45 protein-coding genes (2 of these 45 only partly in view) are annotated in these 57671 nt (G+C 71.7%); 22 read left to right on the top strand and 23 right to left on the bottom strand.

Annotated features, from left to right (window positions below):
- From ADK67_RS32260 to ADK67_RS32250, 3 genes are all read left to right on the top strand, one after another.
- Window positions 1–7: the 3' portion of an SGNH/GDSL hydrolase family protein gene (locus tag ADK67_RS32260; RefSeq protein WP_231648440.1), read on the top strand. The gene continues 1247 nt to the left of window position 1, outside the view; the window shows 7 of its 1254 coding nt (coding positions 1248–1254); its start codon lies off the left edge, out of view; the stop codon is at window positions 5–7.
- 196 nt (window positions 8–203) lie between these two features.
- Window positions 204–1436 carry a sialidase family protein gene (locus tag ADK67_RS32255; RefSeq protein ID WP_053720326.1) on the top strand — a complete coding sequence of 411 codons (1233 nt, stop codon included), beginning with the start codon at window positions 204–206 and terminating at the stop codon, window positions 1434–1436.
- Between the two features lie 161 nt (window positions 1437–1597).
- The gene (locus ADK67_RS32250; protein WP_053720325.1) at window positions 1598–1840 is read left to right on the top strand and encodes a heavy-metal-associated domain-containing protein; all 243 of its coding nucleotides are present in this window, start codon (window positions 1598–1600) and stop codon (window positions 1838–1840) included.
- A gap of 51 nt (window positions 1841–1891) precedes the next feature.
- On the opposite strand, the gene yczR is transcribed toward ADK67_RS32250, so the two are convergent.
- The gene (yczR, locus tag ADK67_RS32245; RefSeq protein WP_053720324.1) at window positions 1892–3289 is read right to left on the bottom strand and encodes an aminotransferase-like domain-containing protein; all 1398 of its coding nucleotides are present in this window, start codon (window positions 3287–3289) and stop codon (window positions 1892–1894) included.
- Window positions 3290–3352: 63 nt separating this feature from the next.
- Between yczR and ADK67_RS32240 the strand changes: the two genes are divergently transcribed.
- Window positions 3353–4510: a trans-sulfuration enzyme family protein gene (locus tag ADK67_RS32240; protein ID WP_053720323.1), complete on the top strand. Its 1158-nt coding sequence runs from the start codon at window positions 3353–3355 to the stop codon at window positions 4508–4510.
- Between the two features lie 47 nt (window positions 4511–4557).
- On the opposite strand, the gene ADK67_RS32235 is transcribed toward ADK67_RS32240, so the two are convergent.
- Window positions 4558–5442, bottom strand: a complete 885-nt coding sequence (locus tag ADK67_RS32235) for a LysR family transcriptional regulator (RefSeq protein WP_053720322.1) — start codon at window positions 5440–5442, stop codon at window positions 4558–4560.
- 69 nt (window positions 5443–5511) lie between these two features.
- Here ADK67_RS32235 and ADK67_RS32230 point away from each other — a divergent pair, with 69 nt between their 5' ends.
- Window positions 5512–6390: an EamA family transporter gene (locus ADK67_RS32230; protein WP_063797797.1), complete on the top strand. Its 879-nt coding sequence runs from the start codon at window positions 5512–5514 to the stop codon at window positions 6388–6390.
- A gap of 24 nt (window positions 6391–6414) precedes the next feature.
- On the opposite strand, the gene ADK67_RS32225 is transcribed toward ADK67_RS32230, so the two are convergent.
- The 4 genes from ADK67_RS32225 to ADK67_RS32210 all read right to left on the bottom strand — a co-directional run bounded on the left by ADK67_RS32225 (window position 6415) and on the right by ADK67_RS32210 (window position 12411).
- Entirely contained in the window at window positions 6415–7878 is a 1464-nt protein-coding gene (locus tag ADK67_RS32225; protein ID WP_082404141.1) for a non-reducing end alpha-L-arabinofuranosidase family hydrolase, read from the bottom strand.
- A 273-nt stretch (window positions 7879–8151) separates the two neighbouring features.
- Window positions 8152–9189: a LacI family DNA-binding transcriptional regulator gene (locus tag ADK67_RS32220; protein ID WP_157620976.1), complete on the bottom strand. Its 1038-nt coding sequence runs from the start codon at window positions 9187–9189 to the stop codon at window positions 8152–8154.
- Window positions 9190–9464: 275 nt separating this feature from the next.
- Window positions 9465–11354, bottom strand: coding sequence for a multicopper oxidase family protein (locus ADK67_RS32215; RefSeq protein ID WP_053720321.1), 1890 nt, complete (start codon window positions 11352–11354; stop codon window positions 9465–9467).
- A 187-nt stretch (window positions 11355–11541) separates the two neighbouring features.
- Window positions 11542–12411, bottom strand: a complete 870-nt coding sequence (locus tag ADK67_RS32210) for an AraC family transcriptional regulator (RefSeq protein ID WP_053720320.1) — start codon at window positions 12409–12411, stop codon at window positions 11542–11544.
- 226 nt (window positions 12412–12637) lie between these two features.
- Between ADK67_RS32210 and ADK67_RS32205 the strand changes: the two genes are divergently transcribed.
- The 4 genes from ADK67_RS32205 to ADK67_RS32190 all read left to right on the top strand — a co-directional run bounded on the left by ADK67_RS32205 (window position 12638) and on the right by ADK67_RS32190 (window position 15711).
- The gene (locus tag ADK67_RS32205) at window positions 12638–14317 is read left to right on the top strand and encodes a sigma-70 family RNA polymerase sigma factor (RefSeq protein ID WP_053720319.1); all 1680 of its coding nucleotides are present in this window, start codon (window positions 12638–12640) and stop codon (window positions 14315–14317) included.
- An 82-nt stretch (window positions 14318–14399) separates the two neighbouring features.
- The gene (locus ADK67_RS51420; protein WP_053720318.1) at window positions 14400–14795 is read left to right on the top strand and encodes an ATP-binding protein; all 396 of its coding nucleotides are present in this window, start codon (window positions 14400–14402) and stop codon (window positions 14793–14795) included.
- Window positions 14796–14823: 28 nt separating this feature from the next.
- The gene (locus ADK67_RS32195) at window positions 14824–15222 is read left to right on the top strand and encodes an anti-sigma factor antagonist (RefSeq protein WP_331459353.1); all 399 of its coding nucleotides are present in this window, start codon (window positions 14824–14826) and stop codon (window positions 15220–15222) included.
- Window positions 15223–15315: 93 nt separating this feature from the next.
- Window positions 15316–15711 carry an ATP-binding protein gene (locus tag ADK67_RS32190; RefSeq protein ID WP_053720316.1) on the top strand — a complete coding sequence of 132 codons (396 nt, stop codon included), beginning with the start codon at window positions 15316–15318 and terminating at the stop codon, window positions 15709–15711.
- A gap of 33 nt (window positions 15712–15744) precedes the next feature.
- Here ADK67_RS32190 and ADK67_RS32185 read toward each other — a convergent pair whose 3' ends face one another.
- From ADK67_RS32185 to ADK67_RS32160, 6 genes are all read right to left on the bottom strand, one after another.
- Window positions 15745–17316, bottom strand: coding sequence for a serine/threonine-protein kinase (locus tag ADK67_RS32185; RefSeq protein WP_063797801.1), 1572 nt, complete (start codon window positions 17314–17316; stop codon window positions 15745–15747).
- A gap of 209 nt (window positions 17317–17525) precedes the next feature.
- A complete protein-coding gene (locus ADK67_RS32180; RefSeq protein ID WP_053720347.1) occupies window positions 17526–18086 on the bottom strand; it encodes a hypothetical protein in 561 nt (186 codons plus the stop codon).
- 46 nt (window positions 18087–18132) lie between these two features.
- Window positions 18133–18849 carry a spermidine synthase gene (locus tag ADK67_RS32175; RefSeq protein WP_053720314.1) on the bottom strand — a complete coding sequence of 239 codons (717 nt, stop codon included), beginning with the start codon at window positions 18847–18849 and terminating at the stop codon, window positions 18133–18135.
- Between the two features lie 406 nt (window positions 18850–19255).
- The gene (locus ADK67_RS32170) at window positions 19256–19918 is read right to left on the bottom strand and encodes a hypothetical protein (protein ID WP_053720313.1); all 663 of its coding nucleotides are present in this window, start codon (window positions 19916–19918) and stop codon (window positions 19256–19258) included.
- A 36-nt stretch (window positions 19919–19954) separates the two neighbouring features.
- Window positions 19955–21004, bottom strand: a complete 1050-nt coding sequence (locus ADK67_RS32165) for an NADP-dependent oxidoreductase (protein WP_331459352.1) — start codon at window positions 21002–21004, stop codon at window positions 19955–19957.
- Window positions 21005–21129: 125 nt separating this feature from the next.
- Window positions 21130–22299, bottom strand: a complete 1170-nt coding sequence (locus ADK67_RS32160) for a hypothetical protein (protein WP_053720311.1) — start codon at window positions 22297–22299, stop codon at window positions 21130–21132.
- A gap of 290 nt (window positions 22300–22589) precedes the next feature.
- Between ADK67_RS32160 and ADK67_RS48350 the strand changes: the two genes are divergently transcribed.
- Both ADK67_RS48350 and ADK67_RS32150 read left to right on the top strand, forming a co-directional pair.
- On the top strand, window positions 22590–23867 hold the full coding sequence (locus tag ADK67_RS48350) for an RICIN domain-containing protein (RefSeq protein ID WP_082404133.1): 1278 nt from the start codon (window positions 22590–22592) through the stop codon (window positions 23865–23867).
- Window positions 23868–24028: 161 nt separating this feature from the next.
- Entirely contained in the window at window positions 24029–24643 is a 615-nt protein-coding gene (locus tag ADK67_RS32150) for a sugar O-acetyltransferase (protein ID WP_053720310.1), read from the top strand.
- Here ADK67_RS32150 and ADK67_RS32145 read toward each other — a convergent pair.
- From ADK67_RS32145 to ADK67_RS32135, 3 genes are all read right to left on the bottom strand, one after another.
- A complete protein-coding gene (locus ADK67_RS32145; RefSeq protein WP_053720309.1) occupies window positions 24591–25031 on the bottom strand; it encodes a hypothetical protein in 441 nt (146 codons plus the stop codon). The genes ADK67_RS32150 and ADK67_RS32145 overlap by 53 nt on opposite strands.
- A complete protein-coding gene (locus ADK67_RS32140) occupies window positions 25024–29169 on the bottom strand; it encodes a hypothetical protein (protein ID WP_053720308.1) in 4146 nt (1381 codons plus the stop codon). The genes ADK67_RS32145 and ADK67_RS32140 overlap by 8 nt, the downstream gene beginning before the upstream one ends.
- A gap of 235 nt (window positions 29170–29404) precedes the next feature.
- Complete coding sequence (locus tag ADK67_RS32135; RefSeq protein ID WP_197289719.1) at window positions 29405–32143, bottom strand: beta-L-arabinofuranosidase domain-containing protein; 2739 nt, start codon at window positions 32141–32143, stop codon at window positions 29405–29407.
- A gap of 624 nt (window positions 32144–32767) precedes the next feature.
- Here ADK67_RS32135 and ADK67_RS32130 point away from each other — a divergent pair.
- Both ADK67_RS32130 and ADK67_RS32125 read left to right on the top strand, forming a co-directional pair.
- Entirely contained in the window at window positions 32768–37117 is a 4350-nt protein-coding gene (locus tag ADK67_RS32130) for an alpha-L-arabinofuranosidase C-terminal domain-containing protein (RefSeq protein ID WP_053720307.1), read from the top strand.
- Between the two features lie 5 nt (window positions 37118–37122).
- Window positions 37123–39540 carry an OmpL47-type beta-barrel domain-containing protein gene (locus ADK67_RS32125; protein WP_157620975.1) on the top strand — a complete coding sequence of 806 codons (2418 nt, stop codon included), beginning with the start codon at window positions 37123–37125 and terminating at the stop codon, window positions 39538–39540.
- On the opposite strand, the gene ADK67_RS32120 is transcribed toward ADK67_RS32125, so the two are convergent.
- Complete coding sequence (locus ADK67_RS32120; RefSeq protein WP_082404127.1) at window positions 39537–40430, bottom strand: helix-turn-helix transcriptional regulator; 894 nt, start codon at window positions 40428–40430, stop codon at window positions 39537–39539. The two genes, ADK67_RS32125 and ADK67_RS32120, sit on opposite strands and share 4 nt — an antisense overlap.
- 134 nt (window positions 40431–40564) lie before the next feature.
- Here ADK67_RS32120 and ADK67_RS32115 point away from each other — a divergent pair, with 134 nt between their 5' ends.
- Genes ADK67_RS32115 through ADK67_RS32105 form a run of 3 tightly spaced genes read left to right on the top strand, consistent with a single transcriptional unit; the run spans window position 40565 to window position 44092 of the window.
- Entirely contained in the window at window positions 40565–41482 is a 918-nt protein-coding gene (locus ADK67_RS32115) for an MBL fold metallo-hydrolase (RefSeq protein ID WP_053720305.1), read from the top strand.
- A gap of 25 nt (window positions 41483–41507) precedes the next feature.
- Window positions 41508–42962 carry a carboxylesterase/lipase family protein gene (locus ADK67_RS32110; RefSeq protein WP_053720304.1) on the top strand — a complete coding sequence of 485 codons (1455 nt, stop codon included), beginning with the start codon at window positions 41508–41510 and terminating at the stop codon, window positions 42960–42962.
- Window positions 42963–43021: 59 nt separating this feature from the next.
- Complete coding sequence (locus ADK67_RS32105) at window positions 43022–44092, top strand: helix-turn-helix domain-containing protein (protein ID WP_053720303.1); 1071 nt, start codon at window positions 43022–43024, stop codon at window positions 44090–44092.
- A 7-nt stretch (window positions 44093–44099) separates the two neighbouring features.
- Here the strand turns inward: ADK67_RS32105 and ADK67_RS32100 are convergent, their stop codons facing one another.
- On the bottom strand, window positions 44100–44564 hold the full coding sequence (locus tag ADK67_RS32100; RefSeq protein ID WP_053720302.1) for a hypothetical protein: 465 nt from the start codon (window positions 44562–44564) through the stop codon (window positions 44100–44102).
- Window positions 44565–44743: 179 nt separating this feature from the next.
- Between ADK67_RS32100 and ADK67_RS32095 the strand changes: the two genes are divergently transcribed.
- Window positions 44744–45382 carry a TetR/AcrR family transcriptional regulator C-terminal domain-containing protein gene (locus tag ADK67_RS32095; protein ID WP_053720344.1) on the top strand — a complete coding sequence of 213 codons (639 nt, stop codon included), beginning with the start codon at window positions 44744–44746 and terminating at the stop codon, window positions 45380–45382.
- 36 nt (window positions 45383–45418) lie between these two features.
- On the opposite strand, the gene ADK67_RS32090 is transcribed toward ADK67_RS32095, so the two are convergent.
- On the bottom strand, window positions 45419–46270 hold the full coding sequence (locus ADK67_RS32090) for a trypsin-like serine protease (protein ID WP_053720301.1): 852 nt from the start codon (window positions 46268–46270) through the stop codon (window positions 45419–45421).
- 164 nt (window positions 46271–46434) lie between these two features.
- Between ADK67_RS32090 and ADK67_RS32085 the strand changes: the two genes are divergently transcribed.
- Window positions 46435–47685 (top strand): MDR family MFS transporter, encoded by a 1251-nt coding sequence (locus ADK67_RS32085; RefSeq protein WP_053720300.1) that lies wholly within the window; start codon window positions 46435–46437, stop codon window positions 47683–47685.
- Window positions 47686–47703: 18 nt separating this feature from the next.
- Here ADK67_RS32085 and ADK67_RS32080 read toward each other — a convergent pair whose 3' ends face one another.
- Complete coding sequence (locus tag ADK67_RS32080) at window positions 47704–49275, bottom strand: MFS transporter (protein WP_053720299.1); 1572 nt, start codon at window positions 49273–49275, stop codon at window positions 47704–47706.
- A gap of 104 nt (window positions 49276–49379) precedes the next feature.
- On the opposite strand from ADK67_RS32080, the gene ADK67_RS32075 reads away from it, so the two are divergent.
- From ADK67_RS32075 to ADK67_RS32060, 4 genes are all read left to right on the top strand, one after another.
- Entirely contained in the window at window positions 49380–49985 is a 606-nt protein-coding gene (locus ADK67_RS32075; RefSeq protein ID WP_053720298.1) for a helix-turn-helix domain-containing protein, read from the top strand.
- A gap of 107 nt (window positions 49986–50092) precedes the next feature.
- Complete coding sequence (locus ADK67_RS32070) at window positions 50093–50959, top strand: class I SAM-dependent methyltransferase (protein WP_053720297.1); 867 nt, start codon at window positions 50093–50095, stop codon at window positions 50957–50959.
- Between the two features lie 179 nt (window positions 50960–51138).
- On the top strand, window positions 51139–51966 hold the full coding sequence (locus ADK67_RS32065; RefSeq protein ID WP_053720296.1) for a DUF5995 family protein: 828 nt from the start codon (window positions 51139–51141) through the stop codon (window positions 51964–51966).
- A 5-nt stretch (window positions 51967–51971) separates the two neighbouring features.
- Window positions 51972–52886 carry a GNAT family N-acetyltransferase gene (locus tag ADK67_RS32060; protein WP_157620974.1) on the top strand — a complete coding sequence of 305 codons (915 nt, stop codon included), beginning with the start codon at window positions 51972–51974 and terminating at the stop codon, window positions 52884–52886.
- Window positions 52887–52893: 7 nt separating this feature from the next.
- Here the strand turns inward: ADK67_RS32060 and narI are convergent, their stop codons facing one another.
- The 4 genes in view from narI to ADK67_RS32040 are tightly spaced (each overlapping or abutting the next) and all read right to left on the bottom strand, a layout consistent with a single transcriptional unit that may run on beyond the window.
- A complete protein-coding gene (gene narI / locus ADK67_RS32055) occupies window positions 52894–53619 on the bottom strand; it encodes a respiratory nitrate reductase subunit gamma (protein ID WP_053720294.1) in 726 nt (241 codons plus the stop codon).
- On the bottom strand, window positions 53616–54290 hold the full coding sequence (gene narJ / locus ADK67_RS32050; RefSeq protein WP_053720293.1) for a nitrate reductase molybdenum cofactor assembly chaperone: 675 nt from the start codon (window positions 54288–54290) through the stop codon (window positions 53616–53618). Before narJ ends, narI begins: the two co-directional genes overlap by 4 nt.
- Window positions 54287–55951, bottom strand: coding sequence for a nitrate reductase subunit beta (gene narH / locus ADK67_RS32045; protein ID WP_053720292.1), 1665 nt, complete (start codon window positions 55949–55951; stop codon window positions 54287–54289). Before narH ends, narJ begins: the two co-directional genes overlap by 4 nt.
- A protein-coding gene (locus tag ADK67_RS32040) for a nitrate reductase subunit alpha (protein ID WP_053720343.1) crosses the window boundary here: on the bottom strand, window positions 55951–57671 show its 3' end. The gene runs 1921 nt beyond the window's last position; only the last 1721 of its 3642 coding nucleotides appear in the window; its start codon lies beyond the right edge, outside the window; its stop codon occupies window positions 55951–55953. The genes narH and ADK67_RS32040 overlap by 1 nt, the downstream gene beginning before the upstream one ends.

Genomic DNA, 57671 nt, shown 5'->3' with positions numbered 1-57671 from the left:
CCGGTGACGACCGCGGGGCCGCCTCCGACACCGGGCGGCCCCGCACCCCGCGTTCGACGACGACCGCTCGCCCACCGTGGGTGAAGCGGTCGTCGTCACGCGTCGTTCACGCCGCGGCCAACCCTGGGTGGTTACGAATTTTCGTGATCCTGGCTATGTTGGGCCAGAAGTTTCGTCTGAGCCCGGACCGGGGGAGTGCCCAGATGTCGCTGTTGCGGACGTGCGGTGTGGTCGTCGCCTTGTTGGTCGCCACCGCGGCGCCCGCGTCGGGGCAGCAGGCCTCTGCGGCGCAGTCGCACTCCGAGAAGGTCATCTTCGACGGCGGCGGCTCCGACGTGCTCAACGGGCTCCGGTACCACTCGTTCCGCATCCCGTCGTTGATCCGCACGAACACCGACCGGCTGATCGCGTTCGTCGAGGGCCGTGCCGCGGACAACGCCGACTTCGGCAACATCAACCTGGTCTACAAGGTGTCCGACGACAACGGCGCGACCTGGTCGACCCTGCGCGAGGTGGTGGGCGCAGGCCAGGGCACGTGGGGCAACCCCACCGCGGTGGTCGACCGCTCCAACAACAAGATCTGGCTGTTCCTCAACCACCAGCCCGAGGGGCACTCGCCGGTGGACTCGTGGGACGACCGGCAGGTGTGGCTGACCTCCAGCGCCGACAACGGCAACACCTGGGCGGCGCCGGCGAACATGTCCGCCACCCTCAAGCCCCGGACGCTGGCCGACGGCCGGAGCTGGAACTGGGACGCGGTCGGTCCCGGCGTCGGCGTCCAGACCACCTACCGCAACGCCGGCCGCCTGGTGATCCCCGCGCAGCACCGCAACATCTACAGCGACGACCACGGCGTGACGTGGAAGTCGGCGCCGCTGCGCACCACCACGGGCGCGGCGATGGAGCAGACCGGCGAGTCCACCGTGCTGGAGCTGTCCAACGGCGAGCTGTACCGCAACGACCGGCCCACGTCGGCGACCGCGGCGATCCAGGAGCGGCGCTGGGTCACCCGCGGCACGATCGAGTCCGGCTTCCGGCCGTTCGCCCCGGCGAGCTGCCTGCTCGACCCGGTGAACGAGGGCTCGACCATGCGCTACAACGCCGACGCGCCCGCCCGGCTGGCGTTCGTGAACTCCGCCAGCACCGAGACCCGCACCAAGATGCGGATCCGGATGAGCGAGGACGAGGGCCGCACCTGGGCCTACAGCCGACCGTTCTCGGACGCGCCGCTGCCGGGCGAGGGTGGCAGCTACCGCGAGGGCGGCTACTCCAGCATCGTCAAGACCGCCGACTACCACGTCGGCGCGTTGATCGAGGTCAACGAGAACACCTCGTCGAGCTCCACCTCGCACCGCTCGATCGCGTTCCGCAAGGTGAACCTCCCGTGGATCCAGGGCGGCGTCCGGGACGCGGGCTGCGACGGCGGCATCTCCTGACGCGGGGCCGCCGCGCGGTGGCCTCCCCGAGTGATCCGCGACGCCGGGTGGATGTGACCGCCCGCCGCGAACAGCGCAATCTGCGAGAGGTTCGGCCGCGGCACGGGCGGTAGGCTCGGTGTCATACCCCTGGTGGGTATGGAAGCGGAGGATGGACCGCAATGTCCGAGCAGAATGGCGCGCTCTCCGACGAGGCGCAGCAGGCCGGGATCGACTTCGTGGTCAAGGGCATGACCTGCGAGGGGTGCGCGGCCAACGTGACCAACGCGGCCCGGCGGGTGGCCGGTGTCACCAGGGTCAAGCTCGACCTCGACGCCGCCACGCTGCGCGTCGTGGGCTCGACCGACGTCGAGGCGATCACCGCCGCGGTCAAGGGCGCGGGCTACGTGCTCGAACGCGCGTGAAGCCAGGTCGGCGCCGCCGCGGCCACGGTGGCGCCGACCATTCCCGGCTCGCTAGACCGACATCGACGGCACGAGCGGCCGGCGGGTCGACTCGGCGCCGAAGGCGCGCCAGGCGGCGGCCAGCGCGGCCACGGCGGCGCTGATCACCGGCGGTTCGGCGGTGAACGGCAGCCGCAGCCGGTCGGCGCTGCCGCCGGTCGGGTCGAGCGAGCCGCCGGGCAGCACGGCCACCCCGTGCCGCAACGCCACCTGGGCGTACGACGCGGCGTCCGAGCCGGGCAGCCGCACCCACAGCGTCTGGCCGCCCTCGGCGTGCGCGAACTCCCACTCCGGCAACTCCTCGCGCAACCGCGCGCACAGGTGGTCGTGCTGCCGCCGCAACGCCGTGACGCGCTCCGACCGCACGGCGGCGAAGTCCGCCAGCAACTCGACCGCCGCCCACTGGTCCAGCACCGCGCTGCCCAGGTCGTGCACCGCCTTGAACCGCGCCAGCCGGGCGACGAGCGCCGCGTCGGCCCGCACCCAGCCGACCCGCAGCCCGCCCCACACCACCTTGCTCAGCGACCCCACCGTGATGACGCCGGGAACGGGCGGCGGCGCCGGGGCGCCGCTCAGGTCCAGGTCGGCCAGCACCTCGTCGAACACCAGCGGCACGTCGCCGGCCGACCGGATCAGGCGCGCCCGCTCCAACGGGCTCATCGACGAGCCGGTGGGGTTGCGGAACGCGGGCATCGCGTACACCAACGCCGGCGTGCCGCGGCCCAGCGCGCCCGCGAGGTCGTCGTCCGCGCGGACCACCGCGCCGACCTCCCGGAACAGGTCCAGCGCCCCGGGGTACGTCGGCGCCTCCACCAGCACCTCGTCACCCGGCCGCACGAGCGCGCGCGTCAGCAGCGCCAACGCCTGCTGCGCCCCCGTCGTCACCAGGACCTGGCCCGCGGTCGTCGGCACGCCGAGGTCGCGGTACCGGGCGGCGAGCGCCGCGCGCAACGCCGGGTGCCCGGACGGGTGGTAGCCCAGGTCCTCGCCCGCCAGCCGGTCCACCGCCCGGCGCTGCGCCTCGACCAGCCGCGCGGGCGGGGTCATCGGCCCGGCGCAGGCGAACTGGAGCACGCCGTCGGGCGGTTCCAGCAGGTTCACGAACATCGGGTTCGCGGTCTCCTCGCGCGCCGCCGCACGGCCACCCGACGACACCCACGTGCCGCTGCCGCGCCGCCGGTCCAGCCGACCCTCCTGCCGGAGCAGGTCGTACGCCGCGATCACGGTCGTCCGCCCGACGGCGAGACCCGAGGCCAGCGACCGATCGGGCGGCAGCAGGGTCCCCGGCGGCAGCAGCCCTTCGTCGATCAGCTCGCGCAGCCGTGCCGCCAGGAGCAGGTACAGCGAGCCGCGGCCGGCGGACCAGCGCCCGAGCCTGCCCGCCAGGTCGTCCACGGAGATTGGCTTCATGATGAGACCAATCTAGGCGAATTGGCTCTCAAGCCACACCGCTTCATGACCGATGCTCGCTTCATGCACGCTGACACCCGCCTCGCCCGCACCTCGGTTCCCGCGCTGACCAGCACGCCCTTGTCCGTGCCGCTCTACCAGACCTCCAGCTTCGCGTTCGACGACCTCGACAGCCTCGCCGACGGGATGAACAGGCCGGACGGCGCGTTCGTCTACACGCGGTTCGGCAACCCGACCGTGCGGGCGCTGGAGAACGCCGTGGCGTCGCTCGAAGGCGGCACGGCGGCGTTGGCCACCTCGTCGGGCATGGGCGCGATCAACGCCGTGCTGCTCGCCAACCTCGGGTCCGGCGACCACATGATCGCCCAACGCGCGCTCTACGGCGGCACGCTCGCCCTGCTGCGCGACCTGGAGGAGCGGTGGGGCGTCGCGGTCACGTACGTCGGCGGCCACGACCCGGACGAGGTGCGCGCGGCGCTGCGGCCGGAGACCAAGGTGCTCTACCTGGAGACCATCGCCAACCCCACCAGCCACGTCAGCGACCTGCCCGCCCTCGGCGCCGCCGTGCCGGACGCCGTGCTGGTGGTCGTGGACAACACGTTCGCGTCGCCCCTGCTGTGCCGCCCGATCGAGCACGGCGCGGACGTCGTCGTCCACTCGACCACCAAGTACCTCGGCGGGCACAGCGATGTGACCGGCGGCGTCGCGGTGTTCGCCGACGACGCCCGGTACCGCTCCACCTGGAAGCACTCGGTCGAACTGGGCGTCACACCCGACCCGTTCGCGGCCTGGCTCACGATCCGCGGCCTGCGCACCCTGGCGCTGCGCGTCCGCAAGCACGAGGAGAACGCCGAAGTCCTGGCCCGCCGCCTGGCCGCGCACCCGGCGGTGCGGGTGGTGCACTGGCCCGGCCTCGACACGCACCCCAGCCACGCCGTGGCGACCCGGTTCATCGACGGGTTCGGCAGCACGTTCTCGTTCGACGTGGCGGACGTGGAGGCGGGCCGGAAGTTCGTCACCGGCGTCGAGCTGGTCCGGCTCGCGCCGTCGTTGGGCGGCACGGAGACGTTGGCGCTGCACCCGGCCAGCACGTCGCACCGGCAGCTGGACGAGGAGCAGCTGACCGCGAGCGGCATCACCGGCGGCACGATCCGGCTGTCGGTGGGCATCGAGGACGCCGACGACCTGTGGCAGGACATCGCCCAAGCCCTGGAGCGTTGACCGCGCGCCGCGCCAATCCTCTTGCGCTACAACGCCTTCCGCTATCCCTACCGCACCGTCCCGCCGGCCGCGCGGTAGAGCTCGGCGACCAGGCCGACGACGTCCTGGTTGGCCGGGTGCGGGTCGTCACGCCACCAGACCAGCCACACCGGGATCGGCGGCGCGTCGCGCAGGCGGCGGAAGACGATGCCGGGACGCCGGTACTGGGCGAGCGTGCTCTCGGCCGTGACGCCGACGCACCGACCGGTGGCGATCACGGCCAGCCAATCGTCCACGTCGTGCGTCTCCTCCACCTGGGGACGGTGGTCGGGTGGCCACAACTCGGGCGTGGTCGTGCCGGTGCGCGGGTCGACGGCCAGGATGCGGTCGCTGAGGTCGTTGAGGCGCAGCAGACGGCGGCGGGCCAGCGGGTCGTCCGCGGCCAAAGCGCAACAACGCGATTCGAGACCGACGACGGCCCGGTCGAATCGCTTGGTGTCGAACGCGGCGGTGTCGGACGGCGTCCGCACGACGGCCAGGTCGCACGCCCCTTCGGCGAGACCGCCCGTCGGCGAGTTCGTGCGCACCAGGTGCAGCGGGACGTCGGGGTGCCGTTCGGTCCAGCGGCGCTGGAACTCCAGGGTGTGCTCGCCCAAAGCGGCCCACGCGTGGCCGACGCGGAGCCTGCCGTGGCCCGTCCTCGCCTCACGTGCCAGGTCTTCGACCTCCGCGACCACCCGCCGCGCACGGGTCAGCACGCGCGCACCCGCGGCGGTGAGCACGACTTCCCGGCTGGTGCGGCGCAGCAGCCGGACGCCGAGCGCGTGCTCCAGCGCGGCCAGGGTCCGGGAGACGGCCGGCTGGGAGGTCCCGAGTTCCCGGGCGGCGTCGGTGAAGCCGCCCGAGTCGACGATCGCGATCAGGCAGCGGAGGTGCCGCAGCTCCACGTCCATGCGTCCAGCGTATAGATGCCGTGCAAGATGCATTTTGAGAATGCCGGCACACGGCGGACTCTTCGGGACGTGAAGACCAAAACACGCGCCAGACCCGTGCCGGCCCGTCGCGCCGCCGGTCTCGCGCTGATGCTCGGCAGCGGGCTGGCGAACCAGACCGGCGCGGCCGTCGGCGCCCTCGCGTTCCCGGTGCTCGGACCGGTCGGCGTGGTGGCGGTCCGCCAGTGGGTGGCCGGGGTGTTGCTGGTGCTCGTCGGCCGGCCGCGGCTGCGGTCGTTCACCCGGCGGCAGTGGTGGCCCGTGGTCGCGCTGGCCGCCGTGTTCGCCACGATGAACCTGTCGCTCTACAGCGCGATAGAGCGCCTGGGGCTCGGTCTGGCCGTGACGCTGGAGTTCCTGGGCCCGCTGGCGGTGGCGGTGGCCGGCAGCCGCCGCCCGAGCACGGTGGCGTGCGCGCTGCTCGCCGCCGCGGGGGTCGCGGTCCTGACCCGTCCCCAACCGTCCACGGACTACGTCGGCGTCGGCCTGGGACTGCTCGCCGCCGCGTGCTGGGCCGGGTACATCCTGCTCAACCGGGTCGTCGGCGCCCGGACGTCGGGCGTCGAGGGCTCGGCGGCGGCCGAGGCGCTGTCCGCCCTGGTGTACGTGCCGATCGGGATCGCGGCACTGGTCACGCACCCGCCGACGGTGTCCGCCGTCGCGTGCGCGGCCGCCGCGGGTCTGCTGTCGTCGGCCGTCCCGTTCCTGGCCGACCTGCTCGCGCTGCGTCGGGTTCCCGCTCACTTCTTCGGCGTCTTCATGAGCGTGAACCCGGTGATCGCCGCGATCATCGGCACGGTGGCGCTCGGCGAAGCGCTCGCTCCGGTCGACTGGCCGGCCATCGGGCTCATCGTCACGGCCAACACCGTCATCGCCGCCCGAACCGGCGCGCGCGGAACGCCGTCGTGACGTCCCGCGCCCGCCGTCGGGGGATCAGCAGGTGGAGTTGGTCTGGGTCAGCAGGCCCAGCCGCCAGGGCAGCCGGTTGTAGTCACCGCCCGAGTTGGGATCCATGCCCTGGTACAGGTACCGGAGGTTGCACGGGCTGATCTCCATGACCTGGTCGTGGCCGGAGCGGAGCATCTCGCCGTGGCTGATGTCGCGGGTCCAGGCGCCGTTCGGGAACGTGACGTTGTTGGCGCGGGCGAACGGGTTCGACTCGGAGTCGGCCAACGAAGTCCACGGCCCGGTGATCGCCGGCGCCGTCCAGGAGCGGAACCAGCGCCTGCCGTCCGAGCCGATGGCCTCGTGCACCAACAAATACTGGTTCCTGCCCGCGACCTTGTAGACGTTGGCCGCCTCGAACAGCCGGTTCTGGTTCGCGTCCTGCATGGCGATCACGGTGTTGGTGAACCCGTTGGGGTAGTTCGCGACCGTCGTCTCCGACCGGTACAGGTGGCCGTTGTCGTCGGACGAGAACAGGTAGCACTTCGCGGTGTCGCAGATGACCCAGAAGTCGACCCAGTAGCCGTCACCGATGTTGTCCCGGATGATCTGCGGCATCCCGTTGGCGTAGAACTTCTTCGGCGCGCTCCACGACCGCGGGTTGGCGATGTCGGTCGTGGTCGAGTACGCCGCGTTGTCACCGGTCTGGTAGACGAGGTACCAGAGGTTCTGCGGCGCGAAGAAGAACACGTGCGGCGCGGCCTTGTAGCCGGAGCCGACCGCGGTCGTGTCCAGGTAGGTGTGCGGCGCCGACGACGCCTGCGACCAGTCGCTGAAGCTCGTGTACATCAGGTTGTAGCCCGTGGTGTACGTCGAGGCGAACACGTGCCACTTGCCGTTGTGGTAGACCACGCTCGGGTCTTTCACCGCCACGTTGGCGTGCGTGGCGTCCGGCTTCGGGCTGATCAGGATCCCACTGGAGGACCAGCGGAAGCTCGACGGCAGGCTGCCGGTGGGCGCCGTGGTCGTCGTCGTGGGGCCGGTGGTCGTGCTGGTCGTGGTGCTGGTGGTCGTGGTCGTCGTGGGGCCGACGTCCCCGGTGCAGGCCGTGCCGTTCAAGGAGAACGCGGTCGGCGCGGGGTTGCTGCCGGTCCACGAGCCGTTGAAGCCGAACGCGACGCTCGCGCCGGTGGCGATGCTGCCGTTGTAGCTGACGTTCCTGGCGCTGACCTGGGCGCCGCTCTGCGTGACCGTGGCGTTCCACGCCTGCGTGACGCTCTGCCCCGCCGGGTACGACCAGGTGAGCGTCCACCCGGTGACGGGATCGCCGAGGTTGGTCACGGAGACGTTCGCGCCGAACCCGCCGGACCACTGCGAGGTCACCGAGTACTGGACCGAGCAGCCCGCCGCCTCGGCGGCTTGCGCGGACAGCGCGACGGTCGTGCCGGCCAGGGTCAACCCGGCGATGGCGAGGGCGGACAGGTGGGTGCGAAGTCGTGCGGGATGCCGCATCCCGGGACTCCTCTCCATGGGTGAGGGGCTGCGCTAATGGCTGTTAGCGTTAACAATTCAGGCGGCGGAACGCGGACCGCGACCTCTCGGTCACGGGGCCACGAGCACAGGCGGGGGGAGTGCGCCGGAACGAGGTGCGGGTCGTCGGAGGATCCCTCCGCGCCCGCTCGGTGCTCCGGCGCTGAAACCTTTAGCAGTATTGAGCGAAACAGTTCGGAAGACAAGGCCCGAAGGGACGCAGCCGCCGCGGTGGCCGTGACGTGCCCGGCGGGTTCAGGCGGGCGGTGCGGTGCTCTCGCGCACGACGAGCTCAGTGGCCAGCTCGACCCTGGGCTGGTCGGGCGTCCCACCCGCGGCGAGGGCGAGCAGCATCCGGGCGGCCGTCGCGCCCATCTCGGCCAACGGCTGCCGCACGGTCGTCATCGGCGGGCAGCACCAGCGGGTGTTGTCGATGTCGTCGAAGCCGACCACGCTGAGGTCCTGCGGAATGCGCAGGCCCAGCTGCCACGCCGCGGCGTAGACGCCGAGCGCCTGCAGGTCGTTGCCGCAGAGCACGGCGGTCGGCCGGTCCGGTCGGCCCAGCAGCTCACGGCCCAGTCGGCGGCCCTGTTCGAAGGTGAACTCACCCGTGCGCACGAGCCGGTCGTCGAGTGGCGAGCCCGCGGCGTCCATCGCGGCCCGGCAGCCCTCCAGGCGGGCGCGGGCGCCCAGGGAGCCGGTCGGTCCGCCGACCACGCCGATGCGCCGGTGGCCGAGGTCGAGCAGGTGCCGCGCGGCCGTGATGCCGCCGCTCCAGTTCGTCGCGCCGACCGACGGCACGGCGTGCAGCGGTTCGCCGGACGGGTCGAGCGCCACCAGCGGGATCGCGCTCGCGGCCAGCAGCGCGTGCTGCTCCGGCGTGAACGCCGCGTACACCGCGATCACCCCGACCGGGTGCCTGGCCAGCAACTTCTCGGCCCAGGTCCGGCCGGGGGACGTCGGCTCGACCACCTCGGTGAACGCGACGGCCAGCTCGTGCTCGCGCGCCACCGGTTCCACACCGCGCATGATCTCGACCGCCATGTGGCGTTCGAGCCCGTAGAACACCACTTCGAGGATGGCCGAGGGCGCGATGGCGTCCGGGCGCCGGTAGCCGTGCTCGCGCAACAAGGCCTCGACCCGTTGCCGCGTCTCGGACGCCACCCCCGCCCGGCCGTTCAGCACCTTCGACACGGTCGGCTTGGACACCCCGGCGAGCCGGGCGATCGTCTCGACCGTCAGCTCTCCCCGCCGCCGCCCCCGCCGCTGACCGTCCGCGATGCTCCCCGTCACGGCCGGAAGTGTACGGAGGCGGGGGGATCCACTCCTGTGGGTCGTTCAGCGCGGTATCGGCCGCCGTGGACGGTGTTACGGCCGCACTGCCCAGCAGCGCGACGCTCAACGCCGCCGTGACCAGGCTTCGGGTAAGCGCTTGCTCACCGGCATCTCCTTCACGACAGGGGAGATGACAGTGAACTGCGCCGCCTGCCGCTCGAACAGCGGATCACCGACGGACGACCGCCCCGGGGCCGAATGCGACCCCGGGGCGGCCCGACAGCGGACGGGGTTCAGAGCGCGTTGCCCCCGTGGCTGCGGGTGTCGTGCGCCGCCTCACCGTGGTGGTGGCCGCCGCCGAAGCGGTGGATGTGGAAGCGCGCCGCCTCGGCGGGCATGACCACGAAAGGCCGCATCATGCCCTCGTCCTCGTGGTCGAGGATGTGGCAGTGGTACATGAAGTTGCCCGTCGCGCCGGCGAAGTGGCCCGCGATGGTCAGCCACTCGCCGGGACCCACCAGGTAGGTGTCCTTCCAGCCCTCGTCACGCGGGTCGAGCGGCCGGCCGGGACCGGGCGGCGGCAGCGGTGCGGTGGTGCCGCCGGTGGCCACGTCGAAGCCCGTCACGTTGCCGGTCGCCGCGTCCCTCGGGTACTCGGTGCGGTCGAGCGCCTGGAACTGGCTCAGGTGCACGTGCATCGGGTGCGCGGGCCCGCCCAGGTGGATGAAGTTCCACACCGCCCAGCGGCCGTGGTCGATGAACAGGCTCGTGGTGTCGTCGAACAGGCTCGCGACCCGCTCGAACGTCCGCACCCGCCCGGTGTGGGGATCGGTGAGCTGGATGATCCCGGCCGCGGGCAGCTCGGTCGGCACCCGGCCCGGGTCGGTGATCTCGTGCAGTTCCCACAGCTGCGGGTGGCCCTCGCCCGCGGTGCCGGGCGGCACCAGTGCGACGAACACGTGGTCGTGGTCCTCGGGCACCGTGGTGCCGTGGTGCAGCCGCACGTAGGAGGTCGACAGCTTCGCCGGCAACCGGAAGCGGTCGTGCCGGTCGCGGTCCTCCACCCGGAACTGCATGACGGACGGCTCCGGGGCCGCGGTCGGGTGGACGTTGGTCAGCCGCACCCGCCTGCCGCGCAGCCGCGAGAAGTCGACGAGCAGGTCGGCCCGTTCGGCCGGGGCGACCACCAGCCCGTCCGCCGGCAGCGTGGCGGGCGCGGGCAGCAGGCCGCCGTCCGTGCCGATCTGGCGCACGGCGTCGTCCAGCGGCTCGCCCGTCTCGTCGTCGAGCAGGCGCAGCTGGTAAGTGCGCGCATTCGAGGCGTTGACCAGGCGGAACCGGTACCAGCGGGCCTCCACGTCCAGGTGCGGCCAGATCACGCCGTTGACCGTGGTGAACGGTCCGGTGAACGGCAGGTGCAGCACCTGGCCCGTCGGCGTGGTCAGGTAGGGCACCTTGTACAGCAGCTGCCCGGTGAGCGCGCCCGCCGCGTCGGTGTCGAGGTTGCGGTCGGCGATCACCAGCGGCACCTCGTGCTCGCCCGAGGGCAGGTCGAGCGCGGCCTCCTCCTCGTCGCGGATCAGGTACATGCCCGCCAGACCCGCGTGGACGGTGAAGCGGGTGATCGCCATGGCGTGGTCGTGGTACCAGAGCGTGGTGGCCTGCTGGCGGTTCGGGTACTCCGTGAGCTGTGAAGCCTCCTTGAGCACCGCGTTGTGCGCCCACCCGTCGTTGCCGCCGCCGGTGAGCGCGCCGTGCAGGTGCACCACCGTCCACGACGGCAGGTCGGACACCCCGTCGACCAGCTGCACCCCCTCGGGCAGCGAGCCGTCCGGTGCGCGGAAACCCGGGCTGTCCTGCGGTGCGGACGCGAGCGGCGCCCGCACCGCGACCAGCGGGATCTTCCCCTCGATCTCGTTGGTCCAGGACACCCGCAGCCGGTGGCCGGCGCGCACCTCGATGGTGGGACCCGGGAAGTGCCCGTCGTAGGCCCACACGGCGGTGGGCGGCAACTGCGAGTGCAGGCGCACGGCCGTGCGGACCATCGTCACGGTGAGCTCGTCCTGGTGCCACCACGAGTGCGGCCGGATCACCGGCGGCACCCGCAACGGGTCCAGGAACTTGGTGAGCCCGAACGTGGGCCCTTCGGCGACCGTTGACGGCGTGCTGATCAGTTCGGTCATGAGAAATTGCCCCCCGGCAACCCTGATGGCGCGCCACCCGCCCGCCCCGGAGGGCGGGCGGGGCGCTATCCCCCCTGTGCGGCGGCCCGGCTCCCCAACCAGACCCCCGACACCAGAGAAGAGGCGCGGGGCACGGCGCTGGATACGTCCGGACCGGAAATTCCGGGCGGATCCAGGCCGCGGTCCGTCAGGCCGGTTCGACGGGCAGCCACAACTCGCAGGTCGCGGTGCTGAAGTCGGCCGCGCGGTCGAGCACCGAGACGATCGAAGGTCCCGGCCGCAGCCGCCACGGGTTGGACGGGAACCAGTCGGTCGCGGTCGCGGCCCAGGCCGTCTGCAGGGCCTCCGGGTGGGGCCCGGTCGTGCGGAAGACCGCCCACCTGCCGGCCGGCACCTCGATGGCGTCGAGGTCGTCGGGCGCCGCGGTGTCCTTGGAGACGGCGACACCGTGCAGGTAGGTCAGTTCGCTGCCCTCGGCGCCGTCGGGGTCGACGTCGTCGGAGACCTGCAGCAGGCCCTGGGGCTCGGCGTTGCCGAGGGCCTTCAGCCGCACGTGCGCTTCCGGCGGCAGCGCGGTGATGTGCTCCTGGATGTGCGGGTTGACGCCGTGGTGGATGAGCGGGACGCGGGTCGCGTGCCCGACGAGCCGGAACGCGGGGCGTTCGACGATGCGGGTGTCCATGGGGGTGCTCCCTTCGACGGTCAGGCGGAACCTGAGCTGTGGTTGTGTGCGAAGGGGGCCTCCGTCACGGCGGACGTCACCGGGGTTGGCGCCGTGGACCGCCCGGAACGCCCGGCCGAACGCCTCGGTCGAGCCGTAGCCGTGCCGGACGGCGATGCCCAGCAGGTCGTTCCCACCCCGGACGACGTCGGCGGCGGCGACGGTCATGCGGCGTCGGCGCACGTACTCCGACAGCGGCATGCCCGCCAACGACGAGAACATCCGGCGCAGGTGGTACCCGGTCGTGCCGAGCGACTTCGCCAGACCGTCGACGTCGAACTCCTCGCCCAAGTGCTCCTCGACGAGGTCGACGAGCCGGTTGAGTGCCGAGATCATGAGGCCTCCTTTCGACACCAACCCTGACCGAACGCACCCCGCCCGCGCCCGACCGCGGCGAACCGGTCCGATCAGTTTCCCGCCCACCGCGACGTCCTCGCCGGTCGTGACCCGCGAACGCGCCGGTCGGGCCACGTGCGCGGCAGTGGGATGAACGCCACGTCGACTTGTTGGATATGGTCCGCACTGAATCGCTCACCTACCGTGCTTGGGAGGTCGACGTCCGGTGATCGGGCATCCCGACGAGCGCGACCTGGAGCGGTGGGCGAGCGCGGACCTGGCCGCCTTGCGCGACGACCTGGACCACGTGCTCAACGCCGACGCGAGCTCGACGTACGGCTCGTCGGGCGTGCCGCACGCGTCGCGCCCGCCGTCGGACGCCGAGCTGATCGACGCCGTGCGCGCGGGGGAGATCCAGGCGTACGGGGAGCTGTTCGAACGGCACGTGCGCGCGGCCCGCAACCTCGCCCGCCACCTGGCCTGGTCGAGCGCGGAGGCCGACGACCTGGTGTCGGACGCGTTCGCCAAGGTGCTCGACACGTTGCGCGCGGGCGGTGGGCCGGACTCGGCGTTCCGCGCCTACCTGCTGACCGCGTTGCGCCACACCGCGTACGACAAGACGCGGCGGGACAAGAAGCTCAAGCTGGCCGACGACGTGGAAGCCGTGTCGGGCGTGGAGAAGGTCACCACGGTGCCGTTCCACGACCCGGCCGTGGCGACGCTGGAGCGGGCGCTGGCCACGAGGGCGTTCGCCAGCCTGCCCGAACGGTGGCAGACGGTGTTGTGGCAGACCGAGATCGAAGGTCAGTCGGCCGCCGAGCTGGCGAAGCTGCTGGGGCTGACCGCGAACGGCGCGTCGGCGTTGGCCTACCGGGCCCGTGAAGGCCTCAAGACCGCCTACCTCCAGGCGCACCTCGCGGACAACCCCACGAACCGCTGCCGCGCCACCGTCGCGAAACTGGCCGCGTGGACCAGGGGTGGGCTCACCAAACGGGAGACCGCCCAGGTGGAGGCGCACCTCGACGAGTGCTCGACCTGCCCCGCCATGGCCGCCGAACTCGCCGACGTCAACGGCACGTTGCGCGCCGTCGTCGCGCCGCTGGTCCTCGGCGCCGGGGTCTCGGGTTACCTGGCCACGACCGCCGCCACGGCGAAGGCGGGCGCGGCGGTCGCGGGAGCAGGCGCCGGTGCCGGCGCCGGTGCGGCGGCCAACTCGGTCACGACGGCGCAGTGGTTCGGCGCGGCGGCCTCCGCCACGGCGGTGGCCGCGGCCGTGGTGCTCGGCCTGAACGCCGGGCAGTCGCCGGTCGTGCCCACGGTCGAGGCACAGGCGCCCGCGACGACCGCGGACCGGACGTCCGCGGTCATCTCGGGGACGTCGTCCGTGCCCGCCTCGGGCTCCAGCGCGCCGGTGACCACGACCGGACCGGTCGACCAGCCGTCCGCGTCGGTCACGTCCGGCGTCGCCACGACGACCGCCACCGCCGAATCCCCGGCGCAGCCGCTGGTCCCCGTCGTGCCGGACGGGTTCGCCCTGCCCACCGGCGGACCGCCCATCGACCTGCCCGTCACCGTCCGCAACACCGGTTCGACACCCCTCGCGCCCGCCACGCTGGTGTTGTCGCTGCCCGAGGGCGTCCAGGTGGTGGGTCCGGGCAACAACCTTCAGGGCGGGCCGCTCGTGCGGCTGGACGGCGCGGCTCAGCGCACGGTCGGGTGCCCGGCAGGCAAGGGCACCGTCACGTGCACCGCGGACAGCGAGCTGCCCGCCGGTGGCTCGGTGACGTTCGTCCTCCGGCTGCTCGCCGGCCCGAAGGCGGTCGGCGGCACGATCAGCGGCACGGTCACGGCCGGCTCGGGGCAGCCGGCGCCGGTCGAGCTGTCGGTCGTGGTCACGCCGAAGTGAGCGGCCGGGTTTGGTCCGTTCGGCCCTCGGGTACCACCGCGTTGTTTATGCCTTGAGAAAGCAGGGCACCGGAGGGTGGACCATGAGCACTGTCGAACTTCCCCGGGACGGCGTCGAGCTCGGCCTCCCGGACACCCCTCCCGCACCGGATGAGCTGCTCAAGCTGGTCGCGCGGACGTTCCCGGGCATCGCCGAGGACCGGCTCGTCGACATCCAGGTGGTCGCCGCGCAGCTCGTCGGCAACGCCTACCGTCACGCCCGCGCGCCACGACGGCTGAGGTTGCGCCGGGGACCGGGGGCCGAGCTGGTGCGGGTCGAGGTCGAGGACGCCAGCCCGAGCCGGTTCCCGGTCCTGGGGCGGCTGGACACCCCGGCACACGGTCGCGGCCTGCTCATGGTCAACCGGCTGGCGGTCAACTGGGGCCACCAGCCCCGCGGCGACCACAAGACCGTCTGGGCCGAGGTCCGACTGGTCTGAATCGTTCCCGTACGCGGGGTTGGACGTAGTGCGACACGGGAGGCGATTGGTGGCGCCCACATCGGGTAGGCGTGGTTCACGTGCGGGTTTCACCTGCGACAGCCGGACGGGCGGGGGCACCACGGTGATCACCGTGTCCGGCGAGGTGGACATCGTGGCGGCGGACCGGATCCAGGACTACCTCGTCCGCGACGGGCTGGGGCCGGACGGGATCAGGCTCGACCTGGGCGGCGTGACGTTCATGGGCGTCGCGGGGCTCGCGGTGCTGCTGCACGCGGCGGACCTGTGCCGTGACCACGGCATGGACCTGACGCTGGTGGCGTCACCCGAGGTCACGCGGGTGGTCAAGCTCATCGACGCGACCGCCGGGCTGGTCGACCACCTGATCCCCGTGCCGACTCCCGCCGTGGCGGCGGACCCGCGATGAGGTCGGTGTCACTGTTTGCGGGTACGGCCACGGGGAACCCGGCGGCTACGCCCTGGGCCCAAGGGGAGTGCCGATTGCTGGAAGGCTCGTGTTGTGGACGTCGTCGAACGGTCCGCTGACCACGTCGACTTCGATCTGGAGGACACCGTTCCACCGGTGCGCCGTGCGCGGAGGTGGATAACCGAGAACGTTCCGGAACTGGACCAGTCGACGCTGCTCGACCTGCTGCTGATCGCCGACGCGTTGCTGACCAACGCGTTCGAGCACGCCACGGCGCCACGCCGGTTGCGGCTGAGCCACCGGTCCGACGGGCACGTGGTGCGGGTCGAGGTGCACGACGCCAGCCCCCAACTGCTGCCCGTGCTCGGCAAGCCGGGCCGGCGGGAGCCGCACAACCGGGGGCTGCTGCTGGTCAACCGGTTGGCGTCCCGGTGGGGAGTGGACCCCCGGACCGGTTACAAGGCGGTGTGGGGCGAGGTCGCCGCCTGACCGGGGTTTCGCGCCCGGGGGTTGGTGGGCCGCTCAGCCTTCGCCGCTCTTGCCGCCGCCGCGTTTCTTGTCGTCGTCCTTCCTGTCGTCGTCGTCCTTGTCGTCGTTCGGCTTGTCGATGCGTTGCGAGGACAGCACTTCGTCGGAGATGATCAGCGGCGTCCCGTGCTCGACGACGAGTCGCAGGCGGTGCGACTCGCGGAACCTCTTGCCCTCCACGCCGGTGAAGTCGATGCCGACGGTGACGGTGTCGGGACCGGCCGCCGCGGGTGGTGAGCTGACGGTGAGGTCCTTCACGTCGCGCCAGGACTTCTCGTACTCCTGGCGGCCTTGCGCGCGCAGGGCGGGCCCGAGCCGTTCCCAGGCCTGGGCGGTGTTCTTCGGCAGCAACGCGTAGTACTCGGCGACGGCTCGTTCCAGCTGGGCGGGCGCGGGCGTGCTGGACGTGGACGTCGACGTCACCGCGCGAGCCGTGTTGTCCCGGGCCCGATCCCCGTTCGCCAACACCAAGACCAGCACGACGAGCCCGACGACCGCCGCCGCGGCCACCGCGATGAGCCCGGCCCGGCCACCGCGGACCGGTCGCGGTGCGAGGGAGGTCGGGTGCGGTGCCACCGAGGTGGGATACGCACCCGCCGGCCGTGGTGCCGACGAGGACGCGTGCCCACCCGCTCCGTGCGCACCCGCCGCCTGCGGTGCCGAGGGGTGGCCCGCGGGCTGTCCCGGATCCGTCGGGTGCGGGCCGGTCGGTGGGGGCGGCAGGTCTGCCGGGTTGAGGTCGAGGCGGGTCGCCGGAGGGCGCGTCACGGTCGCCGTGCGCAGCCGTTCGGCGGCCTGCGCCATGGTCGGCCGGGTGGCCGGCTCGGTGCGCAGCAGGTCCAGCAGCACGTCGGTCAGCGGACCGGCCTGCGTCGGCGGCGCGAAGCGGCCCGCGGCGACGGCGTGCAGCAGGGCGATCGCGTTGTCGCCGTCACCGAACGGCGGACGCCCCTCCACCGCCGCGTACAGCGTGCCCCCGAGGGCGAACACGTCGGAGGCGGGGCCCGGCTCACCGCCGCGCGCGACCTCCGGCGAGAGGAACGCGGGCGTCCCGGCCAGCAGACCGGTCTTGGTGACGGTGACGTCCCCGACCGCGCGGGCGATGCCGAAGTCCGTGATCTTCGCGGTGCCGTCGTCGGTCAGCAGGATGTTGCCCGGCTTGACGTCCCGGTGCACGATGCCCGCCGCGTGCGCCGCCGCCAGCGCGCCGGCGATCTGCGCCCCGATGAGCGTCACCTGCTCGACGGGCAACGGGCCGCGCGCGATCAGCTCGGCCAGCGTCCGCGCGGGCAGGTACTCCATGACGAGCACCGGCTTGCCGTCGTCCTCCACGACGTCGTGCACCGTGACCGCGTTCGGGTGCTGCAACCGGGCGGCGATCCGCCCCTCTCGCGCCGCCCGGCCCACCGCCGCGACCGGGTCCGAACCCTCGGGCACCACGAGCAGCTTGAGCGCCACCACGCGGTCCAGGCGCTCGTCCAACGCCTGCCACACGACGCCCATCGCACCGGCGCCCACGCGCCCGCGCAGCCGGTACCGCCCGGCCACCAAGCGCCCCACGTCCATCACCAGCGAACCCCGCCCTTGTCCGGCACCAACCGGTCAACCTTACGTACCCGGAAGGCCGGTGTGGGTCACCGGTCGGCGGCCCGTTCCCATGCCGCCGCGCGTGCTGCGGCGCGCGGCCTGGATGGCCGTCACCGCCTTGCCCGCGTCGCCGGCCAGTGCGGAAGGTGCTCCTCGAACCGCGTGAATTCCGACCTCAGCGATCAGAATCAGTGAAGTAGGTCCGGCCGGACTCTGGCTATCTCCTGGGTCAGTTGCCGGACCGTGGCGATGTTCGGCAGTCTCAGTTCCACTTCCGGATCGGCGTCCAACCGGGGCTTCACCAGCGCGCTGTGGCGAGTCGCGAAACGGCCGTCCGCGGGGGTGAACACCAGGGCCGACAGCACGGGCTTCGAGTTCGGGTCGCCCTTGACCGGCGGCCGCGGTTCCCGTCCGCGCACGGCACGCAACTCATCCCACGCGATCAGATCGGACTTGCGACCGGCTCGCCACCACAGTCCACGTTGATCGACGACGAAGCGATGCGTGTGGGGGACGGAGCCGATCATGACCAGCAAGCCGCTCAGCGCGACCGCGCCGAAGAGGAACGACGCGGCGGCCGGAGACATGTTCTTCGCTCTCGACGAAGCTGACGGACCCCCGACGTCCGGGAAGACGGCGGCCAACCCGAAGACCAAGAACAGGGCCAGCCCGCCGATGAACAGCCACCGGCCGGGCCGGTATTCGATGGCGGGCGTCTCGGGATCGGGGGACCAGGTCTGTCCGGGCACGAACGGCAGCGTAGCCGACGGAACCTCCATTCCCGTGAAAGTCGGGCTAGTGGGCTGTCCTCGCCAAGTAGACGGTGCTGGTCGCCTCACGCTGTTGCAGCGGATTGTCGAAGCGGACGACCTCGGCGCGGACGTGGGCGAACCGGTCGGCGAGCGCCGCGGTGTAGTCGTCGTCCGGCGGCTCGTTGGACCACAGGGCGAACACGCCGCCGGGGTGCAGGCGGGCGGCCAGGCGGCGCAGGCCCTCGGGCTCGTAGAAGTCGGCGTTGTCCGGGTGCAGCAGGTGCCGGGGCGAGTGGTCGATGTCGACGATGATCGCGTGGAACAGGCGGTCGGGGTCGGCCGGGTCGAGACCGCCGTCGCCGCGCGAGAGCGCGAAGAAGTCGGCGTGCACCAGTCGGCAACGGGGGTCGGAGGCCAGCTCCTGCCCGCCGGGCAGCAGGCCGCGCTGGTGCCACTCGATGACCTCGCCGAGCGCGTCGATGACCACCACCGATCGCACGGCTTGGTTCTCCAACACGGTCCGCGCGGTGTAGCCGAGGCCGAGGCCGCCCACGACCACGTCCAGCGGCGCGGGCAGGTCCGCGAGCGCCAGGCGGGCCAGCTCCACCTCGGACACGGTGAACAGGCTCGACATCAGGAACTCGTCGTTGAGCTTGATCTCGTGGACCTCGCGGTCGAACACGGGATCCCAACGGCGCCGCAGGACGAGTTCGCCCAGCGGCGTCCGACGCCAGTCGAGTTCCTGGAAACGTGCGCTCATCGGGTTACCTCCGGGTCGGTCCTCGACGGTGCCGCCGATGACCACAGTGGACCGCGGGCACGCGGTGGGCGCACGGTGACGCCCATCGTCGCAGCACCGCTTCGACCCGGGTGACAGCGGGGCCCGGCCGGGAGACGGCGACTCCGAGCCGGGCTCAGGCGACTCGGGCGGGCGCGTCGAGGAGTTCGGCGAGGAGTCCTCGGACGCGGCGCCTCCGGTCATTCGCCCATTTCCACTTCGCGCACCCAATACGGCGAAAGCTGAAGATCAAACCTTGTCGAATAAGCGTCGAATGTCGTCGACGACGGCTCAGGAAGGAATAATTCCGGTGTCGAGGGGACGAAGAAGCACTTCCTGCAGAAGGCCGGGTCCTGCCGGGGCGCACGTGATGTCGACGCCCGCGTGCTCACCGTGATCGACTCCCCGTGGCGCCTCTCGGGGTGAACGAGAACCCGTCCCTGAACGTCGCGCCGCCGCAGCGTGCCGCCAGCAGTTGCGGCTCGGCGTGATCAGGCGGCCAGCTGGTGGCCGAGCCCGGTGCGGTGCCGTTCCAGAGGTGGAGGAAGACGAGCGGGTCGTCCGGGTTCGCGGTCCCGTAGGCGAAGGTCTTCGGGTAGAGCGGGTTCGACCCGCCGAGGAGCACGGACGGCGGGCCGAACTCGGCGAGAACGTCGCTGTGGCTGCGGTCTTGGGCGCACCACGGTTCGATCGCGTCCCGCAGGCGGTCGTACCGGGCCGGTGTCAGCGGTTGGTCCAGGACGAGCCAGGTGCGGACGTGCGCGATCTCGGCGTAGACCGACGACACGACGTCGTCGGCCCGGTGGCCGAGCACGTGCTCGACCGCGCCCGTCACCCCCGTCGGAGCGAAGGCGCCCCGTGACCGGAGCGCGTCGATGTCCTCACGCCAGAGCTGCTCGCAGCCGTCGGCGAACGCCAAGGCGTCGAAGTAGAGCCGGAGCGCCATCTCCCCACCGAACATGGCGGGCCGGCGGAGGGTCGAGTTCGTCTGCCGGAGCAGGTAGTCGCGGACCTCACGGCCTGATCGGCTTGGTGCCGAGTCACCGGTCATGGCCCGCATTCTGTTCGACGGCCCCGGACGTCCGGGTCACGGGGTCAGGACGGTCTTGCCGGCCAGCGGTTCGCCGACGGGTCGGCCGTGCACCGCCGTCGGGTCGGCACGCAGCCGCTTGGCCAGATGCCCGCCCTCGACGCGAGCCGCCAGCTCGGCGACGTGGGCGAAGCGGGCCGAGGCGCGGGCGTGGACCGTTGCCAGGTCGGCCAGTGACAGCCGCTCGGCGACCTCGATCGCCAGCTCGCCGGCGTCGACGCGAGCGACCAGTTCGGCGAGCTGCGCGGCGTCGCCGTGCACGAACACGCGCATCGTCCGCACCCCGCGTCCGGCGTCTTCCGGGCCAGGCGTGGTGATGCTGACGAACGCACCGCCCTCCGCGACGAGGTCCACCAGCCGCACGTTCTCCTCCAGGCTGGTAGGCGCCAGGTTCAGCACCACGTCGAACTGCTGCCCCGCCAGTGCCTGAGGGACAGAGGTCTCCGTGTAGTCGACGATCCGGTCCGCGCCGTAGGAGCGGACGCGGTCGCGGCTGCGTGCGCCGGCGGTCGCGGTCACGGTGGCACAGGTGCCCACGGCGAGCTGAACGGCGTACCCGCCCACCGCGCTGCCCGCACCGTTGATCAGGACGTGCTGGCCGGGTTTCAGCTCGGCGTGCTCGAACAGCGATTGCCACGCGGTCAGCCCGACCAGAGGCAGGGCCGCGGCATCGGCCAGGTCGACGGTGCGGGGAGCGCTGGCCAGCGACTCGGCGGGCACGGCGACGTACTCGGCCGCAGCGCCGGGCACGGTCGGCGGCAGGAGCGCGACCACCGCGTCCCCGACGCGCCGGCCGGTCACGCCCGCGCCGATCTCGGTGATGACACCGGCCACGTCGAGGTTCGGGATGTGCGGCAGGGCGAGCGGGATCAGGTCCCGTCGCAAACCCGCGCGGAGACCGGCGTCCGCGTCGTTGAACGACGTGCCGGCCACCCGCACCACGACCTGGCCCGCACCCGCCACCGGCCGGTCCACCTCCTCGTGGACCAAGACCTCGCTGCCACCGTAGGAGTGGTACCGCACCGCTTTCATCCGTGCTGTGCTCATTGGTCCCTCTCTTGTCTGGTCAGCCGGAGAAGGCCAAGTGACGGCGTCTCCTCACTCCGGGTCCGAGCACCAGACACCGGAGGAGCGGACGTCGTGACAGCGTGTGAACCAGATCACCCGAGCGGTCAGTTGTCGCGCACGGCCAGGTAGACGGCGCGCACGGCGAGGGTGCGTTCGACCTCGTCGATGATCGGGGCGAAGAACTGGCGGCGGTGGTCGGCGTCGCTCATCGAGGTGACCGCGAAGTACATGCTGCCGAACGCGGCGAAGAGGGTGGCGTTGCGCAGCAGGGACACCGGCACCGCGGGCCACAGCTCCGAGAACACCGGCGGTGCGCCGATCCACTGTTCCGCGGTCTCCGGCACGACCACGATCAGCCCCAGGACGAGGAAGAACGCGAACAACGCCGCACCGACCACCGCCGCCTGCACGAGCTGGCGGGTCGCCAGCATCAGCAGCAGGTTGCGGGACTGGCGGCCGTTCAGGCGCACTGCCCGCAGCGGCCCGTCGGGCGCCACCTGGTCGATCGGCACCCTGGCCAACGGGGTGTCGGCGCACGCCGCCGACAGCACGGGTGGGCTGAGGTCCTGTTCGACCCGGCCGATCTCGTCGCGCAGCCGGGCCGCCGCGGCGAGCACGGTGACGGCGCCGAACAGGGCGACGACGAGGGCCAGTCGCGGCCAGGAGAGCCGGTTCATGGCCTGCCACAGCTCGCCGGTGAAGAACAGGAACAGGGTGACGAACAGCATCGTCGGCAGCGCGCGGCCCAGCAGGTGCACGCTGTTGCGCAGGTCGTAGGCCGTGTGCCGCAACGCCCGGCGCAGCAGCGTGCCGAAGCCGTACGTGGTGGCCAGGAGCGTGACGACGAAGACCGCGGCGAAGAAGATGACGAACCCGAACCACCCGACGACGCTGGGCACGAGCAGCGTCACGTCGTCGTCCACGGCGAGCTGCGTCAGCGGCACGACGACCGGCATCGCCGCGTAAGCGACCAGGATCGCGACGGTAGCCGTGCCGGAGAAGCGGGGCAGCCGCCGGACGAACAGGCCGACCGCCGCCCACACACCGACCGCCACCGCGAACACGCCGCCCAGCAGCACCCACCGCTCCGCGCCCGCGGGCTTGAGCAGGCCGAGCCAGGCCACGCTCGCCAGCGCCACGAAGGCCAGCGTCGGCAGCATCCGGGGCAGCACGTGCGCGACGAAGCCGTACCCCTCGATCATGGTCGGCACGCCGCGCCGGACGAACCAGCGCTCGGTCTGGTGCATCAGGCCGCGGGACGCGGTGCGGGGCATGTGGTGATCCTGCCGTTCAGTGGTCGTGCCCGCAGTGCGGGCGGGACGGCCGGTGGTGACGCGTCGGGGCGGGATTCTGCCAAGTCCACTGAGGACTTCAAAGCCGGGCGGCGGATCCTGTCGAATTCGTTCGACGGCAACTCCCATACGAGATGCGACCGTTGACCGCGGTTCGAATTCACCGTGACCATTTCTTGGGAAACGCCCTCTCGGCCAGTCGGCCTGGCCGCCGTTCGGCGACCGGAACGGACTCGGCGGCGCAGCAGTTCCTGACCCGACCTGGAGGATCGATGAGGACATCCGCACGGAACCGGTGCTTGGCGGTCGTGGCTGCCGTCTTCGCCGCGATGGCGGCGGTGGTGGTGCCCGCGCAGGCCGCGCCGGCTCCCGCGCCGTGCGTCGCACCGCAGGCCGACTCGGGGGCGGCGGCCGTCGCGCCGTTCAAGGTGTGGTTGGCCGGCGACTCGACCATGGCCAACGGCGGCAGCACGTGCCCGGTCGGTTGGGGCCGGGAGTTCGACCGGTTGTTCAACGACGACGTCACGGTCGTCAACAACGCCGTGGGCGGGCGGAGCATCCAGACCTGGCTGTACGAGTCGAACGTCAAGAGCACCAAGGATGCCGCGGGGGAGTGCGTGGTCAGCCCCCGCACCTACGCCTCGCGCTGGGCGGGCATGCTGGCGACCGGCGGCATGCAGGCGGGCGACTGGCTGATCATCCAGTTCGGCATCAACGACGGCGACCCCAACTGCCCGCGTCACGTGGGCACGGCCCGTTACCGCGAGCTGCTGGCCACGATGGGCCGTGAGGCCAAGGCCCGCGGTGTGAAGCCGATCTACGTCACGCCCGTGTCGGCGATCCGCTGCTCCGGCTCGACCGCGGTCGCCAGCCGCGGGTTCGTGAACGAGACCATCGCCCAGGGCCAGGCCGACCAGGTGCCGGTCGTGGACCTGCACAAGCGCAGCATCGCGCTGTACAACACGCTGCGGCTGTGCCCCAACAACGGCAACTACAACGAGGGCGCGGTCGGCGCGTTCTTCTGCAACGACCACACCCACTTCGAAGCCGCCGGCGCCGCCCGCATCGCGGAGGTCGTCGCCGGGGCGCTGCGGGAACAAGGCATCGGCCTCGCCTCCTCCCTGCGCTCGACCTCGACCGCCTACAGCCTGGTCGCGCAGCACAGCGGCAAAGCGGCCGACATCACCGTGGCGTCCACCGCGTCCGGTGCCGGGCTCGTCCAGTGGACCGCCAACGGTCGACCCAACCAGCAGTTCGAGTTCATCGACTCCGGTGACGGCCACGTCCGCGTCAAAGCCCGGCACAGCGGACTGGTCCTCCAGGTCTCCGGCAACGCCAACGGCGCCGACATCACCCAGCAACCCGACACCGGCGCCACGAGCCAGCAATGGCGCGTCGTCGACCACGGCGGCGACGTGATCAGCCTGGTCAACCGGCAGTCCGGCCTGGCCATGGACGTGTGGGAGAAGTCGACCGCCGACGGCGCGCGGATCTCCCAGTACACCTACAACGGCAGCCCCAACCAGCGCTTCACCCGCCTGCCCGGCTGAGCGCCCGGGTCGCCCGTCCGCCCCAGCGTGGCCGGGCGGGCGACCCCGATCCACCTGGAGGCGTGTCGAACTCCGTTGACCGCTGTGAGATGGTGGCTTCCGATGGCGGCCGAGCCGGTAGGGACCGGCCCGGTACGACGTGCTGGGGGGAGAGCGCCGACGTGCCGGGCAGTGACGAGCAGGAAGTCTTGGACCGGATCCGGCAAGGACTGGTCTACACCGAGTCCGAGGCGGCTTTCCAGGCTTCGCGGCGACGAACCGATCTCATCTTCGAGTACAACCACACCCCGCCGGGTGACGCCGAGGCGCGGAGGGCGCTGCTCGTCGCGATCCTCGGTTCGGTCGGCGAGCGCACCGTGCTGCTTTCGCCGTTCAGCGCCGGTTTCGGGAGCAACGTCCACATAGGTGACGACTTCTTCGGGAACGTCAACCTCGCGTTCGTCGACGACGTCGAGATCCGCATCGGGGACGGCGTCATGATCGCCCCCAACGTCACGCTCACGACAACGGGACACCCTGTCCACCCGGGACGTCGCGTGGACTTCGCGCGGTTCTCGGAACCGATCGTCATCGAGGACAAGGTGTGGATCGGCTCCAACGTCGTCGTCCTGCCGGGTGTCCGCATCGGCTACGGCTCGGTCATCGGGGCCGGCAGCGTGGTCAGCAGGGACGTCCCGCCGATGGTGGTCGCGGTCGGGACGCCCTGCAGGGCCGTCCGTCCCATCACGGACGACGACCTGACCACTCGTCGTGACGGGGTGCGGGGCGGCCCGTGAACTCGCCGTACTCGTCCTCGGCCCAGCCCGCGAGCCGCCAGCCGTCCGTGCCGTAGACCAGTTCCGCGTAGCTCTCGTCGGCTCCGCGCAACGCCAGCCTCGTCCCCCCGGCGAAGAGGAACACGAACGCGGTCACCACCGGCCGCCGCTCGATCACCTCGAAGCCGATCGTCGCGGTGAGCCCGATCCCCAGCGGACCGGCGATCGGCCGCGTCGTCGCCACCCGGCACGTCAGCGCGACGTCGTCGACGACGTCCCACCCCTCGACCCGCAACGTGACCCCGAGCGCGTCCGACAGCGTGCCGACGAGCCGGTCCACGATCGCGGTCCACTCGTCGGACGAGCGCCGAGCCGGGATCGGCGTCCGGAAGATCAGGTCGTCACTCACCGGCGCCCCCGGGACGGAGGGGACGGCCGTTGCGCGGGTTGATCTCCACGTAACCGGGCTTGCCCGCCCACTTCGAGACGTCGTTGAAGGTGCCCGTGCCGTCCGGATCCGAAGGCCCGTAAGCGGTGATGACTTCCTCCTTGCGGCCCGCGACCGTGATCGCCACGTCACCGTTGTCGCGATAGTAGATGTCGACGGGCCTGCCGTCGCTGTTCAAGCCGGTGAACACCCGGTCGGGCCGGTTCAGGAGGTCCGCCTGCATCTGCGCCGACCAGCCGTGGCCCGAACGCGCGTGCCCGGTCTGGCCGGTGCCGCCCTCGGCGGCCGGAGCGCCGACCACCTCGTCCGGCGCGACCCGGCGGCGGAAGTTCGCCCGCACCTCGGCGGAGCCTTCGACGCGGGCGCGTTCGGCGGCTCGCTCGGGTGAGTCCCCGGCGACCGGGCCCTCGACCACCTGCTCGCCGGGCAGGTCGCCCTCGGTGATCCGGCGCAGCTGTCCTTCCAGCGACTCGACCTGGGCGCGCAGCACGTCGAGCCGCTGCCGGGACTCCTCGATCAGAGCCGGATCGCCCAGCTCGCGCGCGACTTCCGCGTCGGCCCGTGCGGTTCGGAGCTGCTCCTCCAGCGTGTGCCCTTCCTGGTTGCGCAGCTGGGTCTGCACGTCGCGCTCGAACGCCCGGTTGCCGCGCCGCCCGGCCGTGACCTCCGGTTCGGCCAGGAGATCGCGGACCCGGCGGATGCCCGCGTCGATCTCGGCCGGGTCGGCCGCCGCACGCGCCGGCGGCTCCGCGGGAGCGATCGTCGGCTCCTCCGGAGCGGTCGTCGTGGTCCCGCCGTCCCGTTCACCCGGCGCGGCGGCCGTGGGCGTCTGCTCGCCGTCGACGTGCGGCGTGCCGCCACCCGTGCCCGGCTGGTTCTCGTACCACTCGCCGTACGCCTCCATGGACCGGAAGCGCTTGGTCACCGGGTTCCCGCGGGCGTCCGGGTACGTCAGCGAGTACGGCTCCGGGTTCGTCGGGTCGTAGCCGTAGGTGACGGTCTCGTTGCCGCGCTCGGTGACGATCCCGATCGTCTGCTCGACCGGCTGCCCGCCCGCCTCGGCCTGCGACCGTGCGACGTCGAAGTCGCCGCCGCGGCCACTCGGGTAGCGGTGCGGCTCCAGCGTCACGCCGCTCGCCGGGTCGACCGGGTGCGAGTGCTCCACCAGCTCCCAGCGGCCGGGCCCGCCCGGCCTGCCCTCCAAGAACTCGCGCATCGCCGGGTTGCGCCCCTCGTACGCGTCGACGAACTCGTTGTTGCCCTGCACGACGATGCACTCGCCGGTCTCGCTGTTGCGGTAGACGGCGACCTCGTGGTGCGGGGCGTCGCGGCGGGCGTTGTCGTACATCACGCGCGCGTCGGCCTCGGTCATCGGGTGCTCGTCGTGCATGACCGTGCCGTCCGGCAGGTCCTCGACCGGCAGGTCGGCGTGCTCGTCGGCCGTGCTCGGCGGCCGGTTCTCCTCCGGACCACCGGGGATCGTCGGCCGATCGCCCTCCGGCACGGTGGCGCGTTCGTCGACCACCGGCGCTGTAGCGGATTCGTCGACCACCGGCGCGGTGGCGCGTTCGTCGACCACTGGCGCGGTGGCGCGTTCGTCGACCACTGGCGCGGTGGGCTGCTCGTGCGGCACAGCGGCGTCGACGGCGACGTCCGGCATGGCGTCCGCCCGTGCCTGCATCCGCGCGGAGGAGGCGTTGATCTCCGCGGGCGTCACGTTGAACGCGTGCCCCCGGTCGACCATCGCACCGCGGGCGCCGCTGGTGAGGTTCTCGATGAACCGCCCGCCCGGCCCGTACGAGAGCGCGAGCGACATCCCGATGTTGACCAGCAGGCCCTCGTGCCACGGACGGCCCGCGACGACGTTGTTGACGATGCCGAGCGTCGCGCCGGTGACGACGTTCGCGGCCTTGCCGATGGCCAACGCGCCCGCCTGGGTGAGCAGCTGCCGCTCGACGGCCGCGCCGAGCGCGCCGGTGACGCCACCGCCGACCGCGCCGCCGATGGCGCCGAAGATCGCGCCGACGACCATCTGCTTGCCGAGCTCGGACCAGTTGGTGTCGCGGCCGTGCACGGCGTTGTCGGTGAGCGTGGTCGCCGCCGCGGACAGCGCGCCCGCCAGCGCGCCGGCCAGGATCAGCGCGCCGATGCCGGTGCCGAGCAGCGCGACCACCGCGATGGTGACGAGCAGGCCGACGACCAGGCCGGCGATCATGCCCCACGGCACGCTGCGCAGCGCGTTCTCCAGCCAGCTGCGGCGGGTGGCTTCCTCGGCCTCGCGCATCGCTTGGTCCATGCGGCCGTCGAGCGTGCTCAACGGCGCCTGTGCGCGCCCTGTCGCCTCCGCGGCACGCTGGGCCAGCGCCTCGCGGAACCGGCCGAGCGCCTGCCCGAACCGGACGTCGAGGTCGGCGATCGTCCGGTCCAGGCCGGCGAACGCGCCGGTGATCGTCCGGTCGCCGGACTCCTGCGCGCCGGAGACGAGCCGGGTCAGCTCTTCGGCCAACGACGCGGCCTGACCGTCGGCGCTCGCCTGCCCGTCGGACGCGGTCCGCGCGGCCTCCTCGCGAGCCTGCCCCGAGGCTGCGCGCACGGCGTCCAGCGCCTCGCCCGCGGTCGTGCTGAACGCCTGCGCGATCTCGGCGAGCGCGATCCGCGCCTGCTGCTCGGTGTCACCGAAACCCTGCCGCACCTTGGCGCTCAGCTCGCCGGCCAGCCGTGCGGCGGCGGCGCGCCGGACGCGGCGGTTGGCGATCCCGCCGAGGATGCCGTCGAGCAGCGTGGCACCGCCCCGCGCGGCCTGGTCGTGCTGCGCCTGCCCGGCCGCGAGGGCCTGGGCGCCCGCGTCGCGCACGGAGGTCTTGGTCAGGTCGACCTGCTCCCGGATCGCCTGCGTGACCGACGAGCGCATCGCGGCGAGCTGCCCCGCGACGTCGGCGCCGAGCCGGGTGAGCGCCGAGCAGCCCGCCGAGATCGCCTGGCCGAGTTGGCTGCCGGCGCCTTCGGTGGTCTGGGTGAGCGCGGCGGTGATCGTCGGCAGCTGAGCGCGGATCCGTTCGGCGATCTCGTCGGCCTGGTCGACCAGCTGGGACCGGGTCTCGGGCCCGAGGTCGCGCAGCTGCGCCACGGTGTCGCCGAGCGATTCGGCAATCCGGGTGGCGGTGTCGGTGGCGACCTCGCGCGCGGCCGCCGCCCTGGCCTGGGTCGCCTCGGCGTCGGCGCCACCGGGCGACGCGGCCCGCTGCGCACCACGCGTGCGGGCCTGCGCGGCGAGGTCGTCGACGTGCGTGCGGGTGTCGGCGGCGGCCGTGTTGGCGGCGGTGACGGCCTCGGTGCCCTTGGCCGCCCCGAGGTCGCGGATCTGCCCGGTGCGCGTCGCGTAGCCCTCGCCGAGTCGGCGTTCGGCCTCGGCGGACCACGCCGTCAGCCGTGCCCGCTCCACCTGCCCGGCTTGGCGCATCCGCTGCTGCACGCCGGAAATGGCGGTCGTGACCTGCCCCTCGGCCGCGGTGAACCCGGCTTCCACGGACGCGAGTTCGCCGGTGGTCTCCTGCTCGATCGTCTCCTGCTGCTCCTCGACCGTCGTCTCGATCAGCGCGAGCTGCTCGTCGACCGCGGCAGCCAACGTCGTCTGGCCTTCCGCGCCGGCCTCGGCGACGGCGGCCACGACCTGCTGGGCGCCCGCCGCCGCCGGCGGTGCGGTGACGGCCGCGGGCTGCGTCGGACGTCGGTCGCCGATCCCGTGTCGCACGGCGGACGGGGGTGTCGGCGCCTTCGCGGGCCGAACGGGCGACGGGAGGTCCGGGACCGCGACCGGCTTCACCGGGGCGGCCGGCGGCGGCACGTGGACGTCCTCGAGCTCCGGCCTCGTCGGGGTGGCCGGCGGCGCCGTCGGCGGAGGAGCCGGACGTCGGCCGCGCAGCTCGGCGCCGAGCAGTGAGCTGACCGCCTGGTTACCGGCTCCGCCCTGCAGCGCGGTGACCGTCCGAGGATCCATCGGCCCGTCGGCGCGCACCGACGCGCCGGTCGCGAGCCGTTCGACGGCAAGGGGTGGCCGCGGACTCTCCCGGTTCGCCTCGCGATCCTCCTGGTGCCCCACGCCCCCTCCCTCGTTCGCCCAGCCCAGGATCGCGCGCGGGACGTCCCGTGCCCCTGACCGGACGGGCAGGCGAAGGGGCGGCGGCCGCGGTCCGCACGGGCGAAGGACTGAGCGCACGGTCAGCGGTGACGGACGGTCCCGAACCTTTCGGCCGGTCGTGGGTGGACATCACGCCGGACACCTGATGTCCACTGGTCGGGTGCCGGATCGGCACCCGACCAGTCGAGGGTTGTGGCTAGATGAAGCGCCAGAGGTGGTCGTTGGTGCCGTTGTCGTCCCAGATGACGATCTGCGCACCGGGGGTGGACGAGGCGCCGGTGACGCCGAGGACGCGACCGCCGTTGGCGCACTGGATGCGGAAGTAGCCGTTCGCGCCGTAGCGGAGCCGCCAGAGGTGGTCGTTCGTGCCGTTGTCGGCCCACTGGAGCACGCGGGAGCCGTTGGCGGTCGCGGCGTTCTCGACGCCGAGGAGCTTGCCGCTGTGCGAGTTGCGCAGCTTGAGGTACCCGCCGGTGTCCGGGACGGCGGTCCAGAGGTGGTCGGCGGTGCCGCTGTCGCCCCACTGCACGACCAGGCCGCCGTCGGCGGTGGACATGTCCCGCACGCCGAGCACGAGACCGCTGTTGAGGTTCTGGATGCGCCGCGCGCCGTTGGGGACGAAGCGCCAGCGGTTGTCCGGGCTGCCGTTGTCCGGGTCCTGGACGGCCACCGCGCCCGCGGCCGTGGAGCCGTTGAGGATGCCCAGCAGCTTGGCGCTGTTGGCGTTGCGGATGCGGTGGGTGCCGTCGCCGTTGTCCAGGACCGTCCAGCGGTGGTCCGCGGTGCCGGTGTCGGCCCACTGGAGCACGCGGGCGTTGTCGGCGGTCGACATGTCCTGCACGCCGAGCACCTTGCCGCTGTTGCCGTTGCGGAACCGCACCGCCGAGCCGTCGACGACCAGCGCCCAGTTGTGGTCCGGGGTGCCGGTGTCGTTCCACTGCAACGCGGAAGCGCCGTCCGCCGTGGACATGTCCTGCACACCGAGGACGAGGCCGCTGGAGGCGTTGACCAGCCGGTAGCCGGCGGTGGTCGTGCCGCCTTGGCCGGGAGCGCGCCAGTAGACGGTGTAGTTGTGGCCGTGGGCGTCGTAGAACGGCCCGAGGTTCACCCTGGAGCCGTCGGCGACCGCCGTGAAGGCCAGCGCGGTGGTGCTGGTGCGGGTGATCGACGAGGCGTCGAGCGTGGGCAGGGCGGTGAACGACGTGCTGCCGTAGTTGCCCGACAGCACGACCGGGCCGTAGGTGATCGCGGAGACGCCGGGGTCGTCGTTGGCCGCACGCAGGACGACCCGCATCGGCAGGCGGACGGTGACGGTGTCGCCGGACGTCCACGACCGGGTCAGGGACGCGTAGCTGCCGGGCGTGGTGGTGACGTTCTGAGCGACGCCGTTGACGCTGACGGTCGCACCGGCGGTCCAGGACGGGATGCGGACGCGCATGGTCCACGAACCGGCCGCGTTGCCGGTGACGGTGAGGGTCGTGGTGTCGCTCGCGGGGTAGCTGGTCGCCTGGGTGACCGTGATGCCGCGCTGCGACCAGTTCAGCACCGACGGCATGAACAGGTTCACCGTCAGCGTGGTGCCGTTGTGGAAGTAGATCGAGTCCATCAGCTTGGTGTTGGTCTCGACGCCGGTGCCCTGGCAGCACCAGAACGTGCCGTAGTCGGTGCTGAAGCTGCCGCCGCCGACCACCGGCCCGGCCTGGCCGCGGCGCCCGCCCGGGTTGAGCGCGGTGAAGTAGCAGACGTGCCCGTGGGCGGAGGCGGGGTCCTGCTGGCCGATGAGGTGGTTGAGCAGCGCCTGCTCGTAGTAGTCGAAGTACGCGACGTTGTCCGGTTGCAGCTGCCACAGCTCACGGGTCAGCTTGAGCATGTTGTAGGTGTTGCACGCCTCCGCCGTGTCGGGCCGCAGGTACTGGGCGATGGCGTTGGGCGCGCGGAAGTGCTCGGCCTGGCTGTTGCCGCCGATGACGTACGTGTGCGCGGCGACCGTGATGTTCCACGCGTTGGTGGCGATGTCGCGGTAGCGGGTGGTGCCGGTGGCCTTGTACTCGCGCGCCGCGCCGACCCACTTGGGCACCTGGGTGTTGGCGTGCAGGCCGTCGAGCCGGTCCTGGTTGGCGGCCAACGGGTCGAACACGGCCGCGTGGTCGAACCGCTGCGCCACGGTCAGCCAGCGCGCGTCGCCGGTCTGCTGGTACAGGTCGGCCAGGACCTCGTTCATGCCACCGAACTCGGTGCGCAGCGTGACCTGCATCTGGCTGTAGGACAACCGCGCCGTGCGCCAGTCCACCCAGCCGGCGAACCGCAGCAGGACGTCACGCGCCTGCGTGCTGCCGATGTGGCGCCACACGTCCAGCAGACCGGCCAGGGTCTTGTGCAGGCAGTAGTACGGCACGCCCTTGCGCGTGCCCTGCTCCACCGAGGTGAAGTCGGACTCCGGGAACCCCGACAGGTAGCCGGCGTTGAACCCGGCCGCCGCGTTGTTCGCCTGGCACTTCGCCAGCTCGGCCACCATGTGCTCGGCCTTGTCGCGGCAGACGGTGTCGCCCAGCACGGCCCACGCCTGCGACCACGCGGTCAGGAAGTGCCCCTGGCTGTGCGTGCGGAACTCGAAGTCCGGCGCCTCCCAGCCGCCCAGCGCCGCCGCACCCTGCGTGGACAGGCGGTGGTTGGCGCGGAAGTTGTAGAGCAGCCGTTCGACGTCGACGAACCGCAGGTAGCTCACCGTGCGGTTCTGGTTGTCCAGCCAGCGGCTCGCGGTCAGGCGCACCTGGCCGAGGTCGAACGCGCGGGCCGAGACACCGAGGTCACCGCGCACGGGCGGCACCACGGCGGCCGAGGCCGTGCCGGCGCCGACCGCGGCGGGGAGGGCGGACGCGACGGCGGTCGCACCCGCTGCCTGCAACAGAGCTCGTCGGCTCAGCGAAGGGGACACTAGGCACTCCAGTGCGGTGAGAGAGGTTGATCGACGTGCGGAGCCGTGCCGCCGACCAGGGGCCGATGACGGCGGGCGCGGCGACGATCGCGGCGAGCGGCACGGCGACCAGGAGGACGTCGCACACCGGCCGCCGGGACGTGAAAGGGCGGGCTCGGTGGGAAGGACTACTTGACGGTCGACAGCCGTCTCGCGCCGGTTCGGCGGATCGGGCGGTTCCGCTCGACGGCCTCTACCCGGCCACGAGATGCGCGCACAGCCATGCATCGCCTCCTTGCGAGCTTGGTCAACGTGCTCCCAGGCCCGGCCGGGTTTCGGGCGGAGGAGCGGCGGCCCGAACCGTAACCCCGGTCACCACGCACAGCAAGACTTCGATCGCAGAAAATGTTAGCGATAACAGCCAGTAGTGGGGAAACTTCGCGTGTCGGCGACTGGGGAAGCATGAGGCAGGTTGCCGGCGGGCGGCGGTGCTCGCCGCCTTGCGCACCGCGCCTGACCTCGCACATCGGCGCCGGGTTCACCGTTGTGAACCTCCCTTGACGATCAGGTCTGTTAACGCTCACACTCCCCGGTGGTAACGCTGGCATTTCCTACGGCGGTGGAACTCAGAGTGGAGCCCTCCTCATGACGACAGCGCAGCGGTCGGTCGGCAGACCGGGCCGACGGTGGATCAGTGCCCTGGTGGCCGCGGCTCTGCCGGTCACCCTCGGTGTCGCGCTCTCCGCGGTGACCGCCCCCAGCGCGGGGGCCGTCGAAGGAGAGACCTGGACGGACGACTTCGCCTCGACCACGCTCCGGCCGGAGTGGGGGATCGTCAACGAGGACCCGAACGCCTGGACCCTCCGCGACGGATCCCTGCGGGTCACCGGCCAGACCGGTGACACCTACCAGGCGGTCAACACGGCGCGTAACGTGTTCATGGTCGACATCCCGGCGGGCGACTTCACCGCCGAGGTGACCGTGCGCGCCCAGGTCGCCAAGACCTACCAGGGCGCCGGGCTGATCGCCTGGCAGGACATGGACAACTACGTCCGCTCGGGCCTGACCTTCGTGGGCACCCTGGCCCCGTCCGGGATCGCGATCGAGAACGACGTCGAGACCGCGGCGGCGTTCCGCGCCGAGCGGTTCGTCGACCGGCCGGGCTCGACCGGCGAGGCGCTGCAGCTCCAGCGGGTCGGGGACACCATCACCACCCGGTACAAGGACGCCTCCGGAGCGTGGGTGGACGCCTCGGCGGTCACCGCCGCGTTCCGGACGACCCAGGTCGGCCTCTACGCGTTCGGCGCGCTCGACGGCACGGCGCTCGACGCCGCGTTCGACGACTTCCGGGTCACCGCGGCCGCGGGCCGGGACATCCAGCCCGCCGGCACGTTCTCGATCAAGGGCGCCACGGGCGGCCACCTGGTCGAGACCGAGGCCGGACTGGCGCTCTCGCCCGAGCCGCCGCTGTCCACCCTGGTCTTCACCGCGGCCGCCCAGGCCGACGGCACGGTCCACCTGCGCACCGCCGAGGGCGACCGCCCGGTCGTCGTCACGGACGGCCGCCTCGCGCTCGGCCAGACCGGCGGCGCGGCCTCGCCCGTGCGGCTGACCGACGCCGCGGGCGGCGAGCTCTTCCTGCGTGACGCCGACGGCACCGGCTACGCGGGCGGCACGGGCCCGCTGGTGCTCGGCGACAAGGCCGCCGCGGTCCGCTTCAAGCTCTCCCAGGTCAGCACGTCCGACGCCGAGCTGGCCATCGACGGCGACGCGGCCGCCGCGCAGATCAGCGACACGATGTTCGGCATCTTCTACGAGGACATCAACTACGCCGCGGACGGCGGCCTCTACGCCGAGCTGGTGCGCAACCGGTCGTTCGAGTTCAACTCCTCGGACAACGAGAGCTTCACCGGCATGACCGGCTGGGAGGTCGTCAACGGCGGCGGCACGGCTCCGCAAGCGCTCGTCGTCGACGACGACACCCGGCTCAACACCATGAACCGCAACCACTTCCGGCTGGTCGCCGACGGTCCCGGCGACGGCCTGCGCAACCTCGGCTACAACCGCGGCTTCGCGGTCAAGGCGGGCGCGACGTACGACGCCTCGGTGTGGGCGCGCACCACGACCGCCCAGGACCTGGCCATCCGCCTGGTCAGCGCGGACGGCGCCGTCACCTACGCCGAGGGCGCCGTGGCCGTGGACGGCTCGGACACCTGGAAGCAGTACCCGGTGACGCTCACCGGCGCCGCCACGACCGACGCCGCACGCCTCGTCGTCACCGCGGGCGCGGCCTCGACCGTCGGCCTCGACATGATCTCGCTCATGCCGCAGGACCGCTGGGTCGGCCCGGTGAACGGCAAGTCGGTGCTCCGCAAGGACCTGGCCGAGAAGATCGCCGCGATGAAGCCGACGTTCCTGCGCTTCCCCGGCGGCTGCGTCACCAACGTCGGCACGTTCCGCACCTACGAGGAGAGCGGCTTCACCGACCGTCGCCGCACCTACCAGTGGAAGGAGACGATCGGCGCGGTCGAGGAGCGCCCGACCAACTGGAACTTCTGGGGCTACAACCAGACCTACGGCATCGGCTACCTCGAGTACTTCAAGTTCGCGGAAGACCTCGGCGCCGAACCGCTGCCCGTGGTGTCCGTGGGCGCCAACGGCTGCGGCAGCACCATCCCCGAGATGAAGGACCCGGCGGTGATCGCCCGCTGGGTCGACGACACCCTCGACCTCATCGAGTTCGCCAACGGCGACGTCACCACCGAGTGGGGCGCCAAGCGGGCCGCGCTCGGCCACCCGGAGCCGTTCGGGCTGGAGATGATCGGCCTGGGCAACGAGGAGAACACCACGACCTTCGAGGCGAACTTCCCGGCGTTCCGGGACGCCATCGAGGCGCGCCACCCGGAGATCACCATCATCTCCAACTCCGGGCCGGACGACGCGGGCGCGCGGTTCGAGACCCTGTGGGACTACAACCGCCGCCAGAACGTCGACATGGTCGACGAGCACTACTACAACGACCCCGACTGGTTCCTGCTGAACAACCACCGCTACGACAGCTACGACCGCAACGGCCCCAAGGTGTTCCTGGGCGAGTACGCCTCGCGCGGCAACACGTTCCGCAACGCCCTGGTCGAGGCGTCGTACATGACGGGTCTGCAGCGCAACGCCGACGTGGTGCGGCTGGCGTCCTACGCGCCGCTGCTGTCCAACGAGTCGTACGTGCAGTGGAACCCGGACGCCATCTGGTTCGACAACGACGAGTCGTGGAACACCCCCAACTGGGAGGTGCAGAAGATGTTCGGCAACAACGTCGGTGACGAGGTCGTGCCGAGCACCTTCAACGGCTCCGTCAACCAGTCGGTCGTCAACGGCGGCATCTTCCTGTCCACCTGGAACACCGCCGCCGCCTACGACAACGTCAAGGTCACTTCCAACGCCAACGGTGAGACGCTGTTCTCCGACGACTTCACCAACGGCGACCAGTGGAACCCGACCGCAGGCACTTGGGGCGTCGCCAACGGCGAGTACGTCCAGTCGTCCGCCACGACCACCGACGCCCGCAGCATCATCGACGAGGCGTACGCGAAGAACTGGACGAACTACACCCTCGAACTCGACGCCAAGAAGCTCTCCGGCGCCGAGGGCTTCCTCGTCGGGTTCGGCGCCAAGGCCACCAACGACTTCTACTGGTGGAACCTCGGCGGCTGGAACAACACCCGGTCGGTGCTGCAGAAGGCCTCGGGCGGCAGCGCGGTCGAGGTCAAGTCGGTCGAGGGCCACAGCGTGGACACCGGCGCGACCTACCGCGTGAAGGTCGTCGTCGCGGGCAACACCATCTCGCTGTACCTCAACGGCGAGCTGCAGATGACCTACGAGTCCGGCGCGGACGAGAAGCTGTTCCAGGTCGTCACCCGGGACAAGGCCAGCGGCGACATCGTGGCCAAGGTGGTCAACACCTCGGACGAGACCGTCCGCACGCGGGTCAAGGTCGCCGACGCGGGCGTGCTGCCCGACGGCGAGGTCACCCAGATGACCGGCGCGCCCGGCGACACCAACACCAAGGCCGACCCGACCAAGGTCGTGCCCACGACCCGGCAGCTCAGCGGGCTGTCGAACGACTTCGGCTACGACTTCCCCGCGCAGTCGATCACGTTCCTGCGGCTGCGCACCACCGACGCCGTCGCACCGGTCGTCGGCGACGTGACCGTGCAGGGCAGGACCGTCAACGGCTGGTACGGCGACCCGGTCACCGTGTCGGCGACCGCCACCGACGACCGGCGGCTCGACCGGATCGAGTTCCGCGTCGACGGCGGCGCGTGGTGGTCGAGCCCCGACGCCGAGGTGCAGGTGAGCGGCGACGGTCAGCACACCGTGGAAGTACGCGCCGTGGACGCGGCGGGCAACGTCGGCGTGATCCGTCCCGTCACGTTCGGCATCGACAGCGTCGCGCCGGTCTCCAACGCCACGGTGGACGGCGCCGCGCGCACCGTCGCCGTCCGCGCCGCGGACTCCGGAGTCGGGGTCGACCGGATCGAGACCCGGGTCGGCACGGCCGACTGGCAGCCGTACGCGGCCCCGGTCGTGGTCGGCAACGCCGAGACCGCCGTGCAGTTCCGCGCGGTCGACCGGCTGGGCAACGTCGAGGAGCCCGGAACGGTCGTGGTGCCCGCGAAGCAGGCGCAGCTGAAGTCGACCACGACGACGGTGACGCCGTCCAAGCCGAGGGTCGAGCAGGGCACCGTCCTCCCGCTGACCGTGAAGGTCGGCAGCACGTCCGGCGGCACGACGCCGACCGGCGAGATCCGAATCCTGGAGTCGTCCGTGCCCCTGGCATCAGCGACCTTGACCAACGGGACCGCCACGGTGTCGCTCGACACCAGCGGCCTGAGCGTCGGTGACCACACCCTCGTCGTGCGCTACCTCGGCGACGGCGGGCACAACCCATCGCAGACCAGCCTGGTCGTGCGCATCACCAAGCCGAGGAGAGGGTGATCGGGATGAGGATCGCCATGCGCAAGCGGACCGCCCTCGCGCTGCTGGGCGCCGCACTCCTGGCGGGCGGACTCGCCGCCGTGCCCGCCTACGCGACCGCACCTGGCCTGATGGCCTCGTACGCGGTGGAAGAGACCGCGCAGGCCGCGGTCGACGCCGTCACGCTGACCGACGCCGACGGCGTGCGGGGGAACCTCACCCTTCCCCTGACCAGCGCCAACGGTGCGACGCTGGCGTGGCAGTCGGCCAACGAGAGCGTCGTGACCGACACCGGCGAGGTCACCCGGCCCGCGCACGGCGGCGAGCCGGTGACGGTGGACCTGACCGTCACCGCCACGCTGGCCGGCGGCACGGCGACCCGCACGATCCCGGTCACCGTGCTCCCGCTGCCCGCCACCGCGAGCCACGAGGCGTACTTCTTCCCGTACTTCGTCGGTGAGAGCACCGACGACGGCGAGAAGATCTACTTCGCCGCGTCGAAGGGCAACGACCCGCGGTCCTGGGACGAGCTGAACAACGGCCGCCCAGTGCTCACCTCGACCATGGGGGAGCGGGGCCTGCGCGACCCGTTCCTCATCCGGTCGCACGAGGGCGACAAGTTCTACCTGCTGGCGACCGACCTGAAGATCTTCGGCGGCAACAACTTCAGCGAGGCGCAGGAGTCCGGCAGCAAGCACCTGATGGTGTGGGAGTCCACCGACCTGGTGCACTGGTCGGAGCAGCGGATGATCAAGGTGTCGTCGGACTTCGCGGGCAACACCTGGGCGCCCGAGGCGTTCTACGACGAGGCGTCGGGCAACTACGTCGTCTACTGGGCGTCGAACCTCTACCCGACGACCGACGTCGCCACCCGCGACTTCCGGACCTCCTACAACCGGATGATGTACGCGACCACGCGCGACTTCCGCACGTTCAGCGAGGCGCGGCCGTGGGTCGACGTCAAGCGGGGCACCGGTCTCGGCATGATCGACGCGACCGTGGTGCGCGACGGCGACACGTTCTACCGGTTCATCAAGGACGAGGCGTCCATGACGGTCCGGCAGGAGAAGTCGACCGACCTGATGGCCCCGGTCACCGGGACGCTGCCGACCACGACGTCCGCGCCGTGGTCCCTGGTCCGCGAGCGGATCGGCGTCGGCCAGCCCAACCCGTGGGGCGGGACGTTCACCGGCGGCGAGGGTCCGACGGTGTTCCGCGACAACGTGGTGCCCGGCCGCTGGCACATGCTGATCGACCAGCCGAGCTACCACGGCGGTCAGGGGTACCTGGCGTTCCAGACCGACGACATCGCCTCCGGTGTGTGGACGGCGGTCCCGGACTCGGCGCTGCCGCGCAGCCCGCGGCACGGCACGGTCATCCCGATCAGCCAGGCCGAGCTGGACGCGCTGCGTGCGGCGATGCAGCCGAACCTGCTGGCCAGGTCGGTCGCGTCGGTGTCGGTGCGGACCCGTGAGGGGGTGGCTCCGTCGCTGCCGTCCACCGTGGACGTGACCTACGCGGACGGCTCGACCCGGGCGACCCCGGTGTCCTGGGCCGACGTGGACCCGTCGCAGTACGGGTCGTGGGGTTCGTTCCAGGTCGAGGGCACGTTGGCGGGCCAGGTGGTCCGCGCCAGGGTGACGGTGATCGTGACCGACAGCCTCGACCCGACGGTGTCGCTGAGCACGACGCCCGCGTCGCCGACCGGCGACTGGTTCACGGTTCCGGTCGAGGTGAAGGCCACGGCCGCCGACGAGAACGGCGTGCAGTCCACCGAGATGGCCGTGGACGGCGCGTGGCGCACCACCGACGTGGTGACGTTGACCGACGGCAGGCACACCGTGCAGGCCACGGCGACGGACATCACCGGGAACGTGTCGAGCCTCGTGACCCGGGACGTCAACGTCGACACGCAGGCGCCGGTCAGCCGTGCTTCGTGGAACGGCACGGCGCGGTCGGTGTCCGTCGTGGCCGCGGACGACACCTCCGGCGTCGCGCGGGTCGAGTACCAGGTGGGCGACTCGGCCTGGACGACGTACACCTCGCCGTTGACCTTCGGCGACGTCGCCACGACGGTGCGGTACCGGGCCGTCGACCACGCGGGCCTCGTCGAGCAGGTCAACACGATCTCCGTGCCGCGGGAGACGCTCGACCCGAGCACCACGACCGCCACCCTCAGCCGGGACGCGGTCAGGCTCGGCGGCGACGCGTTCGCCCGGGTCGAGGTCAAGGGTGACCCCCACGCCCGGACGGGAGCCGTCCGGATCATCTCCGGCGGTGACCTGGAAGTGGGTCGCGCCACCCTGGTGAACGGACGTGCGACCGTCTCCATCGACACCGCCGCACTCGGCGTGGGCCGGTGGCAGCTGACCGTGGTCTACGACGGCGACGCCAACCACGCCCCGTCGTCGACGACGGTCGTCCTGAAGGTCAACAAGCGCTAGTGCCACGCGAAGCGGTCGTCCCGACGCGCGTCGGGACGACCGCTCGTCTGTCGGAGCAGTGCGAGAGCCTCCTCGGAGGGCGAGCCGGCGGGGGTCGTGCAGAGGATCAGCACCTGTTCCGGCGAGCGGGCGATCGACAGGGTCTGCTGCGTCACGTGCACCGTGCCCACGACGGGGTGGTGCAGCTCGTAGGACGTGGCGTCGCAGGGTTCCACGCTGTGGTCGCCCCAGAGGGCGACGAACTCCGGGCTCTTCATCGTCAGCTCGCCGATCAGCTCCGCGAGCAGCGGGTCCTCCGGGTGCTTGCCGACGGTGATCCGCAGGTTGCCGACCACCGCCCGGGCCTTGAGCCGCCAGTCCGCGTACAGCTCCCGGCAGTGCGGGTCCAGGAACACCAGCCGGCTCATGTTCGGCCGCACCGCCGGGTCGTCCGGGCTGTGGAAGTCCAGGTGGCCGGCCAGCAAGGCGTGCCCGAGGGCGTTCCACGCCAGCACGTCCGTGCGCCGGCCGAGCACCAGCGCCGGAACGCCGTCCACGGCGCGCAGGACGTCCCGCGTCTCGTCGGTGAGCTTCTCGGGCCGGGGGCGGCGTGCGCGGGGAGTGCGGCGGGCGGCCCCGGCGAGCCGGTCGAGGTGCTCGCGCTCGTGGTCGTCGAGCTGCAGTGCGCGGGCGATCGCTTCGAGCACCTCGGCCGACGCCCCGCGGGACAGCCCCTGCTCCAACCTCGTGTAGTACGAGACGCTGACGCCCGCCAGCTGGGCCAGTTCCTCGCGCCGCAGCCCGGCCACCCGCCTGCGGGGCCCGAGGTCGCGCAGCCCGACGTCCTGCGGACGCAGCAGCGCCCGTCTGGCCTGCAGGAAGTCGCCGAGTGGGCCGGGTCCGTCGTCCATGCGCCCAGTATCCGGCGCACCGTCCGATCCCAGCCACCCCCCGCGAGGGGTAGGACAAGGCGGGAGTGGTTCGTGCGCGTCCGTCTGGCCAGGCTCGGTCTCGGCAACCTGCCCCGAACCGAGGACGGACCACAATGGATGAGAACCCGGACCAGATCACCCTGGGCGACGTCACCGTCACCCGGGTCAAGGAGTTCTACGGCTCGGTCGGGATGACGCCGGGCCAGTTCTTCCCCGGCAGCCCGGACGGCTCGTGGGACGAGCACCGCGGCTGGCTGGCGCCCGACTTCTGGAACCCGGACACGGACGAGTGCCACTCCGCGATCCAGTCCTGGCTGCTGCGCAGCGAGGGGCGCACGATCCTCGTCGACACCGGCGTGGGCAACCACAAGGACCGGCCCTACGCGCCGGTGTGGAGCCGCCAGGACACCGACTACCTCGACAACCTCGCCGCCGCCGGTGTGCGGCCCGAGGACGTCGACGTCGTGGTCAACACGCACCTGCACATCGACCACGTCGGCTGGAACACCCGGCTCGACGGCCGCACCTGGGTGCCGACCTTCCCGAACGCCACGTACCTGATGACACGGCGGGACTTCGAGTTCTGGGACCCGGCCAACGAGCACGAGTCCGTGCTGGGCCGCGGGAACCAGAACGTCTTCGAGGACAGCGTCGCGCCGGTCCACGAAGCGGGCCTGACCGAGCTGTGGGACGGGTCGTACCGGATCGACCGGAACCTGCGGCTCGACCTCGCACCGGGGCACACCCCCGGCTCGTCCGTGCTCGCCCTGGAATCCGGCGGCGACCGGGCCCTGTTCGTCGGGGACCTCGTGCACACCGCGCTGCAGATCGTGGAACCGGAGACCAACTCCTGCTTCTGCGAGGACCCGGCCGAGTCCCGGGCCACCCGGCACAAGCTGCTCGGCCACGCCGCCGAGCACAACGCGCTCGTCTTCCCCGCTCACTTCGCCGGCCAGGGCGCGGTGGAGGTCGAGCGGAACGGGTCGAAGTTCGCGCTCAAGGAGTGGGCGGCGTTCTCCCGCATCTCCTGACACTCCCGGAAAGGCAGCGTTTCCCATGACCCAGCACGCAGACCCGATCGTCGAAACCCCGGCGGGCGCCGTGCGCGGCACCCGTGACGAGTCCGGCGAGTTCTACCGCGCCATCCCGTACGCGGCAGCACCGACCGGCGCCCTCCGCTTCACCCCGCCCGCGCCGCACCCGGGCTGGTCCGGCGTCCGCGACGGCACGCAACCGTCACCCACGGCTCCCCAACCGGTCCGCGACTTCGGCCGGCTCGACATGACCCCCTACTTCGGACCGGGCTGGGTCCGGGGCGAGGAGTACCTGACCGTCGACGTCCGCACGCCGGCCGCCGACAGCGGCAGGCGACCCGTCATGGTGTTCGTGCACGGCGGCGGATTCGTCACCGGCTCGACCCGTGCCGCGCTCTACGACGGCAGCGCGTTCGCCCGTGACGGCATCGTCCTCGTGACCGTGAACTACCGGCTCGGCGTCCCCGGTTTCCTCGACCTGGAGGGCGCACCGGCCAACCGCGGGCTGCTCGACGTGTTCGCCGCGCTCGGCTGGGTGCGCGCCGCGATCGCGGCGTTCGGCGGCGACCCGGACAACGTCACGGTCTTCGGCCAGTCCGCGGGCGGCACGCTCGTCGGAGCGCTGCTCGCGACACCGGAGGCCAAGGGCCTGTTCCGGCGGGCGATCGTCCAGAGCGGCAGCGGCACCGGCGCCTTCACCCCGGAACAGGCGCAACGGGTCACCGCCGCGGCGGCCGCCGCGCTCGGGGTCGAACCGACCGCCGAAGCGTTCGCCGCGATCCCGGACGAGCGCTTCCTGGAGATCCTGCCCGCACTGGCCGGCCTCGACCTGCGCACCGGCGCCGCCACGGACCCGCTGGCCGGCCTCAGCCCGTTCAGCCTGGTCCTCCCGGTCCAGCCCGCCGACGGTCTCGCCGACGGCCCGGCCCGCGACGTCGACCTGCTGATCGGCGCCAACACCGAAGAGGGGCACCTCTACCTCGTGCCGCGGGGCGACCTGGAGTCCTCCACGATGGCGGACGTGCTCGCCACCGCCGCCACGGTGTACGCGGACCCGGAGCCCAAGATCGCCGCGCACCGAGCGGCACGGTCGACCGCGACACCGGGCGAACTGCGCTCCGCGGTGCTCGGGGACGCCCTGTTCGGAGCCGGCACGGCCCGCCTGGCGCAAGCCCACGCGCGGATCTCCGGCGGCCGCACGCACGTCTACTCGTTCGGGTACCGCTCGACGGCACTGGGCGGACGACTCGGCGCCACCCACACCGTCGAGCTGCCCTTCGTCTTCGACATCGCCGACCAGCCCTGGCTGCACGGTGACACCGGCCTGCTCGGCCCCGACCCCGTCCCGGACGGCCTGGCGGCCCGGGTGCACACCGCCTGGGTCGCGTTCGCCGGCACCGGGGACCCGGGCTGGGCCGCGTACGACCCGGAACACCCCGTGGCGGAGATCCTCTCGCCCGTGGACGCAGGGCAGTGATCCAGGTCACCTGACCGTGGGTTGAAACGCAAGCGGCTTGAGGTTCCATAGTCGACTTCGTGAACGACAACCACCTGTACCCCATCGGGGACGCGGCGCGCCGCACCGGGTTGAGCGTGAGTGCCATCAGGTTCTACGCCGACGCCGGGGTCATCGCGCCCGCCAAGCAGACCGACGGCGGGCACCGGCTCTACGACGTCGAGACCATCGCGCGGCTGGAACTCGTCCGGACCCTGCGCGACCTGGGCGCGGGCCTGGACGACATCCGCGGGCTGCTGGCCGAGGAGACCAGCCTGCACGAGCTGGCCGAGACCCACCTGCGCGTGGTCGAGCGGCACCTGCGCGACCTGCGGGCGCGGCGTGCCGTGCTGCGCACCATCGTCAACCAGGCCACCACCACCGAACGGGTAGCGCTCATGCACAGCCTCGTGTCGATGTCCGACGACAGCCGCAACCAGCTCCTGGACGAGTTCTGGAGCGAGGTCACCGACGGCCTCGCCGTCCACCCGGCCTACGTCGAACACCTGCACCGGATGCGGCCCCAAGTGCCGGAGGACCCCACCACCGAGCAGCTCCAGGCGTGGATCCAGCTGGCCGACCTCGTGCGGGACGCCGCGTTCCGCGACGCGGTGCGCCAGTTCTTCCACGCGAGCTTCGCCTCGCCCAGGTCCGTCGACCTGACCACACCGGACATGATGGCGCACGCGGAGAAGCGCCGGCAGCTCGAACTGGAGGCACGGGAAGCCGAGCGGTCGGGGCTGTCACCGGAGTCACCGCGGGCGCGGGAGATCGCCGAACGGCTCTTCGCCTCGTACGCCGACCTCATCGCCGGCACCGTCGGCGCGCCGCTGGACGAGCAAGCACTCGTCGACCTGCGCCGGTCCATGACCCACCCCGATCCGGACGCGGTCGGCAGCCAGGTCGCCGAGCGGTTCGTCTCGGAGGTCACCGGCCTGCTCGGCACCTACCTGTCCCTGATGGCCACCATCAACGACACCCCGCCGGACGAGTGGCTCACGACCGGGCCGAGCGACAAGTGGATCGCCGCCGCCCTCCGCGCATCCGGATCGCCCGTCGCGCCGACGGTCTCCCCAGGCGCTGCCGGGGGAGACCGCCCGCATGCTTCCTAGCGGGGTGTCAGCAGGTCCGGATGTTCCGGATCGCCCACCTCGCCACGGATTCACCCGCGATGGTCTGAGGGGTGAACACCTTCACCGGGCCCCGCCACGTGCGCGTGAACAGCCACAACCCCTCGAAGGCCCAGGCGTCGGCGCAGTACCCGGGCCCGACGTAGAAGGACACGGCCCGGGTCCAGTAGTGCGGGTCGCCGTCCGTGCGTCGGTGGCCCGGCAGGATCGCCTGGTACAGGCTGTCGACGTAGTCCCTCGACACGCCGAGCCCGCTGGCGTTCTCGTTGCTGATGTAGCTCCTGAGCTGCAGCGGCGCGACGGGAGAACCGGCGTCCGCTGCCGAAACCGCGCCGTCCGCTCGCACCGCCGGAGTGCTCGACGCGGCGTTCACGGGAGCGGCCAGCGAAATCGCGGCGACTACCGGTAAGAACAGCAGCACCAGCCTCCGTGCCAGGACGTTCAGCTTCCTCATCGTGACCCTCTTCTCGTTGTCCCTCCGGCCACCCGGAGGCCCGGGCGGTCACGGCGCCATCGTCGGAGGCCGTCCCTGTGGATTCCTGACGGGATCCCGCAACGAGCAGGTCACAGCGGTACGCGGACGTCACGCGGGTCAGCTTCACGGGGTGCGTGAACGGCGTTAAGGTGTCGCTCGTGACCAAGGGCATCACCCGGGAGCGGATCGTGACGGCGGCGCTCGAGCTCCTCGACGACAAGGGCATGGACGGCCTCACCGTCCGCGCCCTCGCCACCCGGCTCGACGTTCGCGCACCCGCCCTGTACTGGCACGTGCGCAACAAGCAGGAGCTGCTCGACGAGATGGCCACCGAGGTCATGCGCCGGGTCACCGGAACCCTCGCGGCGATTCCGCCCGGCGCCGGCTGGCGCGACGACCTCGCTGCCTACGCCCGCGTGCTGCGCTCGGAGTACCTGCTCCACCGCGACGGGGCCCGCACGTTCAGCGGCACGAGGCTCACCGACCCCGGTGTCGTCCGCATGAAGGAGCCGTGGTTCGAGCGCTGGGCCGCGTCCGGCCTGACCTCCGCCGAAGCCGACGACGCGGTCGACCTGGTCACCGCGTTCGTCGTCGGCTTCGTCATCGAAGAGCAGGAACGACGCCAGGCCGCCGAGACCGATCCGGCGCGGTACTCGGTCGATCAGCGCGAGGACTGGCTGGGCGAGGGAGCGTCGCTGGTCAAGGAAGCCGGGCGCCTCCACGACGACGGCGACCAGCGGTTCGAACGCCATCTCGACATCGTGCTGGACGGGCTCGCGGCCCGATTGGACCGCTGAGCCGTCCGCACCCGTGCCGATCGAGGTGCCTTCGCGTTACGGGAGGGCGACGTAGGGGGCGAGGAACGAGCGGGCCGACGGAGTGTCCATGCGGTACACGACGTTGGTCGCGTAGCAGGGGGCGTCCCCGGTGATCGTGGTCGCGACCAGGACGCGCTTGCCGTCGATCGTGGCGAAGTTCGGGCCGCCGGAGTCGCCGTAGCAGGCACCGCCGTTGCCCTGCGACTCGTTCATCGACAGCCGCAGCCAGGTGTTGTTGAGCGCGTTGAAGCCCAGCGGGGCCTTCATCCGCACGCCGCCGCCCGGGTGGGTGTGGCCGCCGGGGCCGGTCTGGGCTTCCTCCGTGCCGTAGCCGACGACGGTGTACTCGGTGGCGTCGAGCGCCCGCGGGCCCATCGCGTCGAGCTTGCCCGCGGTCGGCAGGGTGGCGGGCTTGAAGCTCCAGCGCGCCGCCACCTGCTTGGCGGGCAGCTCGACCACCGCGATGTCGTGCGAATCGGCGGAGTTGCCCGGGTAGGCCGGGTGGCCGTGGGCCGCGCCTTGCACGCCGACCGACGCCGCCTTCTGCGCCGGGGTTCCGGTCGCCGTGTCGAGCGCGGACTGCACGTCCTGGAGCAGCGAGACGTAGAACTTGACGTTCGACGGCCACCCGTCGACGCAGTGGGCCGCGGTGAGGAACGTGTCGGTGTCCACCATCGTGCCGCTGCACACCCAGTCGACGCGGTCCGGCGTGGCGGGGTTGTCGTCGTTGTCCCAGGTCGCGACCAGGGCGCCGACCTCGGTGCGCTCCGGTGCGGGTACGGCGTTGTAGGTGTTGATCGCGGAAGCGGGCGAAGCGGTCACGGCGGCCAGGGCGACGACTGCCGCGGCCACGGTTGCTGTGCGCATGTGCACTCCTTGCTCCGAGCGGCGTAGGTCCGGAATTCAACCCCTTCGAATGCCCAGGCGACACCGTGCGGCGGTGGTTCACAGATGCCAGGGAACGCCCGATCCGGATCCGGTAACGATTGTCATTTACACTGCCTGCCTGTGACACCTCGGAGAACGATCACATGACGGAGCTGATCACCGGGACGGTGGGGCGTTCCCGGAACCGAGGGCCGCGGCGCGAGCGGATCTGGAAGACCCTGCCCCCGCTGCTGCGCCTGCTGATCCTGACGCAACTCGCGTTCAACCTCGGCTTCTACGCCGTCCTGCCGTTCCTCTCCGAACACCTCGGCTCCCTCGGCATGGTCGGCTGGCTGGTCGGGCTGGTGCTGGGGCTGCGGACCTTCAGCCAGCAGGGCCTGTTCGTGCTGGGTGGCGCGCTCGTCGACCGCTACGGGGTCCGGCCGGTGGTGCTCGCCGGCTGCGCGCTGCGGATCGCCGGGTTCGCCTGGCTGGGGTTCGCCGAGCGGCCGGCGGCGGTCATCGGCGCGGTGCTGCTGATCGGCTTCGCCGCCGCGCTGTTCTCCCCGGCGGTCGAATCCGAGGTCGCCCGGCAGGCGGTGACCTGGGAGCAGGCCGGCACCGGGTCGCGGACCAGGGTGTTGGCCCTGTTCACGGTGGCGGGCCAGGCCGGGGCGTTCGTGGGCCCGCTCCTGGGCGCGCTGCTGCTCGCCGTGGACTTCCGCACCGTCTGCCTCGCCGGCGCCGCGGTCTTCGTCCTCGTCCTCGCCGGGCACGCGTGGCTGATGCCGCAGCACATCCCCGGCCGGACCCGGGTGTCCGGGCGGGGCGGCGTGCGGGCGATGCTGCGCAACCGCCGCTTCCTCGCCCTGTGCGGCGCGTACGGCGCCTACCTGCTGGCCTACAACCAGTTCTACCTCGCGTTGCCGGACGAGGTGGCGCGTGCGGCGGGCTCGCAGGCGCCCCTGGCGTGGCTGTTCGCGCTGTCCTCCCTGCTCGTCGTGTCCGCCCAACTGCCGGTCACCCGCTGGGCCGCGAACCGGCTGGACCTGCGCAGGTCGATGGTCATCGGGCTGCTGCTCATCTCCGTGGGCTTCGTCGTCGTCGCCGCCCGGCCGACCGCGTGGACGGGAGTCGCCGGACTCGCGCCGGCGGCGGGCTTCGTCGTGCTGCTCACCGTCGGCCAGATGCTGGTGGTCCCGACCGCCCGCGCGTGGGTTCCCGACCTCGCCGCAGAGGGCAGGCTCGGCCTCTACGTCGGCGCGCTGTCCTCGGTGTCCGGCTTGATCGTCCTCGTCGGCAGCGCGGCGACCGGCTCCCTGCTCGACTCGGGCCTTCCGCATGCCGTGCCCTGGCTCGTCCTCGCCGCGATCCCGGCGCTGGCCATCGTGCTGCTGCCTCGCGGCGAGGACTGAGCGGAGGGGGTCGGTCGATCAGCCGGCGGCGACGGTCTCGGGCTCGTCCACCGCCACGGGGACGGGGTTCTTCGGACCGCGCAAGGCGATGTAGACGAACAGCACGCCCATCACGGCGACGCCTGCCCACATGGCCTGCTGCCAGCCGTCCACGAAGGACTGCTGCGCGGCGTGGACGATCTGCGGCGCGTGCGAGCCGGTGCCGCCGGAGACCTCGACGGCGTTGGCGACGCCTTGGCGGGCGGTGTCCGCGGCGGCCTGGGGGACGCCGTGCAGCCGGTCGTCGATCGCGCTGCGGTAGCCGGCGGACAGGAGCGCGCCCAACACGGCGATGCCCAGCGCGGTGCCGAACTCGCGGGTGATGTCGTTGAGCGCGGAGGCGACGCCCTGCTTCGCACGCGGCAGGGAGGCGGTGATGGCCTCCGTGGACGGCGTCATGGACAGGCCCATGCCGATGCCCATCGCCAGCATGCCCGGCAGGATGGTCGGGTAGCCGCCCTCCGCGGAGACGAACAGCGCCATCAGCGCCAGGCCCACACCGGCCAAGGCGATGCCCACGGCCATGGTCGGGCGGGAACCGATGCGGGCGGCCATCCTCGGTGCCAGGCCGGAGGTCGCCATCATCATGACGGCCATCGGCATCATGGCCGCCGTCGACAGCAGTCCCGACCAGCCCAGCACCGCCTGGAAGAACGGGAACAGGACCACGGCGATGCCCGCCTGCACGCCGAAGACCGCCAGCAGCGTGATCGAACCGCCGGCCAGGCCACGCTCCCGGAACAGGCGCACGTCCAGCAGTGACGCGTCCCGGCGGCGCAGCTCCCAGACCACGAAGCCGATGCCGGCGACCAGGCCGACGGCGAGGCCGATCAGCGTCGCGGGTGCGGTCCAGCCCCGTTCGGGCCCTTCCTGCAGGGCGAAGATGAGGCCGATGACGGCGGCGGTGGAGACCAGCGCGCCCACGGTGTCGAACGAGTGGGCCGAGCGCTCACGGGAGTTGGGCACCGACGCCAGCGTCATGCCCAGGGCCACGACGACCAGCGCCACCGGCAGCGCGAAAAGCCAACGCCAGTCGGCGACGTCGACCAGGAGGGCGGAGAGGAACATGCCCAGGACGCCGCCACCACCGGCGACGCCGGTCCACACACCGATCGCCTTGCCGCGCTGCTCCTCGGGGAAGGTGGAGGTGATGACGGCGAGGGTGATCGGCATGATCATCGCGGCGCCGATGCCGCCCACCACCCGGGCTCCGATCATGATCTCGGCGGTCGGGGCCAGGCCCGCCGCGACGTTCGCGACGCCGAAAACACCCAGGCCGGTGATCAACACGGGCTTGCGGCCCAGGCGATCGCCGATCGCGCCGAGCGGCAGCAGCAGCGCGGCCAGGGCCAGGGTGTAGGTGTTGATGATCCACAGAACGGTGCTCTGCGAGGCCCCGAACTCGACCGCCATGTGGGTCTGGGCGACGTTCAGCCCGGTCACCGACGCGATGACGGCCATCAGCGCGACGGAGACGGCAATCAGGATGACGCGGAGCTGACGCGCGTCCGGTACGGCGGTGGCCGCCGGTGCGGACTGGTTCGTGCTCATGGATTCCTCTCAGAACGGCATGGGGGAGCGCGGCGTCGGACGCCGGGATGCGGGATGGTTTCGACGGTAAGCCCAAGTTGCTCGCAGGGCATACAATGTTGCGTATGACGCAAGAAGAAGGCGCGTTGGACGGCCTCGTGCGCAAACGCATCCGCGCCCTGCGGGTCGCCCAAGGCCTGTCCCTGGAGGAACTGGCCACCCGCGCCCACCTCAGCCAGTCCTCGCTGAGCCGCATCGAGAACGGTCAGCGCCGCCTGGCGCTGGACCAGCTCGTCACGCTGGCCCGCGCCCTGGACACCACCCTCGACCAGCTCGTCGAGAACGCCGCCGACGACGTCGTCATCAGCCCCATGGCCCACGGCGCCGACAGCCTGAGCTGGCCGGTGAAGGGCGACCCGGCGATGAGCGTCATGCGTCGGCGGCTGACCGAGCCGCCGCCCGACAACCCGTCCAGGATGCGCGCCCACCCGGGCCGTGAATGGCTGGTCGTGCTGTCCGGCACCGCGATCCTGATGCTGGGCCACCGCCGGTTCCGGATCGAGACCAACCAGGCCGCCGAGTTCCCGACGATGGTGCCGCACGCCATCGGCGCCGAGGGCCGCCCTTGCGAGATCCTGTTCATCTTCGACCGCGACGCCCGCCGCGGACATCGCGAGACCGACGATCGGCTCGGGAGCGGCGGCGGCGAGGCGCAAGGCACCGGTCCGTAGTCGCATCGGCCCGTCGCCCTTGCGCGCCCGGCAGTGCACAGGGCCAATCTCTTGCGTAATCCGCAAGACGATGTGCGTAATGCGCATGGCGGGCTTAGCGTGGCGGCATGGCGCAAACACACACCCACGGCGGCCACCACGAGCACGGCCACCAGCAACGCGACGCGGACCGCGACCAGGAGGAGATCCTCGACCTGGACGCGGACCTCCTCGCCGAGCACATCGCCGCCGTCACCGAGTGGCTGCCCCTGGAGAGCAGCCCGCGCCAGATCGTGGACCTGGCCTCCGGCACCGGAGCCGGCACCTTCACGCTCCTCGATCGCTTCCCCGAGGCGCACGTCACCGCCGTCGACGCCTCGCCCGGACACCTGCGACGACTGCGCGAGAAGGCAGACGCCCGCGGTGTGGGCGATCGAGTCCGGACCGTGCAGGCCGATCTCGACGACGCCACCTGGCCCGACCTCGGAACGCCCGACCTCGTGTGGGCGTCGGCCTCCCTGCACCACCTGGCCGACCCCGACCACGCCCTGCGCACCGTCCGCGACCTGCTCGCGCCCGACGGCCTGGTCGCCGTCGTCGAGCTCGCCGGCCTGCCCCGCTTCCTGCCCGCGGACGCCCCCGCCGACCGGCCCGGCCTGGAAGACCGCCTCCACACCGCGGCCGACCGCCTCCACGCCGAGCACGTGCCGCACCGCGGCGCCGACTGGGGGCCGATGCTGAGCGCCGCCGGCTTCACGGTCGCGGGCGAACTCACCGTCACCGTCGACGTCGACGGGTCCCGTGACGCCGCGGTCGGCCGCTACGCCCTGGTCGTGCTGCAGCGAATCCGCGTCGCTGTGGCCGCGGAACTCGCCGCGGCAGACCTCCTCGCGCTCGACCGGCTGCTCGACACCGGCGGCCCGCACAGCATCCTGCGCCGTGACGACCTCGCGCTGCGCACCGAGCGCACCGTCTGGGCCGCGCGCCGCGGCTGACGTGCCGGGGCGGGCTCGTCGAACCTGTGCAGCCGCACTCCCGGAGAACCGCAGGCGGGCCGTTGGTCCGACCGAGGTGAACTTCCGCCGAGCTGTATCTGGAGGTGTTGCCGCAGATCCTCTACGTCGGACCCGGTGAGCGCTGGGCCACGTGTGCCGCATTCTCCTCAGGAGTTCCCGTGACCGACTTCGACAGCATCGCCGCGCAACGGCCCGCCACCATCGAAGAGGCGATCCCCTGCATGCAGGTCGCGCTCCGCTACTTCCACGAGCGCAACGACTACCGGGCCGTGTTCCTGCGGGCGTACTACATCATCACGCTGAACGTGCACGCGGCCGTCCACCGGTACGGCGACTACAAGAACCCCATCTTCTTCGACGCCGACTGGGTCCGGGCGCAGGCCGGCCACTTCGCGTCGCTGTACTTCCGGTCGCTGACCACGTTCGACCGGGATCCGGAGTCCGAGCGCGCCTGGAAGGTCGCCCACCGGATGGCCGAGGACCGGACGTCCACGGTCCTGCAAGACCTGCTGCTCGGCCTGAACGCGCACATCAACTACGACCTCGCGTACGGCACGTTCCTCAACCTCAGGCAACACGGGGACGACGCCGGGCACCTGCTGCTTCCCCGCCGCAAGTTCGACCACGACCAGGTCAACAACATCCTGGTCCGCTCGGTCCCGCAGATCGCCGAGACGCTCACCCGCGACTACGGCGGCGGCATCACCCTGCTGCGCAAGACGCTGCGCGGCCTGGACATCGTGCTGAGCAGCACCGGCCTGAAGCACTACCGGGAACGCGTGTGGTGGTCCGCGATCTCGTACTTGACCACCGCGGACGAGGAAGAGGTCGGCCTGGTCCACCAGAAGCTCAACTGGGAGTCCGCCCAGTTGGCCAAGCTGATCGCCGACCAGAGCGCGTGGACCCTGCCCGTGCGCACGATCGGCCGTGCGATCCGCAAGGACGACTACAGCCGCATCACCCTGGAGAGCCCGGCGGCGGCGTGACGCGCGTGGACGAGCACGACCGACGACTGCGGAGCCTCGACCCACTGCTGCCGCGGGCACAGCCCCTGCCGGAGCCGGCGGAGGGGGAAATCGCGCTGAGCGTGCCGTCGGCGGCAGGGGTCTACCGGGTGCGGCGGCTGGAGCCGGACTCCCCGGAAGCCGATGAGCGGGCCGCCGAAGTGCACGTGCTGGAGGCCCGGGCGGCGGGACCGGATCCCGTCGCGGCGATGGCGGCGCTGCTGGATCGCTGGGAGGAGCACCTCCCGGCGAGCGAACCCGCGGATGACTCCGAGGCGCTGATCACGTGGCCCAGCCGCGACACGGCGTTGACGTCCACCTTCCTGTCCCACGGGCTGGTGCCGGGTTTGATCTTGGCCGCTCGACCAGCCGCTCGACCCGCCGGGCGCCCGGTACCGCCGGTGCCGGAGGGAGTGACCGTGCGTGCGCTGCGGGATGACGACTTGGCCGCGGCGGTCGGTCTCCAGCTTGAGTTGGCGCGGTGGAATCGACAGTTCGGCGGCAGGGCGCCACGACCCTCGACCGAGGCGAACTCACGCCGGATACTGGGCGCGAGACTCGCCTGGCCCACCTCGCCCTGGACGTGGGTGGCGGAGGTGGCCGGCGCGGTCACCGGCCTGATCGTGGTGATCCCGCCGGACCGGGCGGACTGGGTCGCCGGGTCGGTGGCGTCCGGCCCGGCCGCCTACGTGGGCTGCCTGGTGGTGGGCGCCGGGCATCGCGGCGACGGCGTCGGGGCCGCGCTCGTGGCGACGGCCCACGCCGCTCTGGACGACGCGGGTGTCGGGGTGACCTTGTTGCACTACTACGCCATGAACCCGCTGTCGACGCCGTTCTGGCACCGCTCCGGCTATCGGCCACTGTGGACCGAGTGGTCCCGCAGGCCCGCGGGTGTCCGATGAACGCGTCCTACTCGTGCTGGTCCCCCCACGCGCGGGCGTAGCGGTTGGCGTCGGGGCGTTGCGGGTCACGGCTGCGGTACACGACGTACGGCCGCACGAGGTAGCCGAGAGGGGCGCTGAACACGTGCACCAGGCGGGTGTACGGCCAGATGCCCAGCAGCACGAGCACGGTCACGTTGTGCACCTGGAAGCTGAGCGGCGTGCCCGTCATCAGCTCCGGCTGCGCGGAGAACGTGAACAGACCCCGGAACCACACCGACACCGAGGACCGGTAGTCGTAGCCGCCGCCGATCAGGTTCTCGCCCACGGTGTTGAACATCCCGGTGACGATCGCCGCCGCGAGGAACGCGTACATGACCTTGTCGCCCCGCGTGGTGGCCTTGCGCACCGCGGACACCGTGAACCGGCGGTACAGCAGGATCGCCACGCCCGCCACGGTGGCCGTGCCCGCCAACGTCCCCGCCGTCACGGAGACGAGGTGGTACATGCCCTCGGTGATCCCGACGAACTCGGTCCAGCTCTTCGGCACCAGCAGGCCCAGCACGTGGCCGCCGATCACGGCGAGCAGCCCGAAGTGGAACAGCGGACTGCCCAGGCGCAGCAGCCTGCTCTCGTGCATCTGCGAGGACCGGGTCGTCCAGCCGAACTGGTCGTGCCGGTACCGCCAGAGGTGCCCGACCAGGAACGAGGTCAGCGCGATGTACGGCAGGGCCAGCCACAGCAACGTGCTCATCGTCGTCCTCCCGATTCGGTGAGCAGGGCGGGGTCCATCGCGAACGGCTCCAACCCCACGTCCTCCTCGGGCGGCCCTTCCGCGGCCAGCGTCGCGATCTTGCGGAGGTCCGCGGCGCTCAGCTCCGGCAGCGTGGCGCACACCGCGTCCAGCACGGCCAGGTACGGCGACCCGCCGTCGGCGAGGGACAGCCGGATCATCTCCAGCACCGGGCGGTGCTCCACCAGCAGCCGCCGGCCGGCGACGGGATCGGCGGTCGCGGCGAACTCGAGCACGACCGCGAGGTGGTCGGGCAGTTCGTGCTCGCCCAGCTCCACACCGGCCGCGCGGTAGGCGTGCTTGAACCGCAGCAGCGCCATGCCGCGCTTGCGGGTGTCGCCGTAGGCGTAGTACGACAGGTGCAGGCAGTTGCGCTTGCGCAGGTCGAAGGTCTCGACGTAGTGCTGCGCGAGCGTGCCCCCCGTCGAGGACGCGGCGTGGTCGATGAACGACACCAGCGCGGGCCCGGCCGGCTCCGGGAGCGACACCGCCGCCGCACGCAGGTCGGGCAGCATGGCGGTCACCGCCGCGGTCGGGTAGTCGATCAGCAGCGCGGCGATCCGCCACACCAGCCGGCTGTCGCGTTCCGGTGCTTCCGCGACCTTCTTGTCCTTCTTGCGCAGCACGCTCATGCGATGGCCTCGGGTTCGTGCGCGGTGCCGGCGGCACCGTTGCCGGTAGCACCGTTGCCGGAGGAACCGTTGCCCGGGAACAGACCGTCGGTCCTGACCCCGTCCCAGTCGAGCAGGTTGATGCGCTTGGTCTTGTCGGTCGGGGCCGCGCCGTTGGTGTCGGTCAGCTGGAACTTCTCCGCCATCACGTCGAACGCGGTCATGCCGGGACCGCCGTCGCCGTCCAGGCTGCACCCGGTGGTCAGGGCCTCCAGCTTGTGCGCCTCGGACCCCGCGCCGCCGGGGATCACGTAACGGTCCTCGTACTTGGCGATGGCGAGCAGGCGGTACATCGACTCGATCTCGCCGGGCGCCAGCCGCACCGACTCGGCGATCGAGTCGTCCAGCTCCTCACCGAGGTTGACCTTGCGCATGTGGGCGCGCATCGCGGCCAGCCGCTGCAACGACGCCCGGACCGGTCCCACGTCACCGGCGGTGAACAGCTCGGCCAGGTACTCCACCGGGATGCGCAACGCGTCGATGGCGCCGAAGAGGTTGCCCACCGACTCGCCGTCGTGGCCGGTCTCGCTCAGCACGTCGACCACGGGCGACAGCGGCGGCACGTACCAGACCATCGGCATGGTGCGGTACTCCGGGTGCAGCGGCAGCGCCAGTTGGTAGTCCACGATGAGCCGGTACACCGGCGAGTTCTGCGCGGCCTCGATCCACTCACCGGAGATGCCCGCCCGCTCGGCCTCGGCGACCACGCGCGGGTCGTGCGGGTTGAGGAAGACGTCGAGCTGCGCGGGGTAGAGGTCCTTGTCGTCCTTGACCGACGCCGCCTCGGCCACCTTGTCCGCGTCGTACAGCAGCACGCCGATGTAGCGCAGCCTGCCGACGCACGTCTCGGAGCACACCGTCGGGATGCCCACCTCGACCCGCGGGTAGCAGAACGTGCACTTCTCCGCCTTGCCCGTCTTGTGGTTGAAGTAGATCTTCTTGTACGGGCACCCCGTGACGCACTGCCGCCAGCCGCGGCACTTGTCCTGGTCCACCAGCACGATGCCGTCCTCGGCGCGCTTGTAGATCGCACCGGACGGGCAGGACGCCGCGCACGACGGGTTGAGGCAGTGCTCGCAGATGCGGGGGAGGTAGAACATGAACGTCTGCTCGAACTCGAGCTTGACCTGCTCGGAGAGCTTGCCCAGCAACGGGTCCTTGCCGATCTGCGCCGGCCCGCCGCCCAGGTCGTCGTCCCAGTTGGCGCCCCACGTCACCTTCGTGTCCTCGCCGGTGATCGACGACTTCGGCTTGGCGGTGGGGGTGGTGTCCGACGGCGGGGCGGACAGCAGGTTCTGGTAGTCGTAGGTCCACGGCTCGTAGTAGTCCGCCACCGTGGGCATGTCAGGGTTGGCGAAGATGTTCAGCAGCCGCTTCAGCCGCGAGCCGGTGCGCAGGGTCAGCTTCCCGCGCTTGTTCAGCTCCCAGCCGCCCTTCCACTTCTCCTGGTCCTGGTACTGGCGCGGGTAGCCCTGCCCGGGCCGCGTCTCGACGTTGTTGAACCACGCGTACTCCACACCGCCGCGGTTCGTCCACGCCTGCTTGCAGGTGACGCTGCACGTGTGGCAGCCGATGCACTTGTCCAGGTTCATCACCATGGCGAGCTGTGCCATCACGCGCATCAGTACTGCACCTCCTGGCTGCGGCGGCGAATGGTCGTGACCTCGTCCCGCTGGTTGCCCGTGGGACCGTGGTAGTTGAGCGCGAACGACTGCTGGGCGTAGCCACCGATGAGGTGCGACGGCTTGATCATCAACCGGGTCAGCGCGTTGTGGATGCCGCCGCGCTTGCCGGTGGCCTCGGTGCGCGGCACGCCGACCGCCTTGTCCTGCGCGTGGTACATGAACACCGTGCCCTCGGGCATCCGGTGGGACACGATCGCGCGGGCCACCACGATCCCGTTCCGGTTGACCGCCTCGATCCAGTCGTTGTCCTCGACGCCGATCTTCGCGGCGTCCCGGTCGGACATCCAGATCGCCTGCCCACCGCGCGACAGCGTGAGCATGTGCAGGTTGTCCTGGTACGCCGAGTGGATCGACCACTTCGAGTGCGGGGTCAGGTACCGCACGGTCACCCCGCCGTTCGCCTCACCGTTCAGCGCGCCGACGGCCGGCTCGTCGAACAGCGCCGTCATGTCCAGCGGCGGCCGGAAGACCGGCAGCTGCTCGCCCAGCTCGAACATCCAGTCGTGGTCGAGGAAGAAGTGCTGGCGGCCGGTGAGCGTGTGCCAGGGCTTGAGCCGCTCGGTGTTGATCGTGAACGGGGAGTACCGCCTGCCGCCGGTCTCGCTGCCCGACCACTCCGGCGAGGTGATCACCGGCACCGGGCGGGCCTGCGTGTCGGGGAACGTGACCCGCTTGCCCTCGTTCTCCGCGGCCAGGTCGGCGAGCTGCGTGCCGGTCCGCCGTTCCAGGGCGCGGAACCCCTCCGTGGCCAGGCGGCCGTTGGTCGTGCCGGACAGCGCCAGGATCGCCTCCGCGGCGTGGGTGTCCTTGGCCAGCGACGGCCGGCCGGCCGCGACACCGGACAGGACCGTCCCGTTGGCGCCCTTGAGGTACTCCACCTCCTCGTCCGGGTGGACGGTGACGCCCTTGGTGGTCAGCCCGACCTGCTCGACCAGCGGTCCGAGGGCGGCCATCTTCTCGCCGATCGCCGGGTAGTCGCGCTCCACGACGACCAGCCGCGGCATGGTCTTGCCGGGGATCGGCTCGCACTCGCCGTTCTTCCAGTCCAGCACCTTCCCACCCGGCTGCGCGGTGGCGTCGATCGTGTCGTGGGTGAGCGCGACCGCCACGATGTCCTTGCGCTTGCCCAGGTGCTTCTCGGCCAACCACGAGAACCCGCGGGCGATGCGGTGGAACGCCTCGAAATCGGTCTTGGTCTCCCACGGCGGCGAGATCGCGGGCGAGAAGGCGTGCACGTAGGGGTGCATGTCGGTGGAGGACAGGTCGTGCTTCTCGTACCACGTCGCCGCGGGCAGCACGACGTCCGAGAACAACGTCGTCGACGTCATCCGGAAGTCCAGCGACAGCAGCAGGTCCAGCTTCCCGACCGGCGCCTCGTCGCGCCAGGTCACCTCCTCGGGCCGCACACCGTCGGAGTCCTTGGCCCGCAGGTTCGTGTCGGTGCCGAGCAGGTGCTTGAGGAAGTACTCGTTGCCCTTGGCCGACGAGCCGAGCAGGTTCGCCCGCCACACGGTGAGCACGCGCGGGAAGTTCTCCGGGGCGTCCGGGTCCTCGCAGGCGAACCGCAGGTGCCCGGACTTGAGCCCGTCCACCACGTGGTCGGCGGCGGGTTTGCCCAGCCGCTCCGCCTCGTCGGCCAGGTCGAGCGGGTTGCGGT

Origin of the sequence: Saccharothrix sp. NRRL B-16348, from assembly GCF_001280085.1 — a bacterium.
In the GTDB taxonomy this organism is placed as follows: Bacteria; Actinomycetota; Actinomycetes; order Mycobacteriales; family Pseudonocardiaceae; genus Actinosynnema.
Note: the sequence above shows the minus strand (reverse complement) of the source record. Positions and strands in the feature narration are given on the sequence as shown.

Excerpts from the sequence above, each read along its gene's own strand:
- ADK67_RS32225 (WP_082404141.1), bottom strand. The coding sequence starts at position 7,878 with ATGCGGCATCCCGCACGACTTCGCACCCACCTGTCCGCCCTCGCCATC.
- narH (WP_053720292.1), bottom strand. The coding sequence starts at position 55,951 with ATGCGCGTGATGGCACAGCTCGCCATGGTGATGAACCTGGACAAGTGC.
- ADK67_RS32185 (WP_063797801.1), bottom strand. The coding sequence starts at position 17,316 with ATGGACGTGGGGCGCTTGGTGGCCGGGCGGTACCGGCTGCGCGGGCGC.
- ADK67_RS32130 (WP_053720307.1), top strand. The coding sequence starts at position 32,768 with ATGACGACAGCGCAGCGGTCGGTCGGCAGACCGGGCCGACGGTGGATC.
- ADK67_RS32075 (WP_053720298.1), top strand. The coding sequence starts at position 49,380 with ATGACGCAAGAAGAAGGCGCGTTGGACGGCCTCGTGCGCAAACGCATC.
- ADK67_RS32250 (WP_053720325.1), top strand. The coding sequence starts at position 1,598 with ATGTCCGAGCAGAATGGCGCGCTCTCCGACGAGGCGCAGCAGGCCGGG.
- ADK67_RS32125 (WP_157620975.1), top strand. The coding sequence starts at position 37,123 with ATGAGGATCGCCATGCGCAAGCGGACCGCCCTCGCGCTGCTGGGCGCC.
- ADK67_RS32070 (WP_053720297.1), top strand. The coding sequence starts at position 50,093 with ATGGCGCAAACACACACCCACGGCGGCCACCACGAGCACGGCCACCAG.
- ADK67_RS32120 (WP_082404127.1), bottom strand. The coding sequence starts at position 40,430 with ATGGACGACGGACCCGGCCCACTCGGCGACTTCCTGCAGGCCAGACGG.
- ADK67_RS32235 (WP_053720322.1), bottom strand. The coding sequence starts at position 5,442 with ATGGACGTGGAGCTGCGGCACCTCCGCTGCCTGATCGCGATCGTCGAC.
- ADK67_RS32215 (WP_053720321.1), bottom strand. The coding sequence starts at position 11,354 with ATGACCGAACTGATCAGCACGCCGTCAACGGTCGCCGAAGGGCCCACG.
- ADK67_RS32115 (WP_053720305.1), top strand. The coding sequence starts at position 40,565 with ATGGATGAGAACCCGGACCAGATCACCCTGGGCGACGTCACCGTCACC.
- ADK67_RS32100 (WP_053720302.1), bottom strand. The coding sequence starts at position 44,564 with ATGAGGAAGCTGAACGTCCTGGCACGGAGGCTGGTGCTGCTGTTCTTA.
- narI (WP_053720294.1), bottom strand. The coding sequence starts at position 53,619 with ATGAGCACGTTGCTGTGGCTGGCCCTGCCGTACATCGCGCTGACCTCG.
- ADK67_RS32160 (WP_053720311.1), bottom strand. The coding sequence starts at position 22,299 with ATGCCCCGCACCGCGTCCCGCGGCCTGATGCACCAGACCGAGCGCTGG.
- yczR (WP_053720324.1), bottom strand. The coding sequence starts at position 3,289 with ATGAAGCCAATCTCCGTGGACGACCTGGCGGGCAGGCTCGGGCGCTGG.
- narJ (WP_053720293.1), bottom strand. The coding sequence starts at position 54,290 with ATGAGCGTGCTGCGCAAGAAGGACAAGAAGGTCGCGGAAGCACCGGAA.
- ADK67_RS48350 (WP_082404133.1), top strand. The coding sequence starts at position 22,590 with ATGAGGACATCCGCACGGAACCGGTGCTTGGCGGTCGTGGCTGCCGTC.
- ADK67_RS51420 (WP_053720318.1), top strand. The coding sequence starts at position 14,400 with ATGAGCACTGTCGAACTTCCCCGGGACGGCGTCGAGCTCGGCCTCCCG.
- ADK67_RS32090 (WP_053720301.1), bottom strand. The coding sequence starts at position 46,270 with ATGCGCACAGCAACCGTGGCCGCGGCAGTCGTCGCCCTGGCCGCCGTG.
- ADK67_RS32085 (WP_053720300.1), top strand. The coding sequence starts at position 46,435 with ATGACGGAGCTGATCACCGGGACGGTGGGGCGTTCCCGGAACCGAGGG.
- ADK67_RS32255 (WP_053720326.1), top strand. The coding sequence starts at position 204 with ATGTCGCTGTTGCGGACGTGCGGTGTGGTCGTCGCCTTGTTGGTCGCC.
- ADK67_RS32165 (WP_331459352.1), bottom strand. The coding sequence starts at position 21,004 with ATGAGCACAGCACGGATGAAAGCGGTGCGGTACCACTCCTACGGTGGC.
- ADK67_RS32210 (WP_053720320.1), bottom strand. The coding sequence starts at position 12,411 with ATGATCTCGGCACTCAACCGGCTCGTCGACCTCGTCGAGGAGCACTTG.
- ADK67_RS32170 (WP_053720313.1), bottom strand. The coding sequence starts at position 19,918 with ATGACCGGTGACTCGGCACCAAGCCGATCAGGCCGTGAGGTCCGCGAC.
- ADK67_RS32080 (WP_053720299.1), bottom strand. The coding sequence starts at position 49,275 with ATGAGCACGAACCAGTCCGCACCGGCGGCCACCGCCGTACCGGACGCG.
- ADK67_RS32110 (WP_053720304.1), top strand. The coding sequence starts at position 41,508 with ATGACCCAGCACGCAGACCCGATCGTCGAAACCCCGGCGGGCGCCGTG.
- ADK67_RS32240 (WP_053720323.1), top strand. The coding sequence starts at position 3,353 with ATGCACGCTGACACCCGCCTCGCCCGCACCTCGGTTCCCGCGCTGACC.
- ADK67_RS32175 (WP_053720314.1), bottom strand. The coding sequence starts at position 18,849 with ATGAGCGCACGTTTCCAGGAACTCGACTGGCGTCGGACGCCGCTGGGC.